A 45832-nucleotide genomic window follows, 5' to 3' on the forward strand; every position below is an offset into this window, starting at 1 on the left:
AAATTATCCAAGCCCCGGCCGAAACGCAGGCTGCAACCGTAAGCCGCTAGAAGTGCCCAAGAACACCATGGATTCCGTGTCCAAAAAGACACCGGACTCCGTGTCCAAAAACCCTATGGACATAGCAATCGGGAACTAGTGCGAGTACTAGTGCGCCTACGATGGGCGTATGACTTTCTTCGGAAGCGATACATTTGAACGTCGACGCGCAGCAGCCTGCAAATTTCTTGCGGCAAATCACCTGCGCGCCGTGATCATCGGCCCTGGCCCGGAATTTGAATACCTGACCGGTACACAAATCGATACGCACGAGAGGCTCTCCGCTATCGTGCTCACCGATGAAGGAAACGCTACCGTTGTCCTCCCCAGCACCGACGCTGGCTCCTTCCCCTCAGACGACCCGGCGCTCATCCCCATTGGGTGGCGCGATGGCGAAGACCCCTATGAAATTGTTTATAAACTCATCGCATCGCCTGCCGACAGCGCAACGCCTCCGATCATTGGCCTGGGCAGCACGCTCACCGCGGATCACGTGCTGGCTTTGCAGCGATACCCATTCAAGACCTGTCTTGCGCAGGACGCATTGTCTAGTCTGTTTATGGTCAAGGATGATGACGAGATTGCGCAATTGGCTCAGGCCGCCGAAGCAATCGACCGCGTTCATGCCCTCGTTCCCTCGCTACTTACCCCAGGTATTACCGAGCGCGCTGTGGCCGACGCACTGCACACGGCGATCCTGGAGGAGCACACCGCAGTAGACTTCATCATCGTCGGTTCTGGCCCCAACGGCGCAAACCCTCATCACGACTTCTCCGATCGAATCATTGAAGCAGGGGACATCGTCGTCGTCGATATCGGAGGGACGATCGCGAGCGGCTACCACTCCGACTGCACGCGAACGTATCTTGTCGAAGGAGCACCGGGTAGCCAAGAGCAGCTCGATGCCTACAAAGTGCTTTTGCAAGCGCAACAGGCAGCTTGCGACGCCGCTCGGCCTGGAATGCGAGCAGAAGAGCTCGACGCGGTTGCGAGGAACATTATCTCCGAGCACGGGTACGGCGAGTGGTTTACGCACCGAATCGGGCACGGCATTGGGTTGGCTGGCCACGAACCGCCGTTCCTGGTCACCGGCAATGATCTCGTCCTAGATGAAGGAATGGTCTTTTCCATCGAACCAGGAATTTACAAACCAGGCAGCTGGGGAATGCGTATCGAGGACATAGTGCATCTTCAGGCAGACGGTGCACACGCGCTGAACACCAGGCCAAAGACTTTGCAGCCCCACCCGCGAGACACTCCGAAGATCTAGGAAAGCACATACATGGAGTTCGGCTTAACTCTTCGCACACTGCTGCCGCTTAGCGTTGACCTCACGCATTCACATCCGATCACGGATGCGGAGTATGGCAAAGCAACCTGGGCAGTCGGCGCTCCTCCTGGCACATTGTTGCAAGCAACGCCGATTCGTCCTATAGGGCTGCAGTACAGGCTCAATCGTGCCAACGCATTCAGAATTGAATACACCACGACCGACGAGCGGGAACGCGTGATGTCTGCTACCGGCGCGGTGTTCCTCAGCAAGCGTCCCTGGCATGGCAATGGACAGCGTCCAACCGTCGCGTTCGCCCCCTCCACCCAAGGCGTTGCCCCGGCATGTGACCCTTCTTACTCCTGCACAGTGGGACTTCGACTTCGACGCAAACCACTGGACCTTATCGCTGCCTACGAGCAGCCTGCGATCAACATGTTGCTCGCCGCGGGAGCGAATGTCGTGTTGACGGACTATCCACGAGATCCCGAAGACAATGTGCAGCTCTATTGCTTCCACCGCGCAGCAGCCCACGCACTCGCCGATGCAGTTCGCGCCAGCGTAGGCCTAGGCTGCAGCGTCGAAAAGCTTGGTCTCTGGGGTTTTTCTCAGGGCGGGGGCGCCGCAGCTTCATGGTTAGAGCAACCCGAGTACGCGCCGGAACTACATCTGCGTGCCGCAGTCGTCGGAGCACCACCTGCAGATCTGCTTGCGATGCTCGACCGCATCGATGGGACGCTTCCGTCCATCATGATTCTTTACGCAGTCGCCGCCCTTCTAGCATCCGACCCAGAGATCACGGAAGAGCTGATGCCCCACCTCAGCCCCGTTGGTATGTCCGCTGTCATCCTTGATGCGAACATCTGTGCAGTGGGCGCGGTCCTCCGACATGCTTGGGCAAGCACCGTACACTGGACGGCAGCAGGTATCCCAATGTCTACGCTCCTCGAGGATCTTCCGAAAACAGCCGCAGCGCTCGACGATCAAGCATTAGGTACTCGTACACCACTCGATATCCCACTCAGACTGTGGGGCAGTAAGCACGACGACATCGTCCCGTGGCAAGTGGTCGCCGAACTAGGGGAGAGGTGGGATAGACCCGTTCAAATGCGAAAACTTCCCAAGCTTCCGGGAAGAACTGGCATCAACCACTTCGCCCCATACTTCCAGCACCTCCGAAAGGACGTCCTGTGGCTATTAAGCCAGCTAGAATCCTCAGGCAAGTAACCGTGTAGTCCGGCTAAGATGGTCGGCATGCCAATCTACATTTTGACGTATTTCCTCGTAGAAGCGCTGGCGTTTTTCCTTGTCGCGAAGTCAATCGGCGTTGGCTGGGCTTTGCTGGCAATCTTCGCGCTGATGGTGCTAGGCGGTGCACTGGCGACGCTCACGCTCCGCGGCGAACTCGCAAAGGCGGCACGTGGCAAAACATCTGTAGGGAAGCTAGCAGGCGACTCTGCGCTTCTCATGGTTGGCTGGGCTTTTTGCATTATCCCGGGCTTCGTTTCTTCAATCCTGGGGTTCTTCTTGGTCTTCAGCCCTACTCGCTCGATACTCCGAAACCACCTTTCACGCTCTCTGCGGCAACGCTTGGAAAATGTTGGAATCAGGATGTACGAATCGACGCCGATGTCCCGAAACTCTGCTTCCTACGGCTCGTTCACGCGGCCAACTCCTGAGCGTGGGGCCAGCGACGATGAGCACCCCGTCATTGACACGGATGAAATTGAAGACTGGCTCTACGAAGAGCACAAACGCCGATCAGAAGGTGGGGAAGAGGGACCACGGTCGTGAATGCGTCACTCCGACTTGTCCTCGCGGTACTTTCCGGCGTTGCGGTTGCGTTCTCCTATGAGCCGTTCGGGTACTGGTTCCTCGCAGTACTCGGCGTTGGTGCGTTCTACCTCGCTCTGATGCCGTGGCAACGTTTTGCTACAGCAGCGAAGCCATCGCCAAGTGCAGCATTTGGCTGCTTGCTCGGGTTTGCCCATGCCGCCACGTGCTACTTGATCCTCCTGCCCTGGATCGGAGCATTCGTCGGCGCGATGCCCTACGTGGCGCTCGCTATCACGCTGGCGCTCTCAGCGCTTATCACTGGCGCGGTTGGCGTCCGCATTGCCCGTTGCCAGTATGGGTTCCTTGCTTTTCCATTTGTGTATATCGCGGTGGAGTTCCTCCGCTCGTCGCTTCCATTCGGCGGATTTTCCTGGGTCCGGCTGGCATGGGGGCAGGTCAATGGGCCTCTGGTGTGGCTATCTTCAATTGGTGGTCCAGCGCTAGTTTCTCTCGCCGCCTGTCTCGCTGGTGTAAGCCTCGTGACGTTTCTCATCACGCGTGGGAGAACCCGCAGGGTAGCTGCGTTAGGTTTCGCGCTCCCGATCGGGCTCGGAGGACTTATCAGCCCGAGTTTCGATGGCGACGGGACAGAGGCTCAGACGGCACAGGGCAACTCCATACTGGTCGCAGCGATTCAAGGCAATGTGCCGCGCCTCGGGCTTGACTTCAACGCTCAGCGCAGAGCCGTGTTACAAAATCACGTCGATGAAACTGTTCGCGCAGCGAATGATGCCCAAAAACAAGGTGAAAAGCTTGACCTCGTTATTTGGCCGGAGAACTCGTCGGACGTGAACCCGTTTCAAGATCCTTTGGCGGCGTCGTCAATCGAACGCGCTGTTAGCGCAGTAGGGGCACCGGTGCTGGTGGGGACGCTGACGCGCGACGAGGTCGGTGCGCGCAACACGATGGTCGTGTTTGACCCGGAAACAGGGCCAGGCGAGACGCATCATAAACGCTTTTTGCAGCCGTTTGGCGAGTACATGCCAATGCGCGACTTCTTCCGGAAAATCACGGACCTCGTGGACCTCGCCAGCGATTTCAAGCCCGGCAATGGCCCAGGTGTCGTCCACATGGGAGGCATCCCTGTTGGGGTTGCCACATGCTATGAAGTGGCAGAAGACCCGGCGTACCGGATGGCAATTAATAATGGTGCGCAAATTCTCGCTACACCGACGAACAACGCGACTTTCGGGTTTAGCGATATGACCTATCAGCAGCTGGCGATGAGCAGGCTGCGTGCCATTGAAACGGATAGGGCAGTGGTTGTTGCAGCTACTTCAGGTGTGTCAGCAATCGTGCACCCTGATGGAACGGTGAGCCAAGAAACTTCTATATTTGAAGCTAACCACCTGATTGAACGCCTGCCACTACATACAACGCGGACATTTGCTGTGCGTTTTGGGGACTACCTCGAGGCTGCGTTCGTTTGGCTTGGGTTCATGCTCATACTCGGTGCAGCAGTCCGCCGACCCAGGGAGTATGCTAGACAACATTTGAACAACGGCGAGAAACGTTGCTGGAAAAGGAGCAGCCACCGTGGCGAATTCGACATTAGTGATCATCCCGACGTACAACGAGATTGAGAATCTTCCCCTCATTGTTGGCCGGGTTTTCGATGCAAACGATGATGTAGACATCCTTATTGTCGACGACAATTCTCCTGACGGAACGGGGCAGAAGGCCGACGAACTGGCAGAAGCGAATGATCGCCTGCACGTCTTGCACCGTGCTGGCAAGGAAGGGCTACTCGCCGCGTACCGCGACGGTTTCAACTGGGGACTCGAGCGTGACTATGAGGTTATCTGCCAGATGGACGCCGATGGCTCGCATGCACCTGAGGAGCTTCACCGCTTGTTGGAGGAGATCGAAAGCGGCGCAGACGTCGTAATCGGTTCGCGGTATGTGGACGGCGGGGAAGTTAAAAATTGGCCGAAGCAGCGCTACTTGCTTTCCAAGCTGGGAAACGCCTATGTTTCCCTTGCGCTGGGTGGCGATGTTCGCGACATGACCGCAGGTTACCGCGCTTTTCGACGCGAAGTCCTCGAGACCATCGATCTCCAGGAGTTGTCCAACAAGGGCTATATTTTCCAGGTCGATATGGCGCACAAGGCCGAGCTTGCCGGTTTCGACGTTCGCGAAGTACCGATTACATTCGAGGACCGCACGTTGGGCGAATCTAAGCTAGACGCAAGCTTCGCGACAACTTCTCTCTGGGAAGTCACCAAGTGGGGTGCCACCGAAAAGTTTGGCACCGCACGGGAGATGGCGAAAGAGGGATTCCGAATGCTCAGCTACGAGGCCAAGCGCTCTAAAGCAAACGAGCTGCTGAGCAAGGCGAACGACCTGCCTCAGCTCGCGGGCAACGTCGTAGAGGTTGCCAAGGAATTCATCGCTTCGAAGCGTAAGTAACTTCGCGTTGACAGTTAGACGAAAGGCGAGAAGCTACAGAATATGTGGCCTCTCGCCTTCGGGCTATAACTAGCTCTTACTTCTTGTTTTCTGCTGCTTGTTCTTTCGCCAAGCGCGCAGCAGCGCGACGACGTTTCCGCAGCTGTTCAAGGCGCTCTTCAAGCAGCACGTCGAGCTCTTCGATAGTACGGCGTTCGCGAAGCATATCCCAGTGAGTACGGGGTGGCTTCGTCGGCTTCGACTCGACGCCTTCGCCTTCCATAAGGGTGCCGAGCTGGCCGTTCTTGCACATCCATTCCTCTGGAATCTCTGCATCATCTGCGAACGGCACTTCGAAAATCTCGCCGTTCGGAGTGCGGTATCGCGCTTGCTGCCGAGGCGCGAGATCATGGTCTCGGTCCGTCTCGTAGCTCACAGCGCCCATTCGACTTCCGCGAAGAACACGATCAGCCATACTCAATTGTCCCTTCTAAACACATTTAAATGCAGTCGCCCTATTATAACGTTCACCTTTTAGATTTTGTTCCCGCAGTATTGAACCGGACATGCATTCCGTTCAAGGTGTGTATTAGGCTGACCCGTATGCCAGAAAGTGATGTGTACGCGAAGAGCGAATCGCCTACGTGTCAGTGGTGTGGCAAAGAAATGGCTCGTCAGCAGGGAAGAGGACGCCGCCGAAAATATTGCAGCCAGTCATGTAAGCAGCGCGCGTATGAACAGCGTAACTTTGTAGCCGGCACTGCGATTGATGAAGGGGCAGCCATCCTTAAACCGGAAACTGTGTCGATGCTCCGCGACAACCTTTTCGTTTTGCGTTGTACAGCGGAAGATATCCGGACAGCGGTGGATGAAGGTGCAAACCCGGATGAATTACGTAACATGTGTGACGAATTAATTGAATTAGCGCGAACAGTTGAGAAGTTGAGGTAAGTACCCATGAAGGAAGTGCAAGCTCCCAGCGACCGCAAGAAGAAGCTCTTGATGGTCATTGTTGCGGGAATTGCGGTGCTCGCGGTCCTAATCGCGATGATCCCATTGCTGCTCAACATGTTTGGTGGCGGTGGAGTCAAGACAGAAGGAATTGATACAGACCGACTTAAACCGGCGGACACTGACATCAACGGCGTTTGGAAGATCCAAAAGCGTCCTGGCGTCAACTCGACGTCCGTTGGGTTCACGTTCGATGAAGTTCTTCCTGGTGAAGCAAAGACGACCTCAGGATCGACGACAGGCGTTGAAGGCGAAGTACATATTGAGTCGGGTGTACTGCAATCTGGCGAAATCGTAGTCGACATGACGAATTTAACTACAGACAGCGATGTTCGAGACAACAACGTACGCCGGAAGATTCTTCACACGGATCAATACCCGACGTCAAGCTTCACGATCACCGAGCCGATTGATCTATCCAAGGTTCCATCAGACGGTTCCGCTGGAACCGTGAACGTGGTCGGAGACTTGACCATCCATGGCGAGACGAATCGCGTCACAGCACCTTTTGACGTAGCCCTGTCTGGCAGCCATCTCATCGTCGCGGGCGATGTACCGTTTGATAGAGCTGACTACGGCGTTGAGACGCCTGAATTTGTCGCAGCGAAGATTGCCGAGAGCGGGCTACTCAATATTCGCCTCAATATGACCAAGTAGACTGTCAGAATTACCCGCCCAATTACGTCACGTTACGTTATTGGGCGGGCTTCGCTATCTATATGCAAAGTTGTGTAAATGTCCGATAATGTACATTATGTCAACTAAGACACTTGACCCTTGCTTCTTATCGGCGCCCACCCCGGTGCTTCCGTACCAATACCGCCTGCGCCAGATCCAAGCCCCCTACGGATGCAACTGCTTCGCGAACCGCAAACTGCCAGAGCCATAGTCGGCGAAATACTTCGTCATAGCCATCGGCCGCGGCTTCACGGAGCCGCCCTTCAAACATTTGACGCTGCAAACGAATCGACAACCGAAGATGTTCCGGCGCACGGCTAATACTGATCGCTTGGAGATGCGTTTGCTGTTCAACTAGCTTCAGAAAATCGACTTCATATTGATACTCCATACCTGGCCATACATACGCACCAAGCACCTGAAGCGCACTCCGACACGCTCGGTTCACGGATTTTGATTGCACGCGACGTGCCATCACCGATTGCACACCGATACGCCCGCCTGGAAGTAGCATGCGGTCCATCGCGCGAAGGTACTGCACTTTATCGCGTTTCGGGCATGATTCAAGCTGACTAAATGAAACGATTGCATCATACGGCCCATGCTGCTGGGCCCATTGAGCGTCACCAAGTTTGCCCACGGCAACGCGCACATCGTTCGCAGCGCCATTAAGAATGAGGTATTCCCGAAGATGAGCGGCACTGTCATGGCTAATTGCGAGAGTATCAACCACCACTCCGCGCCCTATCGCGGCCAGAGCCACAGCACCTCCCGAGTTCGGATACTCGAGCAATCTCGTACCGCGCCCTGCACCGACTAGGTCCAGCAACTGCTGAGCGCTCCGCGCCTGTATATCGCCCAAGTCGGCTCGATCCGCATCGAGCGGTGCTTCGTAGGTGGTCACATCGATATAGCGGCGCTTTGCGCCACGCTGTTTGGCACGCTGCTCCGGGTAGGACTTGGTCAGTTTGCGCTCGGTAGTTGCGACACCTGTAGCGAAATGACCCTGGAAAGCACTCACACGATCGCCCGAAAAGTGCTGTACGAGAGAACTCGGCAGCATCGCTCCAACAGTTTCCGGCCGTGGCTTCCACGATGTACGACGGGGTACGTAACCCTGCCCCAGCAGCTTCGCAATGACTTCAACAAGTACATCCGATGAGGTCACTGACCACTCGCCTGCCATGTACCCCTCTGCCAGGCCTGTCCAGCCAGCAGCCGCGATTCGTTCAAAAAGCCGCTCATGGTTCACGAGAATGTCGGCGTCGTCACCAGAAAGCGTCACACCCGCGGCGTCACAGGCTCGAGCAAACTCGGCCTCTGCAAGCCTGGCGCGAGTTTTCAGAGCAAACCCATCCAACGGCTGCACTAGCCGTGGCCACTTTGTGGCGTCAACAGTGTGTAAATGCGTTGGTACTGGTTCAGGAATCGGCACGCTTCCCCACCTTACTTGGTCAAACTTTCAGCGGAGTTTTCGACGCTTCATCTCCAAAACCATACCGTTCTAACATTATGGGCGTACTATAAAGGGAAGAAAATTCAAACAGCTTTCCCAAGGAGCGACACTTTTATGACTCAGACACCATACCGCCCCGCTGGAAACCGCCATCACGTCGTGATCGTAGGTGCGGGGTTTGGTGGCATTAACGCTGCTCATGCACTCGCGGATGCAGACGTAGACATTACGATTATTAACCGCACAAACCACTTCATCTTCGCCCCTCTGCTCTATCAGGTAGCGACCGGTCTTCTGTCTGTCGGCGAAATTGCCTCTTCGGTTCGCCAGATTTTGGCAAGCCAGGACAACGTTCGCGTTGTGCGCGGCAATGTTGACGAGATCGATACCGCGAATCAGATCGTCACTGCTTCCGATGATGGTGCGTCGTCACAGTATGCCTACGACTCATTGATCCTCGCAGCGGGTGCAGGCCAGTCCTACTTCGGCAACGACCACTTTGCGGAGTTCGCACCTGGTTTGAAAACAGCCGATGACGCGCTCGAGGTGCGCGCGCGCATTCTTGATGCCTTCGAGAAAGCTGAGCTAGCTACTTCCGCTGAAGAACGCGAACGGCTGCTCACTTTTGTGCTCGTCGGCGCCGGTCCAACTGGTGTTGAGCTCGCTGGACAGATCGCCGAGTTGGCGCACCGCGCATTTGCTGGAGGCCAGTACTCGTTCTCACCAGATCAGACCAAGATCCTTCTTATCGACGGCATGCCACAGGTTCTGCCACCATTTGGAAAGCGTCTTGGCCGGAAGGCGCAGCGCGAGTTGGAGAAGGCAGGCGTTACTGTCATCTTAAATGCCATTGTGACTAACGTCGACGCTGAGAGCGTCACGTACAAGAACACCAAGACCGACGAAGAGACCACTGTCTACACTCCAACGAAGATTTGGTCTGCTGGTGTCCAGGCTTCCCCGCTGGGCAAGCAGGTCGCCGAGCAAGCTGGTGTAGAGGCTGAACGTAACGGCAAGGTGCCGGTGAACGCCGACCTGTCCGTTGGCGAACTGTCGAATGTATTCATCGTGGGCGACATGATGAGCCGCGACCGCTTGCCAGGCGTCGCCCAGGTTGCAATCCAGTCCGGTGAATATGTCGGAAAGATCTTGAAGGCACAGGTTGAAGACGAGATTACGCCGGAACAGCGCGAGCCATTCTCCTACTTTGACAAGGGATCGATGGCTATCGTCACTCGCTTTAACGCTGTCGTGAAGATGGGCAAGGTCGAAATCGCTGGATTCTTGGGTTGGTTGATGTGGCTCTACGTCCACGTCTCATTCCTCACTGGACTGCGCAACCGCACTGTCACAGCGTTGACGTGGGTTTACAACGCTTTAAGCTCGAAGCGATACAACCTTCCGACGACACCCGGCCAACGCCACGCGAAATCCGAAAACTCAGAGAACTAAATGACTCTGCTGACGCGCCTCTCCCCTTTGTATACGGTTGGAGAGGCGCGTTCGTGTTCCGTTCTCGAAGGGCGTAGTATCTCGAGCGTTGTTATATCCCTCGCCCTTGATTGGCGTGACGCAGGTAGTAAAGGGGGCCACTATGCCACCAAGGATCCCGTTGTCGAGGAAGTCGTCGAAAAGCACGCTTCAACCATCGCGCATACCGGTGAAGGTCCCTCTGGAACGCTCGATCGACTTTTGCAAAGTATTTGTCGACGGCAAGCGCGTCCCTGGCAACTATCGGATTCCACAGGCACTGCAGGTCGCACGGGAGCACGATAACGCGTTTGTGTGGGTCTCGTTGAAAGGTCCGACAGATGAGCAGATGACGAAGATCTCGTCGTTTTTCGACATTGACGATCTGATCGTTGACGACGTAGTCGATGCCCACCAGAGGCCAAAGGTTGAGCGCTACGATGAGCAGCTGTTCATGGTCGTGCGCTCGGTGTATTACCGCGACGATGAGGAAGTTGCGGATGCCCGTGAAATCATTTCCACTGGTGAAGTCCAAATTGTGACCGGTCCGAACTTTGCGATCACAATCCGGCACGGCGCACCACTGCCTGATTTGACTGGCAAACTAGAGAGCGAGGAGGAGCTTGCGGTGCTTGGCCCAAGTGCCGTCGCATGGGTGGTGTCCGACTACATCGTCGATAACTATTTGAAGGTCGCAGACAACCTGAGCCGCGACGTCGATGAGCTGGAAAACGAAGTGTTTACGCCTCGGCGAGACATTAACATTGACAAGATTTACAACTACAAACGTGAGATCTTGGAGATGCGCCACGCGATCGATCCACTTGCACCGGCGTTAAAGAATGGGTTGACCAACAACCGTGATCTGATGCGGAAAGCGCTCAGATCTTACTTCCGTGACGTGCAGGACAACGCGACGATCGTGAGTGACCACCTCTCAGGCTTCGATGAACGCCTTTCCTCCCTGCTTGACGCCTCGGTTGCGAAGGTTTCGATGCAACAGAACTCCGATATGCGTACGATATCTGCAGTAGTTGGTATGGCTGCGGCCCCGACCATGATTGCCGGTGTTTATGGCATGAATTTCGAGAATATGCCGGAATTGGCTTGGAAGTACTCCTACCCGGTGGTGCTCGGCGTAATGATCCTGACCATGGCACTGATGTATTGGTGGTTCAGGAAGAACCGCTGGCTTTAGGGTACGAGGAGCTTCAGATTCGTCAGGGCCACTAACTTGCCTTCGTGATGCATTTCGATGCGCCAGAGGTGGGTTCGCCGCCCGACATGAACTGGGCGCGCGGATGCTTCGATTCGCCCGTCACGGACGCTTCGTAGGAGGTCGGTGTTGTTGTTCATGCCGACAGCAGGTCTGCCAGCTGTCGCCATCGCTGCAACGGAACCTACCGTCTCTGCGAGACCGGCATAGACTCCCCCGTTGACGATCCCGGCAGGCTGAAGATGCTGGGGTCCGACGTCTATATGTGCAGTTACGCACTCTGGGCTACACGCCGTGATCACCATTCCGATCGTGTTGGCGTAACCGTTGTTGTATTCGTTGAGGGTCCGCAATTCTTCCTCGTTGAGCTCGCGATCAACTTTTTCGAATAGAAAACTCATTCCGTTCTTTCCTCTCAGCAGCGTAGTATTGTCTGCATGACTACCACCGAGCATGATACGAATCAGTCCCAGACTCATCTCGCCCAGATCGGCGTTGTCGGTATGGCGGTGATGGGTTCGAACCTAGCACGTAATTTCGCCCGCAACGGACATACGGTTGCTATCTACAACCGGTCCCCTGAGAAGACTCGCGCCGTAATGGCCGAGCACGGGGATGAGGACTCGTTTATCCCATCTGAAACGATTGAGGACTTTGTTGCCTCGCTGGAGCGTCCACGCCGTGCTGTCATCATGGTCCAGGCTGGCAAGGCTACGGATGCAGTGATCAATCAGCTCGTCGAAGCGATGGATGAGGGCGATATCATCATCGATGGCGGTAACTCGTTGTTCACCGATACGATCCGCCGTGAGAAAGAAGTCGCTGAAAAGGGGCGCCACTTCGTCGGCGCAGGTATCTCTGGCGGCGAGGAAGGTGCACTGCTTGGTCCTTCGATCATGCCTGGTGGTCCTGTCGAGTCATGGGAGGCGCTTGGCCCACTCCTTGAGGATATTGCCGCGAAAGTCGATGGCGTTCCGTGCGTGACCCACATTGGCCCAAATGGTGCCGGACACTTCGTCAAGATGGTGCATAACGGCATCGAGTACGCCGATATGCAGGTCATCGGCGAGGCATACCATTTGCTTCGCTACGCAGCTGGGTTGGAGCCGGCGGAGATCGCTGAAATCTTCTCCGAGTGGAATGAGGGTGACCTGGATTCCTACCTGATCGAGATCACCGCTGAGGTACTGAAGCAAGTCGATGAGCAAACAGGCAAACCGTTTGTCGACGTCGTTGTGGACGCGGCTGGCCAGAAGGGCACGGGTCGCTGGACTGTGAAGGAGGCCCTAGACTTGGGCGTCCCAGTCACTGGCATCGGCGAAGCAGTGTTTGCTCGTGCGCTTTCTTCTTCTACTGCGCAACGCACCGCGGCCTTGGAGGCCAACCTCCCTAGTGGCGTAGAAGCTTCGTTCGCTGACCTTGGTCTGGACAAGGCGCAGTTCGTCGAGGATGTCCGGCGTGCTCTGTACGCCTCAAAGCTCGTTGCGTACGCGCAAGGCTTTGATGAAATTGCTGCGGGTTCCGAGGAGTACGACTGGGGTCTGAAGCCTGGTGAGCTGGCGAAGATTTGGCGTGGTGGCTGCATTATCCGCGCGAAGTTCCTCGACCGCATCACCGAGGCGTATGAGAAAAACCCTGAGCTGCCATCACTGTTGCTCGACCCTTACTTCCGCAATGAGCTGGAGGGCGGCGTCATTGATGCGTGGCGTCGCGTCGTCATAACGGCTACGCAGCTCGGGCTTCCGGTTCCGGTATTCGCGTCCTCGCTCTCCTACTACGATTCCTTGCGTGCAGACCGCTTGCCTGCGGCGCTGATTCAGGGACAACGTGATTTCTTCGGTGCGCACACCTACAAGCGCGTCGATATGGACGGCACGTTCCATATCGCGTGGTCTGGCGACCGCAAGGAGCTTCGTTACTAAGCGTGGCGATAGCACCTGACCGCAAAAAGGCACTAGGGTGTTTGCAATGAAAAGTTTTGCCGATCTCGGCCTTCCCCACCCCCTGGTGCGCGCGCTCAACGCAGAAGGAATTACTCGGCCGTTTCCAATTCAGGAAGCGGCTATTCCTGATGCCCTAGCAGGCAGAGACGTGCTTGGGCGTGGTCCGACCGGCTCCGGCAAGACTTTTACGTTTGGTTTGCCGATGTTGGCGCGTCTGAGTGGTGCGCCAAGTCAGCCTGGACGGCCCCGTGGACTTGTGCTCGCACCGACGCGTGAATTGGCAAGCCAGATTCAACAGCGATTGAACAGCCCCGCGAGCGCACAAGGCCTTCGCGTGCTGGATGTAGTTGGTGGCGTCAATATCAATACGCAGATCCGCGCTTTGGCGGCACCAGTCGACCTCTTGGTGGCGACACCGGGCCGTGCAGAGGATCTATTGCAGCGTGGCGTCCTCGATTTTCGGGCTCTGGAGATCGTCACGCTTGATGAAGCCGACCAGATGGCCGACATGGGCTTCATGCCTCAGGTCATCAAGCTTGTCGACCGAGCGCCAAAGGATTCCCAGAAGTTACTGTTTTCTGCAACGCTCGATGGCGATGTACAGAGAATCGTTGACAGGTACATGCATAATCCGGTTACGCACTCCACAGCTCCAGCGAAGTCAGCTGTAAAGACCATGAAACACTTCGTCCTGTTGTGTGGCAGCCGCGAGTCGCGCAATGCTCGAGTGCTGGAAATCGCCGCACGCGAAGGCAAGACGATCATGTTTATGCGCACGAAGCATGGTGTGGACAGGCAGGTGAAGAAGCTTCGTCGCGCCGGAGTTCACGCGCAGGGAATTCACGGTGACAAAGGTCAAGGTGCTCGAACTCGCGCACTAGAGGGGTTCGCTGATGGTTCAACTCCAGTCTTAGTTGCGACGGACATCGCAGCACGCGGAATCGACGTTTCGGGAGTCTCACTCGTTGTCCACATCGACCCGCCTGCAGAACACAAGGCATACTTGCACCGCGCGGGGCGTACAGCGCGTGCGGGCACTGAGGGCAACGTTGTTACGTTGGTCATGGATGAACAGCGTAAGGAGGTTCGCTCGCTTCTAAACAAAGCTGGAGTGCGAGCGACCGAAGTCCGGGCGCAGGAGCTCACACCTGAGGTCGTTGAGATCACCGGAGCTCGGCAGCCGTCTGGGAAGCCCCTGCCACCGCCTGGTGGCCAGCCACCACATCAGCGAAAGAACCACAACGCAACCAGGCGTTCGAAACGCCCCAGTGCGAATGCTCAACGACGACGGTCGACGGGAAGGAGCGGTAGGCGTCGGACGCCTCGGTCATAGTCGATGGATATAGTCATTTCAATCTTTGCTCTTTTGGGCTTCATCTTGTTGACGGCCTCAACGGGCCTGTTCGTTGCAATCGAGTTTGCAATGACAGGACTCGAGCGCTCAACTATCGATGAGCACGTCCGGGAGGTCGGCGACCGCACGGCGAAAGCCGTCGCTCGAGACCACGCGAACCTTTCGTTCGTGTTGTCAGGCGCGCAACTCGGTATTACCGTGACGACGCTCGCAGCTGGCTTCCTCGCCGAGCCGGTGTTGGGCAAGTTCTTCACTCCCCTGCTTGAGCTCGTTGGTCTGAGTGAAGCGGCCTCAACGACAGTAGCGCTGATCCTTGCATTGGCGATTGCGACATTGCTCTCGATGGTTTTTGGCGAACTTGTTCCAAAGAACATGGCGATTACGGATCCGCTGAAGACTGCGCGGGTCGTGGTACCTCCTGTGAATGCGTTTAATACCGCAGCTGGTTGGTTTATTAAGTGGCTCAATTCTTCGGCGAACTGGGTTGTGCGAAAACTCGGGATTGAGCCAGCAGATGAGCTAGCCTCCGCTCGTTCTGGCCAAGAGCTGGGTGCGGTGGTCCGAAACTCGATGGAGTCTGGAGACCTTGACGCAGATACCGCAGCGGTGATCGACAGATCGCTGCAGTTCGGAGAGACCACCGCCGAAGCCGTGATGACGCCACGTTCAACCATTAATGCGCTTGACGCCGAGGACACCGTAGCGGATTTGATAGCGTTTGCCCGTGAGACAGGCCATTCGCGCTTCCCCGTCCGTCGCGGTGACTTGGACGACACAATAGGCGTGGTCCACATCAAAGACGCCTTTTCTGTAGATAAGAAGCAGCGTGCAACCACCAAGCTGTCAACACTGGCCAAGCCAGTTCCGTTTATCCCCGGGACGCTTGACGGCGATGCGGTGCTCAACCGGGTTCGCTCCGCGGGCTCACAGGTAGTGCTGGTTGCGGATGAGTTCGGCGGAACGCAAGGTCTGGTCACGATTGAGGACGTGGTCGAGGAGATCCTCGGTGAGGTGTACGACGAGTACGACGACCGCGAATCCGAGCGGGACTTTTTGCACGTCGGAACGTCGTGGGAGATTTCTGGTTTGGTGCGGCTCGATGAACTGCAGGAGGAGCTCGGTTATGTTGCACCCGAGGGGCCTTACGAAACTCTTGGAGGACTGATTATGTCAGCACTTGGACATATCCCAACAGTTGGCGACAAAGTAGTGCTCCCCTCCGGTACAGCTGATTTCCAGGAACAGTTTGAAACAGGCAGCGCTGGCCACTGGCTCGCAAGGGTTTCCACAATGGATGATCGCAGGATCGACAGGGCAATTTTGAATCCGATTTCTCCAGAGGAAGCAATCGAGTTTCAGAGGAGGTCAGCACAGTGAATATTTGGGTAGCATTCCTTCTCATTTTGGTCCTGCTGACGCTCAACGCGTTCTTCGTTGCGTCCGAGTTCGCACTCGTGTCCTCCAGGCGCGATCGATTGGAGTCAATGCAGGCACAAGGCAAGACAAATGTTACTGGCGTGCTGTACGCGACGGAACACCTCTCGATTTACCTCGCAGGTGCCCAACTGGGCATCACCATCGCGTCGCTCGTGCTCGGTAAGGTCGCTGAGCCTGCGGTTGCACACTATGTTGAAGTTCCGTTTCTCGCGATGGGGTTGCCGGGTGAGTGGCTGCATCCTGTTTCCTTCGTGATTGCGCTGGCGTTCATCTCCTTCTTGCATATTTTGTTCGGCGAGATGGTGCCGAAGAACATTGCGATTGCCGGACCAGAGTCAACTGCTGTTTGGCTTACCCCCGCTATGACGCTTTGGATGAAGGCCACGGGGCCGTTTATTCGCTTCTTGAACTGGGTAGCGCGTAAGACGCTGGCTCTGTTTGGTATTGAACAGCGCGATGAGCTTTCATCCACTGTGGACCAGAAACAGCTGGCGAACATGATTCGTGAATCACGCGAAGAGGGTCTTCTTGACGCTGAGGAAACAGCTCGCCTTTCAAAGGCGCTGCGCTCTGAGTCGAGGAACCTCAAAGAGGTAATGATCCCGCTCGATCGTCTGACAACCATCCCCTTTTACCCTGAGGGCGTCGCGCTTTCGATAATCGAGCAAGCTGTACGTGAAACCGGATATTCGCGCTTCCCCGTTGCTAGGCCTTCCGGCATTCTCGTTGGATATATTCACGTGAAGGACATTTTGGACCTGATGGAGTCCGATGAGGATGATCCACTGGTACCGGTGAGCCGCATCCGCCCATTGATGGTGATTGATGGCTCTGAGTCGCTGGATAGTGCGCTGACGTCGCTGCACCGTCGCTCTGCACACATGGCTCAGGTCCGCGATCAAGGTCGCCTCGTTGGCGTACTTGCTCTTGAGGACGTCATTGAGGAGTACGTGGGCACGGTCGCAGACTGGACCCACGAGAATTCATGATTCGCACGTTCCTGGAGTCAGCCGAATACGAGGCTCGAATCGCGTCGCATGAGGAACGTGCGGCCGGATTCGTCGAGCCACACCTAGCTCGCCGTCGTCGCGCACAGAAGCACCCGGTGTGGGACTTCCTGTTCGACTACTACAGTTTCCGCCCCACACACCTTAAGAAGTGGCATCCTGGCGCAAATACAGTGCTTCTCGACGCCTCTACGCTTCCTCAAGCCTCATGGCGCAACTACCAAGTTGTAGACAGCAGACACGTGTGTGCAGACATCGCGTCGTTTCTTGCGCACCGTGAACAAGACGTTCGGGAAATTGACGAACTACTTCGCGCGACAGCCTCTCGTTCGGCGCACTTTGACTGCTTCGGTTTGCATGAATGGGCAATGTTGTATCGCGAGGAACACCCTCGCCATGATCTTCCGCTTCGTCTCGGAGCAGACGGCACGAACTCAGTGGTTGAATCTCATCAGCTTCGATGCAGCCACTTCGACGCGTTTCGTTTCTTTACTCCCCCAGCTCGCCCCCTCAACGTTGTGGCGTTGCGGAGGGAAGACCAGGTATCGAGGGAACAACCAGGCTGTGTGCACGCCACCATGGATCTGTTTAAGTGGGCTTTGAAACTTGGCCCATTGGTCCCTGGCGAGCTTCTCCTTGACTGTTTCGAATTGGCCAAGGACGCGCGTCGCCTCGATATGGAGGCATCCCCGTACGACTGCCGGGAACTCGGCTTCGACATCGTTCCTGTGGAGACTAACGAGGGAAAAGCCATGTATGTGCAGCGCCAACGAGCGCTCAGCGCACGTGGAGAAGAATTACGCTCCCGGCTCGTCGCTCTCCTCGACGTAGTTCTAGGGCGATAGACTGTGTGACAACGCTAGACGGGTTGTACACGAAGTAAGGACGGTATTGGCATGGGCCGACATTCTGATGGCAAGAGTAACTATCGCTTGTCCGGTGGAGCGATCCTGGTCATTCTGGTCGCGTTCGCTGTGATCTTGAGTGCCATTTTGATGATGAAGCTGAAGCCAGAACAGTCCGATGATGCTTCTGAAGCACAGTGCGTGTCTGGAGAACTCTCACTGCCAGTAGCGTCTACGGAACGATCGGTCGGTGAAGCGATCGTAGCTGCGTACAACGAGTCGCACCGTGTTGTGCGGGACTACTGTGTGCAGGCAGAGCTCGTCGATAAGGTCGAGGACGCAGCTATCCTTCTCGCTCCGGAAACCGCGAACCCAGACGCCGTACTTAGGAACGCAAAACGCTCGGCGGCGGTACCTGACCCACAGATTGTTTACGCAGCACCTCTCGGCGTGGAGGGGCAAACTTCTACTGATCCAGCGGCACTTAAGCTGGAGTCAGTGCGATTTGTGTTGCCTGAACGCTCGGATGCCTCTGTTGCTGTTGCGTCATTGCTTGCCAAAGGTGAGGCAGGCGCCGTAGATGTCCTACAACAGCAGGCAGTGGAAGATATAGAGCCAATACAAGATGAACAGAGTCTATACGCAGCAGCTATTGAGCAAGCATCCGGTAACCGGGTTTTCACATCACTAGATGCAGTTTTGAACTACGTCGGTATCCCGCTGAACAGTACTGATAACGTCGATGAGAATAAGTCTCGCGCCGGGCAGGACCTCATGAAGTACGCGGCGTCAACGTTGAAAACTGATAGCAAATCACAGGTGGTTGATGTCCCTGATCAGGTTTGGTCCCAGGTGGCAGAAATTCCGGTCGATGAAACAGAAAAGGAACAGAAAGAAGTTGGTTCCGAGAACCAACAGCAAGCTCTGGACACGTTATTCCTGTACGATACGTCAGATGCGATGCAGCCTTTCAAGCCAGCAGTCGACACCGCGATACGCGATGCTGCATACCGTGTCACCGAATCTGGCCATCAAGTAGCGCTTTGGAACTACTCTTCCCCACTGAACCCTGGTGTAACGAAGGGTTGGCGCAGCAACATTGCTATGACCAGTGATGCCGAGGACGTCGCATACACCGCCAGCTTGCTTGGCACCGGCGGTGCTCCGCAGACTCGGGAAGCGCTCTTCGCTGCCGCCGATGCCATGCGTGAGCTCGATCGCGATATTCGCATCGTGTTGATTACCACCGGCACCGCCGATGATGATGGTTCACCACAGGCGGCAGCAGCACTGCAGGACCGGCTCGGTGAGCGAATCAAGCTTGACGTCGTTCGTGTAGGCGATAGCCCTGCAGATACGGCTGTGACAGATGTCGCATCCGTGGTGAAAGAGGCTCCATCCGCTGAGCAGGTCAGTGCCGCTCTGACCGCCGTTGTGGACTAACCACTTGCGCTAGACCCACAGCAGTACGAAAGGCTGCAGCCCCGCCGGGGAGTAAACGGCGGGGCTGCAGCCTTTCAGAACTCTCTAGGAAGACTTACGACGGCGACGATCTGCGAGTTCATCGAACCCGGCAGGCTGAGGGTCATTGAGTTCGGGATTGATGGTTTCTGCTGGGAAGTCAGCAATTGTGCCAGTCAGATCCTTCATAATCTGCGGGACCGCGATACCAAAGACACCCTGGCCGCCGCCGAGAAGGTCAATGACCTCCTCGTTGCTGCGGCACTCGTACACCGTTGCGCCATCAGAGACCAACGTGATCTCGGCGATGTCATTCACACCCCGGTTACGGAGCTTATCCACGGCTAGGCGAATGTTTTGCAGTGAGATCCCGGTATCCAAGAGACCTTTCACGATTTTCAGAACCAGAATGTCCTTGAAGGAGTAGAGGCGCTGGGAGCCGGAGCCCTTTGCGCCACGGATTGAAGGCTTCACCAAGTCAGTGCGCGCCCAGTAATCGAGCTGGCGGTACGTGATGCCTGCTACCTGGCATGCAATCGGAACTCGGTACCCCACTTCGTCAGAAGGCCCGATATCAAACAGCGTTTCCTGAACAGGCCCTTCCACTGCGGAAAGTTCAAGCTCTTGTTGCAGATCGCTCATTTTCCATACTCCCGTTTTCTATTGTCTCGGCTAACAGTATTTGTACTGATAGCTTAGGCATTTGACTCTATCAGCTCGGGCCGACACGCCGAAGTCTCAACCTTTACTTTACATTGAGGGAGGTTTAGTTGGCAGCCCCGTCTCCATCTTCATCATCGGAAGTAAAAAGATCATCCGCGCCAAGGCTCTTCATCAGCTGCTCAAAATCGCGGTCTGCTTCTGGGTCACCGCTTGCGGAAACACTTCCGTCTTCAGCGTCCCCTTCGACAACGGGAAGATCAAGGTCAAAGATACCTTTCGCATCTGCCGCGGAAATCCGTATGCCGGCTTGCCGCAAAACCTGAGGGTCAACCTCGAGAGCAATATCCCCTGTCCAAGCCAAAAGCAGCGCGTCGGACATGCTCGTGTCTACTTTGCTGTCAGTACTCAGCAACACCTCGGCATGAAACACGCCTTCGTAATAGCTCGCAATGCGCACGGCCTGCACTTGAGCGCCGAGATCCTTTAACGTTTCCAAATACGTTTCGTAAATACTCGGGTTCAGGGGGCCTACATCATCAATGAGCGCGGCCAGTTTGCCTCCAGAAAATGGCGAAAGCCAAATTGGCAGGAATAGATTCTGCTCTGGTGTGTGCAGCAACGCGCACAGAAAGTGTTCCGGGCCGACCGGGTAGACCCCGAGCAAATTCAGCGACCGCATCTCAGCGCCCGGAATTTCGCAGCTCATTCTTGAGCAGCGAAGCATGCAGTGATACGACCAGGGCAGAAAGCTGCTGTCCAAGTTCTTCCGCCTGCTGTGCTGAATTTTCCTTACCGGACTTCGCAACGGGTTCCGTTACTTGAGAGATGAGATCAGCCTGGCGACGAGCCATAGTCCGCAGCGTCTTGAGGTGGCGAGAATCCAAACCGAATTCCGCTAGAGCCATGGCTGCAGTAACCACGCGGACGTCGTCGGCGGTGAAATGACCAGCCACATCAGGACCGATCAATCCATCACGCACGAACTCATCGACAAGTTCTTGGTCTGCTTGAGCCTGCTCGGCAACGTCTCGGTCGCTCAAGTGCGTCGAAGTTGGTGCGCGGAAGCTATCTGGAGAAACTAGTGGATCAGCTTCGCTCGCGCTCATGATCGCGGTGACCTGACCGGAATCCATGGCCTCGAGCTGCTCGCGGATCACCTTTAATGGAAGGTAATTGTCTCGCTGGGTAACCAAGATGTAGCGAAGTCGCTCGACATCATCACTTGTAAAGCGCCGGTATCCGGACGCAGTGCGTTGTGGAGTGATCAGGCCTTCGGACTCAAGAAAGCGAATCTTCGACACAGTCACATCAGGGAACTCTTCCCGCAACTGTTTCAGGACAACACCAATAGACATGGTCTTTGTCCCTGACGGGGCGACGGTGGCTCCCATTTGCTCTGTAGCAGCTCGACGTATTGCACTCACGGTGATGATTAATCTCTTCTAATGGGCAGGGGCAGACAAACGGACAATACTATTTTTCGTCGGCGATAAAGACCAGGCGGAATTTACCAATCTGAATCTCATCCCCGGAGGAGAGCACCTGCGAGTCCTTTGGCTCTCGGTTCACATAAGTGCCGTTCAGTGATCCCACGTCAACGACTTCGAAAGAGTCACCATCGCGGCGGAACTCAGCGTGACGGCGGGACACCGTGACGTCATCAAGGAAAATGTCGGCCTCAGGATGGCGACCTGCGGTGGTTGCATCCTGGTCCAACAGGAACCTTGCACCAGCGTTCGGTCCGCGCTTCACCACGAGCAACGCAACACCATCCGGCAAATTCTCCGTGCTGGTGACGTTATCGTTGGCTGCAGCAGCGCCGTTCTCCATCTCCCTCAAAAGGTCAGCGCGAAAGACGGAGGTCGTTTCGACCTGGACGATGTCTGCATCTTTGTTTTCGGCCATTCCAAACTCCTGACGGTGTTTTTGAAAGTCAATAGATTCTAAATCGCAATATTACCCAATTGTGGGTCAACGTGCTGTTGCGGTTCTAGTGTAACGCTCTGAACCTCAACATGAGGATTAACGGAAAATATTTCCAATCCCGGAGATCACCGAGTTCCCCGAACCCGCCAACGGATTATCCGACACCATGTAGGTCCACGTCGCACTCGGACGCTTCCAACCAGCATCTTCGAGGTGTGCTCCATCGTTATCAATCACGACTTTCCTGAAAGTATCGACGGCCTGATCTACGGCACGATTCGCTAGTTCTTTAAATTCACGAATGGCGATTCGATGGTATTCGTCGATTGGCGTTTCACGGGCGATGGCGCGCAGGTGGATCGATTCGCGAACATCGTCCATGAGCGCGAGGTACTCAGACCACTCATGGTCCAGGTGGTAGAGCATTATCTCCCGAGCTGCCTGCCGTAGTTTGTCGGCATCGATGGCCTCCAGTTCGGTGGCGCGCTCCGGTGCTCGTTCGCTAAGCTCACGCCACGCCGCGTCGGTATCGAGCAATGACGCTCGCCGCTCATCAAGGATTGTACGGTGATCCGAGATGAGCTTGTTGTATTTCCACGTTTGCGAGTGAATTTCTAGCAGCTGGCCCTCTGTAACGCGCTGGCAGTGGTCAACAAACTGCTGTGCACGCGAGGATTCGATCCGTCCCGACGCGTCGGGATGTACGGTGATGCGCTCATCCTCTCCCCCGGTAACAACAATGTCATCTTCCAGGGAAACAAAGAACAGGCTCAGGCCAGGGTCTCCCTGACGCCCTGCACGTCCGCGCAATTGATTGTCGAGCCGCGCTGTGCGATGGCGTGCTGTACCGATAACGGCGAGACCACCCAGCTTCGCAACCTTGTCGTGATCTCCTTCGTCAGCGCCACCTAGACGAATATCGGTACCGCGGCCTGCCATTTGTGTAGACACGGTCACCCGCCCTAAATCTCCAGCCTCAGCCACAATGCGTGCTTCCTCAGCGTCATTCTTCGCATTGAGCACGTTCACGCTGATCCCACGCTCGTTCAATGCCTCAGCGAGAGCCTCAGACTCCGCTACGTCATGAGTCCCTACAAGAACAGGTTGACCATTCGTGTGAAGCAGCGCGATCTCTTCGACGATCGCTTGGTTCTTCTCCTCCATCGTTGCGTAGATCCGGTCGGCTTCATCAAATCGCTGCAACGGATTTGCGCGGTCAATAACAGATACGTGCAGGTCGTAAAATGAACGCAGTTGATCGGTGGCTTCTACGGCGGTTCCAGTCATGCCACAGACCGTCGGATAGCGACGCATAAGTGCTTGCAGCGTGATCGAGTCGAGAATTCGGCCCCCCTCGGAGACCTTCAGCCCCTCTTTTGCCTCGACTGCTGCCTGCAATCCGTCAGGCCAACGCTGCAGTTCAGCGACGCGGCCGCGAGAGGCGTCAACAAGCGCCACCTTGCCGTCCTCGACGATGTAATGTACGTCGCGGATCAGCAGTGCTCGAGCGTGTAACGCAAGGTTGACCCGGACAAGTGTGGTGCCAATGTGCTCATCAGAATAGAGCGAGTCGATACCGAGCAAACGTTCAACTTTCTTCGCCCCCTCCTCGGTAAGGAAGACATTGCGACCATCGGCATCAGTTTCGTAGTCCTTCTCCTCGTCAAGGTGCGAGACCGCTTCGGTGATCTTGCCTGTGGGCTGCTGCGTACCTTCAGAACCAGCCAGGACGAGCGGGACGAGGGCTTCGTCGACAAGGACGCTATCGGCCTCATCGACAAGAGCAACCTCGGCTGGTAACTGAACGGTTTGAGAGCGGTGCGTGATCTGATTATCACGAAGGTGATCAAAGCCGATCTCGGTCACCGGAGCATAGACGACGTCACATCGGTATGCCTCTACGCGCTGTTCACGTGGCGTCGATTCCGTTACAGCGGCAACGCTGAGCCCAAAGAACTCGACAAGCGGCCGCATCCACGTGGCATCGCGCTCAGCGAGATAGTTATTCACGGTGATGAGGTGCACCCGCTTACCAGTGAGCGCAAAACCGGTCGCAGCGATAGCCCCAACGAGCGTTTTGCCCTCGCCGGTGGCCATCTGAATTACATCGCCTTCGAGTAGGCGCAAAACCGCCTGGTTTTGAACGTCGAACGGGGTCATCCCAAGGGTTCGCGTGGCGGCAACCGACAGAATTGCGAGGAAGCGAGACTTGTCGACGACCTCTCCGTCACGCACGGTGTCACGCACAGCGGCGCTCAGCGCGGCGTCGTCAAGAGCTTCGAACTCTCCGATGAGCTCGTGAGCTTTCGCCACGATCCCCTTCGACTTCTTGTTGTTGCGTTCGGACGTTGCACCCATTGCTTTCCAAAACCAGCCAAATGCAGCCATTCCTCATACGACCTTTCGTCACGGCAAAAGTGGCCTTTTGCCTCTCGCACTACCTGGCCTACATGGTAAGTGCTTTTCACTCGTTCACGTCAATGTACTCTATCCTTGTTCAAGCAAAGACCACCGAATGCGTCCCCGTTCTCAGGAGGAAAGCCCACATGTTATCGCTGAACGTGAAGGTGCCGTCGTCGACGGGCAAGATGATGGCCGGAACGATTGACCGGCCTGACGGGCCGGCGAAAGCCTACGCGATTTTCGCACACTGTTTTGCGGGGTCCAGACATACTCCTGGTGCTTCGCGAATCTCCAAGCGGTTAACAGAGTTCGGCATTGCAACGCTCAGATTTGATTTTCCTGGTCTCGGACAATCTGAGGGTGAATTCGCCGATACTTCGTTCTCACAAAACGTTGACGATATCGTGGCTGCAGCAAAGTGGTTAGCCAAAGAGTTCAAAGCGCCACAGCTCATCATGGGCCACTCGCTCGGAGGCGCTGCAGCACTGAAAGCGGCGACCCATCCCGATCTCAAAAAGACGCTCAAAGCCGTAGCGACAGTCGGTGCGCCGTTCGACCCTGCACACTCGGTGTTGCACTATGCGGATAAGATTGGTGACGCGGACCGCGACGGCTATGTCCCCGTCATCCTCGGCGGCAGGGAGCTCATCATTTCACGCGACTTCCTTGAGGATCTCGCCGACACGAACCCCGAAGAATACCTGCCGAAACTGCGCAAGCCACTATTGCTGGTCCACTCGCCTATCGATGTGACGGTAGGCATTGATAACGCCCAGTCAATTTTTAGCCTCACCCGCTACCCGAAGTCACTCATGGCGCTGGACAAGGCCGATCATTTATTGACGCGCCAAGGCACCGCACAGCGTGCGGCCGACATTATCGGCTCGTGGGTCATGCAATACATCACCCCCGAATTTGTCCCGGATGCCACCGGCGACTCCAACGCAGTCTCCTACTCCGCCCGCGGGACGAAGTATGGCGACGTAGTTCGCACCTCCAATCGTGCGATCGCAACTGACCGGGCTAAGAATGCTGGCGGCAAGGGCCAGGGCGTGACGTCGACAGGCTTGTACATGTCCGCGTTGGCAGTATCTTGTTCCCAGGCAATTCGTTCCGCCGCGAAAGGACTTGCGCTCAACGACGTGCGCGTGGAGGTCACACATCTCGGCGAGGGGCACTTCACACGTGACATCACGTTATTCGGCGACCTCAGCGACGCCGAGGCCCAGACGCTCATGGAGGCCGGCAAACGCTCAACCGTCGACGGCTACGTTCACAGCGCCTCGGTGCAGACAACCATCGACGTGGTGCGCTGACGTGAAACGCTGCCCATGTGGCCTCGATCGCCCATACCCCCTGTGCTGCGGCGCCCTGCACGCAGGCAAACCTGCTCCCACAGCAGAATCGCTCATGCGGGCACGCTACAGTGCGTTCGTCGTCGGCGATGCGGATTACTTGCTGCGCACCTGGGCTTCGAGCACACGACCGGCATCGTTGGAGCTTCCACCAGGTGGCGAACCATATATTGCGCTGCGAGTTCTCCACTCCGAACAAGGTGGCCCAACGGATACCTACGGAGAGGTCCGCTTCGAGGCTCTTCACCCGAGTGGCACCCAGCGAGAACATTCCCGTTTCATTCGCGAGGGCGGCGCATGGGTGTACCTCAACGGCACTGCCTTCTAACAGCTGGTTTCATAGTTGTAGTAACTGTGCGCTAAACTATCGGAGCTGTTCCGGTATTCGCCGGATGAAGGCAACGGGCTGTGGCGCAGTTTGGTAGCGCACCACACTGGGGGTGTGGGGGTCGCAGGTTCAAATCCTGTCAGTCCGACAACTATCAACAAAAACCCCGCTTGACCAGGCGAAACTCCTGATTGAGCGGGGTTTTAGTTTTCGTAAGCTACTCAGTTGCAGCACGTTCTACCGGTACCAACCCACTCGCCGCGCGCTTCCCCAGCTCAACATAAAACGCTGCGTGGCGTTCACGTGCCGAGTAGGTTGACTCCTCAAGCTCACGCTTGACCTGCGCCGGTACGCCTGCAGCGAGTGAGAATTCAGGTATCAGTTGGCCTTCGAGCACCACTGCGCCACCGGCGATGATGCTCCCCTTGCCAATGCGAGCCCCGGACAGCACGGTCGCGTTCATGCCGATTAGGCACCCAGATTCAATATGGCACCCGTGCACCATAGCAAGGTGGCCAATGGTCACGTCGGCTTCGAGAATGGTCTTCCCGTTCTCATCAACGTGCAGCACTGATCCATCTTGCACGTTGACCCTTTCACCGATTCGAATCGCGCCAACATCACCACGAATCACCACTCCGGGCCAAATATTGGCATCCTCGGCAATTTCGACATCACCGATAATCGTGGCTTCATCGGACACGAATGCGGACGGATGAATCTTCGGGGTTTTACCTTCAAATGAGTAGATCATGTCGCCATTATGCCGAAACCCTATTGGCCCTGCAGCGGAATCTATCGCATCAGCACCAACGCTTGTGGGATCACCCGGATAGTGGCTGCTTCGATCGATCCGATAGTGTCGCCATCAACTTCGAATACTTCGGGGGCAGCGAAAGAAACGCTTATCGTGTGTCCTTTGAAATAGTCCATCTGCGGAGCTGGGATACCCTGCCACCCGCCACCGAGGAGTGCACGCAGAGTGTTAAACACGATGCGTAGGCCAATCAGCAACCATCCGATAAGTCCACGCGGAGACATCGCCACGACATCAATTTCGCCATCGTCGGGGAGCGCATCGGGGAACAGCGGGATTTTATTCACCAAGTCACCGCAGTTGCCGAAAATCATGGTGTGCAAGCGATGCCTGTTCGAGGGATGGTCGTCGACGGTTACGGTAGCCTCCACACTGTTACCACCGCCCAGCGATCGTGCGATCCCGCCGATGTATGCCAGCGGACCTATGCGTCGCTTTAATTCCTCCCTGGTACGTTCAACCATCTGCGCATCAAGGCCCACTCCAGCCATGACTGTGAACCCATAAGTCTCCTGCGAGCCGTCGCGCCGAGTGACTGTGGCTTCGCAAAGGTCCACAGCGTGCTCTTCTCCAGTAAACGCACGGCGTATCGCGCTCTCAGGATCCAATGGCAAGCCAAGGTTTCGCGCAAGTAGATTACCGGTACCAACTGGGATAATCCCCATCTTGATGCCGGTGTCTGCTAGGACGTGAGCGATGCGGCGGACAGTACCGTCACCTCCCGCGACGAGTACCACGTCCACGTCCTCGGTGAGTGCAGTCGCGAAGCCAGCAAGTGCCGTGTCCTCTTTTGTCGTGGGTACCCAGCAAATTTCGCGGCGAGGGTCAGCGTAGAGTTCGACAAAGCGCTCCAAAACCGCAGCGCGAATCTTCGTCGGGTTATACACCACCACAGCGGTGCGATGAAACAACTTTTCCGAAGTCACTTTTGCATCCCTATTCCGAAGAATTCCAGTACTGCTTCACTGGCAAAACCGATCGGCAAATTCGATGCCGGCGAAGTACCAGGCCCAAGCCATTCGTGCTTGCCGCCATCCACTTTGTAATGCACAAGCCCCGCATCACAGCCGACCCATTCAGCTTTTGCTACACCGGGCAGTGCTTCTGACCACTCTGGTTTCGGCGCCTCCTCGCCAGTGGCTTTGCAGTGGTTGCGTCGGGCTTCTCGCTCAACGTCTTGATACGCACCAGCGTAGTGCGTCTTGTGCCGGGTTCCTCCGCTGTAGTCAATGACGCTGTCAGCGGTCCCGTGAATGTCGATGCGTTTGACGGGGATCGCCGAGCACCCCTCAAGCACCGCGTCATAGACGGCGGCTGACACAGTCGCCACTGCGGTGTAATCCTGTGGTCGCTGGCAGCTCAGGAACTCCGCGAACCCTCCTCCATTTGAAAAGCCTGCGGCGAATGTACGAGCAGGTTGGGTGTGAAACTCTTGTTGTAGCTGCGCCCGCACGGCGTCAGCGAATGCCAGGTCCTGACGTGCATTCGTATTTGCATACGGTGCCGGCGCCCACGCCTTGTTCACACCTTGCAAGTACGCCACAACCGCGTCCGCGTTGTTAAAGCCCGTCGTGCGCTGCATCGACGCAGCTGTGCTCGTGTAACCGTGGAATACGAGTATGAGTGGCAAACCTTCTCGCTGCTGTGCACCCTTTGGTAGCGAGAGTATGTACTCGCGCTGCAGTCCCCCAGCCGGGATCGTCCGTGACTCGACTGATGCAGAGCTCCACGGTTCGACTTCCGCAACCGTGTCAGGCCGACTACCGTTTTCCACTGTACGCAGGGGATTCGGCAGCGCATCGGCTGCCTCCGGCTCCTCGTTGTCTCCACTACAGCCAGCCATGACTGCGCAGCCAAGCAGCACAGCGAGCAGCACCGTACGCACCGACCAGCGCCGGTTCATCGTGTTGGAAATGTTCACTCGCGGATTCTCCTGACAGTCACAGGTTGTTAGGTTAGTTGATTATGAAGCCAAGCGGAAAGCACCAACCACTGTTTCACAGCAGTGAGCACCGGCTGAATTCGTCACGCGCGTTCACAGTCGGCGCAGACACTTATGATGCGGTCAGACCGTCATATCCGGACTCAGTAGTTGAGCTACTTGCCGGTCGCGGAGTCGTCCGCACTGTCTTAGATGTTGGTTCCGGTACCGGAATTTTTGCTGCACAACTGCACGCCGCCGGGCACCGAGTTGCTTGCTGTGAACCTTCACCAGACATGGCGAATACACTGCGCGCCCGACACCCAGAGCTTCCAGTATGGCGCGCAACCGCCGAGTGCACCGCATCAGCACCCAAGCTTTTCGACGCCATCACCTTCGCCCAAGCGTGGCACTGGGTCGACCCACACCTCGCTAGCGCAGAAGCTGCCCGAATCAGCAAAGATGACGGCGAACTTCTCTTATGCTGGAACACCCTCGAGGTGGAGCATCCGTGGGTACTACGTCTGGCAAAGATTATGCACTCTGGCGATGTGCTTACCAAAGGCTTCTACCCCACTGTCTTCGAGCCTTGGCACCTCAAGCGGGAACTACGAACAACGTGGATTCAACCGATCCGGACGGATCAGCTATTCACGCTCATGGCGACCCGTTCCTATTGGCTTCGCGCAAACCAGCGCACTCGGGACAAAATGACGAACAACCTCACCTGGTACCTGCATGAGCGCCTCGGATTCGATCCTGGCCAACTTATACCACTGCCGTACAGGACCGACGCGTTCCTGTACGGCCGTAGATAATGCTACTTGCGACGCCGCGGGTTACGTTCACGCACACGAACTGCGATCCGAATCGGCGTGCCGTGGTAGCCGAACTGCTCACGGAACTTTCGCTCCAAGTAGCGGCGGTAGCTGCCGTCTAAGAACCCCGTGGTAAACAGGACGATTGTCGGTGGGCGCGTGCCAACCATGGTGGCAAACAAGACCTTCGGCAACCGGTTGTTCTTCATCGGCGGTGGGTTTGCGGCAATCGCATCGCGCAGCCAGTTGTTCAGCTGTCCCGTGGTGATTCGACGATCCCAGTTCTCAAGTGCTTCCTCCATCGCCGGCTCAAGGCGGTGCAGCCCGCGCCCAGTGTCTGCCGAGATATTGAGTTTCGTCACCCACGGGAGGTGCCCGACCATCTCATCAAACTCGCGGTCGAAGTAGTAACGACGGTCCTCGTCCATCAAGTCCCACTTGTTGAAGCAAATGACCATCGCCTTGCCTGCTTCAAGCACCATGGAGATCACTCGCTGGTCCTGCTCAGAAATCTCCTGGGAGGCGTCGATAAGCACGACGCACACCTCCGCTGCCTCGATGGTGCCTCGGGTACGAAGGCTGGCGTAGTACTCGTGCCCCTGCGCATTCTTGACTTTCTTCCGCAGCCCGGCAGTATCGATGAACTTCCACAGTTTGCCGTCGAGCTGGATCAGTTCATCAACAGGGTCAACAGTGGTACCTGCAACGTTGTCGACTACGGCGCGCTTCGATTTGGAAAGCTTGTTCAGCAAACTCGACTTGCCCACATTTGGGCGTCCAACCAGCGCAACTGCGCGTGGGCCATCTGTGATGGAGTCCTTCGCGCGCGGCTCATCCGGAAACAGTCGCAGAATCTCGTCGAGTACATCCGCGCCGCCGCGACCGTGCAATGCTGAGACTGGCCACGGGTCCCCGAGGCCGAGCGCGTACAGCTCAGCAACGTCGCCCCATTGCGACTCGGACTCAAACTTGTTCGCGACCAAAATGACTGGAACTTCGGAACGCTGCAGATTGCGAGCCATCGCCTCATCTGACATCGTGATGCCGGTGTGGGAATCGACCACAAAAACGATGACGTCTGCAGTTTCCATAGCAGCTTCCGACTGGTGCGCGATAGCCGCGTTGATGCCTTTCGCGTCCGGGTCCCAGCCACCAGTGTCTTGCACCCAGAAACGTCGCCCTCCCCAGTCAGTAATGTAACTGATCCGGTCGCGAGTCACACCAGGGTGGTCTTCGACCACGGCTTCACGACGCCCAATAAATCGATTTACCAGTGTGGACTTGCCCACGTTTGGGCGTCCAACGATGGCCACCGTCGGTAGGGCCTCTTCGATGTAGTCAGGATTGAAGATGCCGAACGCTTCCTCAACGGCTGCCCACTCTTCCTCGGTGTACTCCTCAGCGGAGTTGAGATCTCCGAAGTCCGCCTCACCGAAATCCGCATCGTTGAAGTCAGCTTCATTGAAATCCTGTGGAAAGGAATCTCCTGTGGTCATTTGCTGCTCCTTTCAATCACGTCGACGAGGGCCGCCAGCACCTGTTCAGGAGCCATCTCAGAGGTGTCTACGATCAATGCGTCATCAGCCGGCTTCAGTGGGCTGGTCTCACGGGAGGAGTCAAGGGCATCACGACGTTCCACGTCTGCTAATACCTTCTCAAACTCTACTTTGCGGCCTGCTGCTGTGTCCTGGTCGAACCGGCGCTGTGCACGCACCTGGGCTGACGCCGTCATGTACACCTTGGCCGGTGCATCTGGCAAAACTACGGTGCCAATGTCCCTGCCCTCAACGATGGCGCGATGCGCCTCAGAGGCGAGGCGACGCTGCAGGGCCACCAAATTTTCACGGACCTCTGGGATCGCGGCAACAGCAGAAACTGCACTGGTTACTTCCGCTCCTCGGATCACGTTGGAGACGTCCCGGCCGCCCAAAATAACAGCCTTGTCATCGGGGTCGTCGGAAACCTCCATCGGCAGATCAGCAGTAGCAGCGATGACTGCACTAGTGTCTTCCGGATCCACGCCGGCGTCCAACACCGCCAACGTCGCAACTCGATACATCGCGCCCGTGTCGATGTACTTTGCGTCAAGCTTCTTGGCTAACGCTCGGCACATTGTCGACTTGCCAGTACCCGACGGCCCATCCACTGCGAGCAGCAGACCATTATCTGGCTGGTTACTCAACATCGTTTCCTCCATTTACATCCCCACCGCCTTGAACAGTGATGCCAACTCGGATGAGTTGAGTGCGCGCATCGATCCTGGCTTCATATCGCCGAGCTGCACCGTGTGCACTTTCGTTCGCACCAGACGCTGTACCGGGTAACCAGCTGCTTTCAGCATCCGACGGACAATGTGCTTGCGGCCTTCGTGTAGTTCGACGCGAACAATCGACTGGCCATTGTGCACATCGACGATCTGCACATAGTCTGCCTTCGCCACACCATCATCGAGCTCAATACCGTCGCGCAACTGCTTAGCATCAGCGGATTTAAACTCGCCGAGTACCGTGGCCAAGTACGTTTTTCGAACTTCGTAGCGCGGGTGCATGAGGCGGTTTGCAAGCTCGCCGTCGTTGGTAAGCAGCAAGAGCCCTTCAGTGTCGGCGTCGAGACGCCCGACATGGAACAGACGCTGACCTGCAGCGACTCTCTCAGCAACGAAGTCACCAACAGAGGCGCGATCATGCTCATCTTGCATGGTTGTGTGTACTCCGCGCGGCTTATTAAACGCGAAATACTCCAAGTCCTCATTTACATTGATGCGTGCACCGTCAACTCGAATCACGTCGACGTTCGGATTCACACGGGTGCCCTGGACGGTAACGATCTTCCCGTTGACCTCAACGCGCCCCTGATCAATCATAATCTCAGAGTGCCGTCGCGACGCGACGCCTGCTTGTGCGAGCACTTTTTGCAGACGGATCCCGTCGGTGTTCTTCTTGCGCTGCTTTGTTTCTTCGTCGTCCCACCAGTTGTCATCGAGTGGGTTCGGAGCCTCATTGGCAGCCTTGGCGCGCTTGTCACGCTTGACATGTTGTTTACGTGCCGGTTTCGCATACGAAGGATAGAACGGCTCGTTCTTTCCTTGTTCCGGTATGCCATCTCGGCGAGCGGGAGGATTCATCTTGAGTCCTTTTCTCTTTGCGAGTTATACAGTTCTTCGAACGACCGCAAGTGTAGCAGCCTTTACCATGCTTCCTCGATATCGTCGATCTCAGGCAACAATGGCGCCAGGTTCGGCAGTCGCTCAAGTGAATCTATGCCCAGCAACTCAAGAAAGAGCTCGGTAGTGACGTAGCGGTGCGCGCCGGTCGACTCGTCTGGATCAACCTCGGCAATGAGCCCTCGCAGCGTCAGCGTTTTCATCACACCATCAACGTTGACGCCGCGTACTCCGGAAACCTGCGTGCGTGTCACCGGCTGGCGATATGCAACCACCGCAAGTGTCTCCATTGCCGCGCGGCTCAGCTTCGTCTGTGCACCATCAAGCAGAAATGCCTCCACGGCGTCTGCGTATTCTGGTCGCGTGTACAGTCGCCACCCCTCAGCTGTCCGCCGAACGTCGATCCCGCTGCCGCGCAGTTCGCATTCCTCGGACCAGTCCTCGAGCTGCTTCTCGACGTCTCCCAGCTCCGCCCCCAGTGCCGACGCTAATGCATCTACCGTGACTGGATTGTCCGCGACCAGCAAAATCGATTCGATACGTGCGCGAAGCTGCGAAACCATTTGGGGAGCATTCATGGTCTGGCATTCTATCGCTATTCCCAGTTGCTTGACGCAACCACAGCAGGATCAACGTTGATTCCTGTCCAGGAAACCTCCAGGCTACCGAGGGCTTCTGGCTGCTCGGTCTCCACCGCGCGAGCCTTGTACAACTCCAACAACGCCAAGAAGCGCCCCACGAGTTCCATGGAGGAACTACAGTCCTTCGTGAGCACCTCAAATGCGACCCACTGCTCCGCACCAAGGAGATGCAGCGCGCTCAGTAGCTTCCCGGCCTGCTCGGGCACCGAAACGCTGACCGCGTGCAAGTGGTCCGTCCGCACTTCCTCCGGTGGGCGGGGCCGAAACACAGCAGCGGCCAACTCCGCAAAGGAATCAAGCGTGTGCCCCAGCTGCACAGGTGGAAGCAACGCAGCAAATCGGTCTTCGATTGAGACCGCACGCGGGTATCTCCGCTTCGCGTTGCGTTGCCAGGCCACGAACTCGTCAGCGACCTGCTGATACGCACGGTACTGGAGGAGACGCGCAAAGAGCAGGTCCCGAGCCTCCAGGAGCTCAAGATCTTCAATCTCTGTGTCTCCGTCGCGCGGAAGTAACCGCGCAGTCTTCAAATCCAGCAGTGTGGAAGCCACAAGAAGAAATTCAGTGACTTCGTCAAGTTGCGCTGCTGCACCCAGCGCACGCGTGTATGCAATAAACTCGTCGGTCACCTCAGCTAGTGCAACTTCGGTCACGTCCAGCTTCTTGGAGTGGATGAGGTGCAGGAGCAGATCAAACGGCCCCTCAAAGTTCTGGAGGGCCAACGTAAAACCGGTGATCTCGGGCTGGACTCCCTCGGTGGCGTCCTCAGACACGGTGCAACAAACTACTTATCAATGCGCTCGAGCAGCTCAAGCGCCAACTGCCGGTACTGCTCTGCGCCTTGGGAGTGCGGCGCCCAAGTAATGATCGGTTCACCGGCAACCGAGGTCTCCGGGAATCGAACCGTTCGGGTAATCACCGTGTCAAAAACTCGCTCGCCGAATACCTCAACGACTCGATCCATCACTTCTCGCGCGTGTGTAGTGCGTCGGTCAAACATCGTGACCAGGATGCCTACGATGTCAAGGTCGAAATTGATGCGGTCTCGCACCTTTTCCACTGTGTCAGTCAACAACGCAAGACCACGGAGCGAAAAGTACTCGCACTCCATCGGAATCATCACGCCCGCCGAACACGCCAGCGCATTGACGGTCAACAGGCCGAGCGAAGGGCCACAGTCGATGATGATGATGTCGTACTCGTTGCGCACAGGGCGGAGCGCACGGGCCAATGTGTGTTCACGGCCGACTTCATTGACCAGTTGAATCTCCGCAGCAGAAAGGTCAATGTTCGCGGGGACAAGGTCCAGCCCCGGCATATTCGAGTGCCGAATGGCCGCGTGGATCGACGCAGTGTTGTCAAAAAGCAAGTCATACACGGTGACTTGCTCTTCATCATGGGACACTCCAAGACCGGCTGAGAGCGCACCCTGCGGGTCGAGGTCAACAAGCAGCACCTTGCGCCCTTGCTCTGCGAGACATGCACCCAGGTTGATTGTCGACGTCGTTTTGCCGACGCCACCCTTCTGATTCACCATCGATAGGATGGTCGCCGGGCCGTGGTGCTCGAGCGGTTCAGGCTGAGGGAACTCGCGGAATGGACGTCCCGTGAGAAACTTCTTTTCTTCAGCAGCGTCAAACAATGCGTTGCCTGCCATTGTCATCCCTTCCGTCCAATGCGCGTCACGTGTAAGCCCTTGACGCAATCATCTTACAATGCCATACCTAGTTATGTGCCTGTCGCCTCTTTCGAATCAGGAACACGATGAGCAGCAAGGCCACCAGTGCCGCAATTCCTGCGATGCCCAGGGCAAGAAGCCCGTCATTCGTCCTCGATTCGTCAAGTGTTTCCACTTGACTGTCGCCCCCCTGGGCATTTCCATCCTTTGGTGCAGCAGTCGGAGCGTTCTTTGACGTTATCACCGCGATGAACTCCGCCGCCGATCCATCCCGGACAACCTCCATGATGAAGGGGTTATCCGGCGTCTGTCCCTCCGGGTACGTTAATGTCAGCGTGCGCGACGCTACGTCCACGTCACGCTTCACGCCTTCAATGATATTGCCGTCCACGTCTACATAACGAAGTGTGGCGCCTTCCCTATCGGTCTTAGCGTACTTCATCAGCTGTCCGGCCTTACTCAGTGGCACCTTCACCACGATGCTGTTGTCCTCGATGACGCCCTCGAACTCCAGGCGCTTCGCGTTCGTGGTATCCACCTCCTTGGCTGGGACACGGTGGGCCTGTGGCGCAGCAGGCGCGTCGTGCACACGTTGATCTGAGCCTGAACCAGTCTCGGATCCGTGTCCTTCCCTGTTTGAGTCATCAACGCTATCGCCATGTGGCTTGCCAGCACCATCATTGTTTTCAGGCTCCGCAGCGCTCTCAGGTGGAGCATCAACGGTCTCACCACCGCCCACTGCGACGAGATTCACGGTCGCCGAGTATCCCCCAGCGGAGACCGGAACGCTCACCGTTGCACCTGGAGTATCAGGAGCAGTCACGGACACAGAAGTGCCAGATGATACAACGGTCCAGCCACCCGAACTGTAATTGAGGCTCAGCGGAACACCGGTGTCGACAGTCGTAGTCTGCCCGGCCTGCACGTGGATCTCGGAAGGGATGGCCTGCTGGATCGCGGCAGGATCAAGCCCCTCCGGCAACTGCGCATACGCGTTCATATCAACTCCCGAGGTGCTCAGCCCGAAAGCGCATGTAGCAGCAGCGACAGTTGCGAGAACGTGGGGTCGTCGAAAAGCCATGTGGCAAGAATCCTTCCGGTCGTGCATCAGAACATGTCAACCCTACATACCTATGCACGAGGGTGCGTAGCGTGCCAGACTTCCCGAAGGCTTTCCGCAGTAACGTGTGTGTAAATTTGGGTAGTCGTCACAGATGCGTGCCCAAGCAGTTCTTGCACTACTCGTACATCGGCGCCGCCGTCGAGCATGTGTGTTGCAAAAGAATGCCGCAACGTGTGAGGAGAAACATGCTTGGTGATCCCGGCTCGCTCAGCGGCCTGTTTGATGACCGTCCAAGCACTTTGCCGAGACAAGCTGCCGCCACGTGCGTTCAGGAACAGCGAATGAGAGCGCCCTTTGGCCAGCGCTGGGCGTCCGCGCACCAGATATTTTTCGACGGCCTCCTTCGCCATCGACCCCACCGGCACGATGCGCTGCTTATTGCCCTTGCCTGTCAATGTCAGTACCGCGTGCTGTTCGCCTTCGAGCGCCATGAAGTCATCGACGTAGAGCGCCAGTACTTCCGACACACGCGCCCCCGTGGCGTAGAGCAACTCCAGTAACGCTTTGTCTCGTAACCCAATCGGCTCCTCCGTGGGGCACGAGTCCAGCATCTTGCCGACCTCTTCGATACTTAGCGTATCGGGCAGCTTCTTACCAGGCGAAGGTGGAGCTACTTGGGCTGATTCATCACCTGCAAGTACGCCCTCAAGCACCCCAAACTTGTGTAGTCCGCGGGCAACCACAAGTGCGCGCGCAGCCGAAGATGCCGCCAACGGCGCAGCCCCATCAACTCCACGCCGTAGGTCCGCCAGGTACGCCTCGATGTCTGCAGCGGTCACCTCAGACAAGTTGGCTTTGCCGTTGGCATGCAGCCACGAGGCATACCGTCTAAGATCCCGACGATAGTTGCTCAATGTGTTTGCTGAAAGACCTCGTTCAACTGCAAGGTGCTCGAGCCAACGCCTAACAAGCTCATTGACGTCCAACTAGATCCTCTTCATATCGCGCGTGACGCCTTGCGCTGTGCGTCGCTCTGCTAGCGATCTTGGCCGCAGGTCAAAGGGCTCGGTTACATCACGCGGCTCTACCTCGCCTTCTAGCACTCGCGCCGCTGCCATCACTCCGGCAATCGCAATCGAGTTCACGATGTCACCGCGAAACACCATCGATTGTGCCTCTTCAATTGGCACCCATTCCAGCACCATATCGGCTTCTTCGAACTCGGCTTCACCACGAGGGGCCTCACGGAGATCCGAAGCCAGGTACACACGCACCGCTTCTTCTGCGAAACCCGGGGACGTCACCAGATCCAGCAACAATGCCCACTTCTCAGCAGCCAAACCAGCTTCCTCGGCCAACTCACGCTGGGCGCACACAAGCGCGTCTTCCTCGCTGACGTCGAGAAGTCCAGCAGGAAGTTCCCACAACCGGCGCCGAACGCTGTGCCGGTACTGGCGGACCATCGCAATCCTTCGTTTGGAATCGACGGCCACCACTGCAACCGCACCGAAGTGCTCTACGATCTCGCGTGCCGCGGAAGCGCCCCCCGGCATCGAAACAATATCTTTGCGCACCGCGATAATCGGTGCATCCAGCAGCAGCTCCGACTGTTGAACTTCAAACTCGTGCATCATTCGACCGCCAATTCTTCCGCAAGCGAAAGCACCGCCGACACCCTGCCTGCTTCCGTATCAACAAACCCACCGTCTTCATCTGGCGCCGCATACACTGCCGCAGCTAAGTCATTGAGCTCCGCGGTCATGTCTGTCAACAGTTGTGTCCCGAAAGAACGCTCCCCGCCGGTATCACCGGCGCCGATCACAACAATCGCATCAGCAGGCGCTGAAACATCTGTGTCGTCTATAAAACCGCCTCCATGCAGCGCCTCTATAACGAAATTACGATCAGATTCCGGAGCCACCGGTTCACCAGTCGCTGGATCCTTGAGCAGAACGCTCCCCAGCGACTGGCCAGCATGTGTGCCAGGCGCGCGTCGATCAACGGAAAGCTGCGCTCCTGCCGGCAGGGTGTTCGCGATGATCGTACTCAATGCATCAGCCGACTCCTGCTGGGTAAACTTCTCGCCCAACGTAATCTGGCCCGCTTCTGATGCCCCTGCGGTGCGAAGCAGCCACGTTACAGCATCGACATCTTCTGCTGACGCATCGTGCGCGCGAAGCACCATCACTGACTTACCATCCAGCGTGTTCGCAACAAGCTCGGCCGAATGCTGAGCTATCACTGCATCGGAAAACTCAAATTTTGTCCCCTGCGAGGCGTCAGCCGACTGTTGCGACTCGCCTAACTGCGACGACGTTGAAAAATCAAGCGTGCCCATTGCTGGCGCAATCACCAGCATTCCTGCTGCGACACCAAGTGCAATGCCCCAGCCCAGACCTGCTGCAACATAACCTGCCGAACTACTTCCTGAAGACATCAAAACCACCTACTCCCTATTAGCTCCACAGACTCTGCAGCTGTGTAACAATCGTGTTCCACGTATCCGCCAGGTTCGTGCTAAACGGCCCACTCCCGCCAAGCCCGACGATGAGTACAATCGTCGCCGCAGCAACAAGCAATCCCAAAATTGCCCATGCCCAGGCGACTCCCCGACCAGTCGTCAGATTGTACAAATCAGCTATCACTGTGGAATCCACCAGTTTTTGACCCGCTTTCAAACGAGTGAGCAGTGCTGCCGGCGAGCTTTCATCTGATTCGGTAAAGATACGGTCCAGGTTCACGGGCTGCTCAACCATCACGATCATTTCTGCATCGTGGAACACGCTCAGTAACACCGCCAGGTCTGTTGCAGATTCGGTCGCGGCGGGAAACGTCATCGCACCTACTCCAAGATCCTGGATGCGCTCCAGACCAGGCGCGTAGCCGTCGGGGTCCGCTGGCAAAATCACCCGCGCGTCGCTTCGCAAGTTTTCTTCAGCCACGTCGCCCGGGTCGCCCACGATAAAGTCGGGCGCGTACCCCATCTCCGCCAAGGTATTCGTCGCCTTGCCTACACCAATCAACACAGGTGTGAACTCACGGATGAAATTGCGCAACGATTCGATACGCTCTCGGAGATCTGGGCACGGGCTCGCGATAATAACTTTTCGGTCCGCAATCACGTCACCTAACTCAGGCGCGCCAACACCATCGATAAGCAGCGGCGATTCGGAGTGTATAAATTCGACCGTGTTTCCGAAGTACGCCTCCATGTGATCTACGAGGTGACGCTGTGCTTCAATAAACGTCGCGTCAACATCAGCGCGCACCACTGGTGAAGCAGAACCGACTTCCTTGCGCCCAACCTTGATCTCACCCGAAGCCGTTACGGATGTCTTCTTGCCATCGCGTATCGACGCCCGCATCTCCGCACCGGCAGCTTCAAACAGTGGAATGCCAGCGTCGAGAAGCAAGTGCGGGCCGTAATTAGGCACAGCCCCAGTGCTAAATCGTGCAATATTGACAACCGCCGCCGGTGCCGCGTTGATCAACATCTCAGCTTCCCTACGGCTGATATCTGGAGCATCAACGAAGGCAATATCCCCAGAACGAAGACGGCCGCACCCCTTGCCTTGCGGCGTGCAATCACGCAGCGGTCCCTGCAACGGCGCGCTAGTCGATTCAGAAGTTGCAGAAGTTTCAGTCATATGTTGAATTCTGCCTGCATCGCCCGCCAAGTACTGCTAGGCGCGCGGGCTATCGACGAAACTCTTTTGTTTCGCGCTGTGCCTGCTCCAGTAGCTCCGCCGCGTGCGCCTTTCCTGTTTCCGAGTTCGCCATCCCAGCCATCATGCGAGCCAGTTCCTCCACACGCTCGGCATCGTCGAGCACAAGCACTCCTGATGTCACGGTTTCATCGCCAACGTTCTTCGCAACGTGTAAGTGTCTGTCCGCGTAAGCCGCAACCTGTGGCAGGTGCGTCACCACAATTACCTGATTGTTTACTGCGAGCCGTGCAAGGCGACGCCCTATCTCCACCGCGGCCTGACCACCGACACCAGCATCAACCTCATCAAAGACGAATGTCGCGCCGTGCGTTGACCCGGCAAGGATCACTTCAATCGCGAGCATGACGCGTGAAAGCTCACCTCCTGACGCGCTGGTTGCCAATGGCTTTGGCTCTGACGCAGCGTTAGGCGACAGACAAATCTCGACAGCATCAGCGCCATCACGGCCGTAGTCTGCTCCCTCAACGCGGACGCTCAGCACAGCCTTAGGCATCGCCAGCCCATGCAACTCCTGTGTCACTGCCTCAGAGAACCGTCGTGCAGCATCGCGACGAATGCCCGTCAACTCCTCAGCGTGCTGCTTCATCTCGGTCGCAGCGTCATCAACCCGCAGTTGAAGCTCCGCGAGGGCCTCATCCGACGTATCAATTGACGCCAACCGTTGCTGCGCCTCGTCCCTCCAACGGAGCACACCATCAATGTCCGACGCGTACTTTCGGGTCAGCACCTTTAACGACTGTTGCCTCTGAAGCATGTTCTCGAGCGCATGCGGATCCGCATCCAACGAAAACAAATACGTTCCAAGTTCCGAAGAAACATCCGAAAGCACAGTGGCGGCTTCTTCCAGTCGACGCCCCAGCTCCTGCAGCTGCGTATCAGTGGATGCACCAAGTGCACTCGCAGCCTGCCCTACCAAATCTGAAGCGGCGGACGCCTCGTCATACTCACCAACCGCCTCAGCGCCATCGATTGCAACCATCGCCTCTTGAACCGCGGAGCGCAATCCATCAACATCTTGCAGGCGCTGAATCGCAGAGACGAGCTCAGCGTCTTCACCTGGCTCGGGTGCGACCTCGTCGATCTCGTTGACAGCAAACAGGAGACGGTCCTGTTCCATCGCTAATTCTCGACGCCGCTTTGTCCGCTCCTCTAAATCTCTCTTCGCAACGCGCCAGCGCTTCCACGCTTCCTGATACGCACGGAGAACCTTTGAAGCAGCAGGATCGAAGCGGTCCAACGCATGCAGTTGCTGTTCTGGCGACATCAAACGTAACTGATCGTTCTGGCCATGAATCGTAAGCAGGTGCGAGGAGACTTCGCTGAGTGTCGCAGCCGGTACCGCCCGGCCACCAAAGTGTGCCTTCGACCTGCCTGTCGATTTTACGGAACGGACTACGACGTACTCACCGTTTTCATCGAGGACCGCGCCAGCGTTCTCCGCGATCTTCGCAATAGCCTCGCGACTGTCCTCGTGGATTCCTGTTACCGCGAACGCACCCTCCACCACCGCTTCCGGCGCTCCCGTACGGACACGAGAAGCATCAGCACGACCGCCAGTCAACAGCCGCAAACCCGTGACCACCATCGTCTTACCGGCGCCAGTCTCACCCGTAAGGACTGTCAAACCTTCCGAGAGCTCCGCGCTAGCGTGAGGGATCACACCGAGGTTCCTGATAGCAATTTCCGACAGCACGCCGATCTACCTCTCTTTATCTGGGCCACGCCACCCAGATACCGGAAGCTGAAACTTCTCCACCAGGCGGTCGGTAAACGGACGCTCATCAAGCCGAACCCAGCGCACCGGGCGGCGACCACGCGTCACTTCGACCCGTGCACCTGGCGGCATCATAATCCTACGAACCCCATCCATCACGACAACAGCGGAGCTGGTCGTCGAAAAGGACTCAACCGCTACCGTCGACAACGGTGAAACAACCATTGGCTTCGCGAAGAGGGCATGCGCATTATTCGGAACCACCAAGATGGCATCGAGCTCAGGCCACATCACCGGACCACCGGCCGAAAAAGCATACGCGGTTGATCCAGTAGGCGTAGATACCAGCACACCATCACAACCGAACGAAGATACCGGCCTGTAATCAATCTCCAGAAACGCATCAAGCACTCTTGTACGATCCGAGTTCTCAATGCTGCATTCATTCAGCGCCCAACTTTCGCCAAGCACTTCACCCGTCGCATCCAAAACCCGCACGTCAAGTGTCATGCGGTCTTCAACCCGATATGAGCGCGCTATCACCGAGGACAGCACATCTTCCAGGCTTTCCGCTTCGGACTCTGCCAAGAATCCCACATGGCCGAGATTCACCCCGAGCACTGGAATGTCCTGAAGGTGCGCAAAGTTTGCTGCGCGTAAAAACGTTCCATCGCCTCCAAGCACAAATACAAGCTCGCAGCCTCGGCCAGCCTCGGCCCCTGGGCTTACGTGCTCCAGCTTCTGCAATACTGGATCCTCTTCAGCGGGACTTGATTCCCCCGCAGAAAGCAACTGCACCTCAATGCCAGCCTGCTGCAGCATCCGGGCAGAATTCGCCGCAGCCTCAATATTGTCGGGCCTGTAAAAATGGGGCACCAACAAAATGCGTCGCCGATTATCTACAGACATATCTACGCTGGCCCTTCCTGCACCGCCTGTGCTGCCATCTCTTCGACGGCCTCGACAGATTGTTCCTGCGCATTTGCTGTCTTACGCAGCCACAGAAAGTATTCTACGTTACCACTCGGACCTGGCAACGGAGATGCAACCATTGATTTCACCTCAAGCCCCAGCGACTGTGCGAACAATGCGACATCTACCACTGCTTCTCGACGCAGCTCTGCCGAACGAACGACACCCCCGTGACCAACGCGGTCTTTACCAACCTCAAACTGTGGTTTCACCATCGGCAGGAGGTCCGCCTCGTCCTCAAGCGCTGCTACCAGCGCAGGAAGCACAAGCTTCAAAGAGATAAACGATAAATCACCCACCATGCAATTGGCCGACTCGCTCAGCATGTCGGCAGTCAACGACCGTATATTCACACGGTCCATCACCGTCACACGCGGATCGTTTTGCAGCCGCCAAAGTAATTGCCCGTAACCGACATCTACCGCAAAGACCCGGCGGACACCTCTTCGTAGCAAAACGTCAGTGAATCCCCCCGTTGACGCTCCCGCGTCAATCACCGTCCTATCCTTGACCGTAAACCCAAGCTTTTCGAAGTGCTCTAGTGCCCCCAGAAGTTTGTGCGCGCCACGGGAAGCCCAGTCATCGGTGTTATCAACATCGACCTTGATGGAAACATCGGGTTCGACAACTGTAGCTGGCTTTTTTGCAGGAAACCCTCCGACCTCAACGCGTCCTTCAATAATCCATGTCCGGGCCTGCTCCCGTGAACGAGCGATCTTTCGTCGAACAAGTTCTGCGTCAAGGCGTCGCCGACCAGGTGCCACCCGTACTCCTCTCCTACGGCGATGCTCAGTCTTTTAGCGCTTCTGCTAAAACGTCATGAGCCTCAGCCAACTGTTCAAGTTCATCCCTTATCGTAGACGGCACCCGCGCCAGCACACTATCTACCTTCGAACGCAATTCTTCCGGTGAAATGCCGACTCGCCTTGGATCGTGGGGTTTCGGGGCGTGCCCTACCACCACGACTCCACAGCCTTCTGCGCCCACTGCGATACCGGCTCAACCACTCGTACTTCGGCCTCTGCAGACCACGCAACAGCCAGAGCCGTTCGCAAGGCCTCCGTAGGCGAAGAAGATGCAGCACCACCGTTAAGCAGGAGCGTATCTCCTTGCAGCTTCGCCACGAAACCGCCCTGTGCTCCCGGCCGCAAGCTCTCCGCATCTGCCAAGAGGCTACGCAAGTCATCACCAATATATGTCGGGCGCTCCACCGGCTTAGCCGCCAACAAAGCATAAGGACCAGACACACCTGTAAGTACCTGCAACGTATCCATCCCCGCACGATTTCCACCGGCAATATCGGTATCTAAACGGTCACCGACCGCCAACGCTCGCGTAGCACCCGACAGCTTCACAGCCTGATGGAACATAGCCGGTTCTGGCTTTCCGGCTGCCTCTGGGACAACGCCGGTTGCTGACGTCACCGCCGCCACCATCGAGCCGTTACCGACCATAAGCCCCCGCTCCATCGGCAAGGAAGTATCAAGGTTTGAAGCCAAGTAGACCGCCCCGTTGTGAATCGCCAACGCTGCTTCAGACAGCTCACGCCACCCAGTTTCCGGGCAGTGCCCTTGTAGCACCGCAACTGGTGCGTCGTCAGCACTAGAGACTACGCGATAACCGGCCCCAGAAACCAAGTCTTTGAACGACTGCGCACCAAGAACAAGGATGGGATCATCCTCTTTCAACAGGGGTCGCGCTAGCTCCAAAGCTGCCTCTGCTGAGGTAATAATCTCCTCACTCGAGCACTCTAGCCCAATATCACCAAGCATTTCGGCGACGAGGGCCGAAGGCCGGGATGCATTATTCGTGATGTAGAAAGGTGTCACACCACATTCGATGATGCTGGAAACCGCTTTGTCTAACGCGCGGCCGCCCTCCCAAACCGTGCCGTCTAAGTCAAAGAGCAACACGTCATATTGATGAGCAAGAGAACCCAAAGCCACTACTCCGTCTCTTCCAAACGCTGCTTCGCATCCGTCAACATCTCCGGATCCAACTCAATAACATGCTTGAACCAGTCAGCCGCTTCAGCCTTTCGGCCAGCAGCCAGCAATGCGTCGGCGTAGGCGTAAGACAAACGCATTGCAGAGACGTCCCGCTCATCCTTGTTCGGACGTACACGTTCCAACGTCGCAATCGCAGAATCAACCTGGCCCAGATCGCGACGCGCACCAGAAAGAACGATGGCAAGCTCAATACGTCCCTCACGATCGAGGTCTCGCGCCTCAGGACTCCGACCAAGCTCCAACGCCTTCTCGGGACGACCAAGTCCGCGTTCAGCATCAGCCATCACAGCCAAAAGCCCAGGGCCGCCACTCATGCGCCGGGCAGCTCGCAGCTCAGAAAGTGCCTCTTTCCACTCACCTGCGTGGTAAGCGATTACACCATTCGTTTCACGAACAACCCCAACACGTCCAGCACGATTCTTTGCTGCCCTAGCATGACGCAAGGCAAGCGCCGGGTCGTCGTCGAGCAGATCTGCAGCCATAATCATGTGCTTCGCGACGCGAGTTGCGTTGTCATGTGACAACACCTTCAAATCTTGCAGCACGGACGGGTCGAGAACACTGATGTCAAGATCGGAAGGCAGGTCGGGTTCAGAAAGCTTTTGAGCCATCCTATCCTCGCGGTAGCCCTGCCGACGAGGCTGCGAGCGATTGTGACGATTGTTGAATTTGCGTTCTTCATCGCCGCCAGGACGAGCGTTTCTGCTCCTACCACGGCCGTCACCGCTGCGATCATTGCGACGATCCCTACTGTCGTCGCACCGACCTTTCCGGCCCCCATTGCCTGGCCGCCCGTTCCGCCCCTTGGAGGAAGAAGAACCGTGGTTGCGACGTGGTCTCTCGTTAGAGCGATCGGACATGAAACACCTTTCTATTGGAACAAGTCATTATAAACAGGAATGTCCGAAAATAAGAACTTATTGTGCACCTGTTGAAACAAATTCCCAATCATCCGGTCAGTCAGAGTTGCACCTCTGAGTCTACAAACAAGGAGCGCTGGCGTCATCAGACTTCGTAAAGACGGCCCTCGTTGTTTGTTGTGGGGGTACACAACAAAAAAGAGTGTGGTGGGTACCACCACCCCCACAACGGGAATAATGGAACCCACCACACACAAGAAAATGAAGTTATAGGCCGGCGGTAACCTACTCTCCCACACCCTCCCAGGTGCAGTACCATCAGCGCGGGCGGGCTTAGCTAACCGGGTTCGGAAAGGGACCGG

The 45832-nt window shown here is 56.6% G+C and carries 45 protein-coding genes, 1 tRNA gene and 1 rRNA gene; 19 read left to right on the plus strand and 28 right to left on the minus strand.

Features of this window, described 5'->3' with window-relative positions; all coding sequences use genetic code 11:
* Positions 1-169 precede the first annotated feature (169 nt).
* From JMN37_RS09345 to JMN37_RS09365, 5 genes are read left to right on the plus strand one after another with little or no spacing between them, the layout of a single operon-like run.
* Positions 170-1309: a M24 family metallopeptidase gene (locus JMN37_RS09345; RefSeq protein WP_071572630.1), complete on the plus strand. Its 1140-nt coding sequence runs from the start codon at positions 170-172 to the stop codon at positions 1307-1309.
* A gap of 12 nt (positions 1310-1321) precedes the next feature.
* Positions 1322-2536, plus strand: coding sequence for a lipase family protein (locus JMN37_RS09350; RefSeq protein ID WP_071572631.1), 1215 nt, complete (start codon positions 1322-1324; stop codon positions 2534-2536).
* A 27-nt stretch (positions 2537-2563) separates the two neighbouring features.
* The gene (locus JMN37_RS09355; protein WP_252931935.1) at positions 2564-3103 is read left to right on the plus strand and encodes an FxsA family protein; all 540 of its coding nucleotides are present in this window, start codon (positions 2564-2566) and stop codon (positions 3101-3103) included.
* Positions 3100-4728 (plus strand): apolipoprotein N-acyltransferase, encoded by a 1629-nt coding sequence (gene lnt, locus JMN37_RS09360; RefSeq protein WP_252931937.1) that lies wholly within the window; start codon positions 3100-3102, stop codon positions 4726-4728. The genes JMN37_RS09355 and lnt overlap by 4 nt, the downstream gene beginning before the upstream one ends.
* Complete coding sequence (locus JMN37_RS09365) at positions 4682-5554, plus strand: polyprenol monophosphomannose synthase (RefSeq protein WP_083290780.1); 873 nt, start codon at positions 4682-4684, stop codon at positions 5552-5554. Before lnt ends, JMN37_RS09365 begins: the two co-directional genes overlap by 47 nt.
* A gap of 76 nt (positions 5555-5630) precedes the next feature.
* Here JMN37_RS09365 and JMN37_RS09370 read toward each other — a convergent pair whose 3' ends face one another.
* A complete protein-coding gene (locus tag JMN37_RS09370; RefSeq protein WP_070477143.1) occupies positions 5631-6008 on the minus strand; it encodes an RNA polymerase-binding protein RbpA in 378 nt (125 codons plus the stop codon).
* Positions 6009-6136: 128 nt separating this feature from the next.
* Here JMN37_RS09370 and JMN37_RS09375 point away from each other — a divergent pair, with 128 nt between their 5' ends.
* Together JMN37_RS09375 and JMN37_RS09380 are read left to right on the plus strand one after the other, a co-directional pair.
* Positions 6137-6484 (plus strand): hypothetical protein, encoded by a 348-nt coding sequence (locus JMN37_RS09375; protein ID WP_071572633.1) that lies wholly within the window; start codon positions 6137-6139, stop codon positions 6482-6484.
* 6 nt (positions 6485-6490) lie between these two features.
* Positions 6491-7201: a YceI family protein gene (locus JMN37_RS09380; protein ID WP_070477145.1), complete on the plus strand. Its 711-nt coding sequence runs from the start codon at positions 6491-6493 to the stop codon at positions 7199-7201.
* Positions 7202-7328: 127 nt separating this feature from the next.
* On the opposite strand, the gene JMN37_RS09385 is transcribed toward JMN37_RS09380, so the two are convergent.
* Positions 7329-8657: an SAM-dependent methyltransferase gene (locus JMN37_RS09385; RefSeq protein ID WP_145945246.1), complete on the minus strand. Its 1329-nt coding sequence runs from the start codon at positions 8655-8657 to the stop codon at positions 7329-7331.
* Positions 8658-8792: 135 nt separating this feature from the next.
* Between JMN37_RS09385 and JMN37_RS09390 the strand changes: the two genes are divergently transcribed.
* Complete coding sequence (locus JMN37_RS09390; protein ID WP_070362480.1) at positions 8793-10130, plus strand: NAD(P)/FAD-dependent oxidoreductase; 1338 nt, start codon at positions 8793-8795, stop codon at positions 10128-10130.
* 142 nt (positions 10131-10272) lie between these two features.
* Complete coding sequence (locus tag JMN37_RS09395; protein WP_070362481.1) at positions 10273-11346, plus strand: magnesium and cobalt transport protein CorA; 1074 nt, start codon at positions 10273-10275, stop codon at positions 11344-11346.
* On the opposite strand, the gene JMN37_RS09400 is transcribed toward JMN37_RS09395, so the two are convergent.
* Positions 11343-11765 carry a PaaI family thioesterase gene (locus JMN37_RS09400; RefSeq protein ID WP_070362482.1) on the minus strand — a complete coding sequence of 141 codons (423 nt, stop codon included), beginning with the start codon at positions 11763-11765 and terminating at the stop codon, positions 11343-11345. The two genes, JMN37_RS09395 and JMN37_RS09400, sit on opposite strands and share 4 nt — an antisense overlap.
* A 36-nt stretch (positions 11766-11801) precedes the next feature.
* On the opposite strand from JMN37_RS09400, the gene gnd reads away from it, so the two are divergent.
* Genes gnd through JMN37_RS09430 form a run of 6 tightly spaced genes read left to right on the plus strand, consistent with a single transcriptional unit; the run spans position 11802 to position 19393 of the window.
* Positions 11802-13286: an NADP-dependent phosphogluconate dehydrogenase gene (gene gnd / locus JMN37_RS09405; RefSeq protein ID WP_071572634.1), complete on the plus strand. Its 1485-nt coding sequence runs from the start codon at positions 11802-11804 to the stop codon at positions 13284-13286.
* 46 nt (positions 13287-13332) lie between these two features.
* On the plus strand, positions 13333-14640 hold the full coding sequence (locus JMN37_RS09410; protein WP_070477214.1) for a DEAD/DEAH box helicase: 1308 nt from the start codon (positions 13333-13335) through the stop codon (positions 14638-14640).
* A gap of 3 nt (positions 14641-14643) precedes the next feature.
* A complete protein-coding gene (locus JMN37_RS09415) occupies positions 14644-16038 on the plus strand; it encodes a hemolysin family protein (protein WP_071572635.1) in 1395 nt (464 codons plus the stop codon).
* Positions 16035-17087: a hemolysin family protein gene (locus tag JMN37_RS09420; protein ID WP_071572636.1), complete on the plus strand. Its 1053-nt coding sequence runs from the start codon at positions 16035-16037 to the stop codon at positions 17085-17087. Before JMN37_RS09415 ends, JMN37_RS09420 begins: the two co-directional genes overlap by 4 nt.
* Positions 17084-17950 carry a 3-methyladenine DNA glycosylase gene (locus JMN37_RS09425; protein WP_071572637.1) on the plus strand — a complete coding sequence of 289 codons (867 nt, stop codon included), beginning with the start codon at positions 17084-17086 and terminating at the stop codon, positions 17948-17950. Before JMN37_RS09420 ends, JMN37_RS09425 begins: the two co-directional genes overlap by 4 nt.
* 51 nt (positions 17951-18001) lie before the next feature.
* Complete coding sequence (locus tag JMN37_RS09430) at positions 18002-19393, plus strand: hypothetical protein (RefSeq protein WP_071572638.1); 1392 nt, start codon at positions 18002-18004, stop codon at positions 19391-19393.
* An 84-nt stretch (positions 19394-19477) separates the two neighbouring features.
* Here JMN37_RS09430 and JMN37_RS09435 read toward each other — a convergent pair whose 3' ends face one another.
* The 5 genes from JMN37_RS09435 to secA2 form a co-directional block, all read right to left on the minus strand.
* Positions 19478-20053 (minus strand): MerR family transcriptional regulator, encoded by a 576-nt coding sequence (locus JMN37_RS09435; RefSeq protein WP_070362489.1) that lies wholly within the window; start codon positions 20051-20053, stop codon positions 19478-19480.
* A gap of 124 nt (positions 20054-20177) precedes the next feature.
* Positions 20178-20780 (minus strand): bifunctional nuclease domain-containing protein, encoded by a 603-nt coding sequence (locus JMN37_RS09440; RefSeq protein WP_252931939.1) that lies wholly within the window; start codon positions 20778-20780, stop codon positions 20178-20180.
* Positions 20755-21498 carry a transcriptional regulator FtsR gene (ftsR, locus tag JMN37_RS09445; RefSeq protein WP_370296056.1) on the minus strand — a complete coding sequence of 248 codons (744 nt, stop codon included), beginning with the start codon at positions 21496-21498 and terminating at the stop codon, positions 20755-20757. Before ftsR ends, JMN37_RS09440 begins: the two co-directional genes overlap by 26 nt.
* Before the next feature lie 49 nt (positions 21499-21547).
* Positions 21548-21979: an oxoglutarate dehydrogenase inhibitor Odhl gene (gene odhI / locus JMN37_RS09450; protein WP_252931941.1), complete on the minus strand. Its 432-nt coding sequence runs from the start codon at positions 21977-21979 to the stop codon at positions 21548-21550.
* A 117-nt stretch (positions 21980-22096) separates the two neighbouring features.
* The gene (secA2, locus tag JMN37_RS09455) at positions 22097-24388 is read right to left on the minus strand and encodes an accessory Sec system translocase SecA2 (protein WP_252931943.1); all 2292 of its coding nucleotides are present in this window, start codon (positions 24386-24388) and stop codon (positions 22097-22099) included.
* 158 nt (positions 24389-24546) lie between these two features.
* Here secA2 and JMN37_RS09460 point away from each other — a divergent pair, with 158 nt between their 5' ends.
* The 3 genes from JMN37_RS09460 to JMN37_RS09470 all read left to right on the plus strand — a co-directional run bounded on the left by JMN37_RS09460 (position 24547) and on the right by JMN37_RS09470 (position 26234).
* Entirely contained in the window at positions 24547-25719 is a 1173-nt protein-coding gene (locus JMN37_RS09460) for a bifunctional alpha/beta hydrolase/OsmC family protein (protein WP_070362494.1), read from the plus strand.
* A 1-nt stretch (position 25720) separates the two neighbouring features.
* Positions 25721-26086, plus strand: coding sequence for a YchJ family protein (locus JMN37_RS09465; protein ID WP_070477164.1), 366 nt, complete (start codon positions 25721-25723; stop codon positions 26084-26086).
* Positions 26087-26160: 74 nt separating this feature from the next.
* Positions 26161-26234 (plus strand) — tRNA-Pro (locus JMN37_RS09470).
* 69 nt (positions 26235-26303) lie between these two features.
* Here the strand turns inward: JMN37_RS09470 and JMN37_RS09475 are convergent.
* The 3 genes from JMN37_RS09475 to JMN37_RS09485 are packed head-to-tail and all read right to left on the minus strand — an operon-like array spanning position 26304 to position 28824.
* Positions 26304-26840 carry a gamma carbonic anhydrase family protein gene (locus JMN37_RS09475; protein WP_070362496.1) on the minus strand — a complete coding sequence of 179 codons (537 nt, stop codon included), beginning with the start codon at positions 26838-26840 and terminating at the stop codon, positions 26304-26306.
* Positions 26841-26881: 41 nt separating this feature from the next.
* Complete coding sequence (locus tag JMN37_RS09480; RefSeq protein ID WP_084028581.1) at positions 26882-27829, minus strand: diacylglycerol/lipid kinase family protein; 948 nt, start codon at positions 27827-27829, stop codon at positions 26882-26884.
* Positions 27826-28824 (minus strand): CE1 family esterase, encoded by a 999-nt coding sequence (locus JMN37_RS09485; protein WP_252931945.1) that lies wholly within the window; start codon positions 28822-28824, stop codon positions 27826-27828. Before JMN37_RS09485 ends, JMN37_RS09480 begins: the two co-directional genes overlap by 4 nt.
* 44 nt (positions 28825-28868) lie before the next feature.
* Here JMN37_RS09485 and JMN37_RS09490 point away from each other — a divergent pair, with 44 nt between their 5' ends.
* A complete protein-coding gene (locus tag JMN37_RS09490) occupies positions 28869-29642 on the plus strand; it encodes a class I SAM-dependent methyltransferase (RefSeq protein WP_070362497.1) in 774 nt (257 codons plus the stop codon).
* A 2-nt stretch (positions 29643-29644) separates the two neighbouring features.
* Here the strand turns inward: JMN37_RS09490 and der are convergent, their stop codons facing one another.
* The 17 genes from der to rrf form a co-directional block, all read right to left on the minus strand.
* Entirely contained in the window at positions 29645-31138 is a 1494-nt protein-coding gene (gene der / locus JMN37_RS09495) for a ribosome biogenesis GTPase Der (RefSeq protein ID WP_070362498.1), read from the minus strand.
* Positions 31135-31827 (minus strand): (d)CMP kinase, encoded by a 693-nt coding sequence (gene cmk / locus JMN37_RS09500; protein ID WP_070363526.1) that lies wholly within the window; start codon positions 31825-31827, stop codon positions 31135-31137. The genes der and cmk overlap by 4 nt, the downstream gene beginning before the upstream one ends.
* 12 nt (positions 31828-31839) lie before the next feature.
* The gene (locus JMN37_RS09505) at positions 31840-32766 is read right to left on the minus strand and encodes a pseudouridine synthase (RefSeq protein WP_070362499.1); all 927 of its coding nucleotides are present in this window, start codon (positions 32764-32766) and stop codon (positions 31840-31842) included.
* A 62-nt stretch (positions 32767-32828) separates the two neighbouring features.
* Positions 32829-33383: an SMC-Scp complex subunit ScpB gene (gene scpB / locus JMN37_RS09510; protein ID WP_070362500.1), complete on the minus strand. Its 555-nt coding sequence runs from the start codon at positions 33381-33383 to the stop codon at positions 32829-32831.
* A gap of 17 nt (positions 33384-33400) precedes the next feature.
* Positions 33401-34219 (minus strand): segregation and condensation protein A, encoded by an 819-nt coding sequence (locus tag JMN37_RS09515; protein ID WP_070362501.1) that lies wholly within the window; start codon positions 34217-34219, stop codon positions 33401-33403.
* Between the two features lie 11 nt (positions 34220-34230).
* Positions 34231-35103, minus strand: a complete 873-nt coding sequence (locus JMN37_RS09520; protein WP_070362502.1) for a ParA family protein — start codon at positions 35101-35103, stop codon at positions 34231-34233.
* Positions 35104-35170: 67 nt separating this feature from the next.
* The gene (locus JMN37_RS09525) at positions 35171-36205 is read right to left on the minus strand and encodes a hypothetical protein (protein ID WP_252931947.1); all 1035 of its coding nucleotides are present in this window, start codon (positions 36203-36205) and stop codon (positions 35171-35173) included.
* A gap of 50 nt (positions 36206-36255) precedes the next feature.
* Positions 36256-37173, minus strand: coding sequence for a site-specific tyrosine recombinase XerD (xerD, locus tag JMN37_RS09530; protein ID WP_252931949.1), 918 nt, complete (start codon positions 37171-37173; stop codon positions 36256-36258).
* A complete protein-coding gene (locus tag JMN37_RS09535) occupies positions 37174-37821 on the minus strand; it encodes an NUDIX domain-containing protein (protein ID WP_252931952.1) in 648 nt (215 codons plus the stop codon).
* Positions 37818-38624, minus strand: coding sequence for a copper transporter (locus JMN37_RS09540; RefSeq protein WP_252931954.1), 807 nt, complete (start codon positions 38622-38624; stop codon positions 37818-37820). The genes JMN37_RS09535 and JMN37_RS09540 overlap by 4 nt, the downstream gene beginning before the upstream one ends.
* 19 nt (positions 38625-38643) lie before the next feature.
* Positions 38644-39834 (minus strand): putative cytokinetic ring protein SteA, encoded by a 1191-nt coding sequence (steA, locus tag JMN37_RS09545; protein WP_252931956.1) that lies wholly within the window; start codon positions 39832-39834, stop codon positions 38644-38646.
* A 49-nt stretch (positions 39835-39883) separates the two neighbouring features.
* Positions 39884-41608, minus strand: a complete 1725-nt coding sequence (recN, locus tag JMN37_RS09550) for a DNA repair protein RecN (protein WP_252931958.1) — start codon at positions 41606-41608, stop codon at positions 39884-39886.
* A 6-nt stretch (positions 41609-41614) separates the two neighbouring features.
* The gene (locus JMN37_RS09555) at positions 41615-42538 is read right to left on the minus strand and encodes an NAD kinase (RefSeq protein ID WP_070477180.1); all 924 of its coding nucleotides are present in this window, start codon (positions 42536-42538) and stop codon (positions 41615-41617) included.
* A 2-nt stretch (positions 42539-42540) separates the two neighbouring features.
* Positions 42541-43365 (minus strand): TlyA family RNA methyltransferase, encoded by an 825-nt coding sequence (locus tag JMN37_RS09560; protein WP_070477182.1) that lies wholly within the window; start codon positions 43363-43365, stop codon positions 42541-42543.
* A gap of 189 nt (positions 43366-43554) precedes the next feature.
* Positions 43555-44547, minus strand: coding sequence for an HAD-IIA family hydrolase (locus JMN37_RS09565; protein WP_083290786.1), 993 nt, complete (start codon positions 44545-44547; stop codon positions 43555-43557).
* Positions 44547-45221 carry a hypothetical protein gene (locus JMN37_RS09570; protein ID WP_070477184.1) on the minus strand — a complete coding sequence of 225 codons (675 nt, stop codon included), beginning with the start codon at positions 45219-45221 and terminating at the stop codon, positions 44547-44549. The genes JMN37_RS09565 and JMN37_RS09570 overlap by 1 nt, the downstream gene beginning before the upstream one ends.
* Before the next feature lie 521 nt (positions 45222-45742).
* A 5S ribosomal RNA gene (gene rrf, locus JMN37_RS09575) occupies positions 45743-45832 on the minus strand; the annotation flags it as partial.

Origin of the sequence: Corynebacterium lipophilum (genome assembly GCF_024102595.1) — a bacterium.
Classification (GTDB): domain Bacteria; phylum Actinomycetota; class Actinomycetes; order Mycobacteriales; family Mycobacteriaceae; genus Corynebacterium; species Corynebacterium pseudogenitalium.

Coding starts and splice junctions, on each gene's coding strand:
- secA2 (WP_252931943.1), bottom strand. CDS start 24,388: ATGGCTGCATTTGGCTGGTTTTGGAAAGCAATGGGTGCAACGTCCGAA.
- JMN37_RS09355 (WP_252931935.1), top strand. CDS start 2,564: ATGCCAATCTACATTTTGACGTATTTCCTCGTAGAAGCGCTGGCGTTT.
- JMN37_RS09535 (WP_252931952.1), bottom strand. CDS start 37,821: ATGATGCACGAGTTTGAAGTTCAACAGTCGGAGCTGCTGCTGGATGCA.
- JMN37_RS09425 (WP_071572637.1), top strand. CDS start 17,084: ATGATTCGCACGTTCCTGGAGTCAGCCGAATACGAGGCTCGAATCGCG.
- JMN37_RS09430 (WP_071572638.1), top strand. CDS start 18,002: ATGGGCCGACATTCTGATGGCAAGAGTAACTATCGCTTGTCCGGTGGA.
- JMN37_RS09555 (WP_070477180.1), bottom strand. CDS start 42,538: ATGTCTGTAGATAATCGGCGACGCATTTTGTTGGTGCCCCATTTTTAC.
- JMN37_RS09475 (WP_070362496.1), bottom strand. CDS start 26,840: ATGATCTACTCATTTGAAGGTAAAACCCCGAAGATTCATCCGTCCGCA.
- JMN37_RS09350 (WP_071572631.1), top strand. CDS start 1,322: ATGGAGTTCGGCTTAACTCTTCGCACACTGCTGCCGCTTAGCGTTGAC.
- JMN37_RS09540 (WP_252931954.1), bottom strand. CDS start 38,624: ATGTCTTCAGGAAGTAGTTCGGCAGGTTATGTTGCAGCAGGTCTGGGC.
- der (WP_070362498.1), bottom strand. CDS start 31,138: ATGACCACAGGAGATTCCTTTCCACAGGATTTCAATGAAGCTGACTTC.
- JMN37_RS09395 (WP_070362481.1), top strand. CDS start 10,273: ATGCCACCAAGGATCCCGTTGTCGAGGAAGTCGTCGAAAAGCACGCTT.
- JMN37_RS09440 (WP_252931939.1), bottom strand. CDS start 20,780: ATGAGCTGCGAAATTCCGGGCGCTGAGATGCGGTCGCTGAATTTGCTC.
- JMN37_RS09505 (WP_070362499.1), bottom strand. CDS start 32,766: ATGAATCCTCCCGCTCGCCGAGATGGCATACCGGAACAAGGAAAGAAC.
- JMN37_RS09390 (WP_070362480.1), top strand. CDS start 8,793: ATGACTCAGACACCATACCGCCCCGCTGGAAACCGCCATCACGTCGTG.
- JMN37_RS09410 (WP_070477214.1), top strand. CDS start 13,333: ATGAAAAGTTTTGCCGATCTCGGCCTTCCCCACCCCCTGGTGCGCGCG.
- JMN37_RS09345 (WP_071572630.1), top strand. CDS start 170: ATGACTTTCTTCGGAAGCGATACATTTGAACGTCGACGCGCAGCAGCC.
- cmk (WP_070363526.1), bottom strand. CDS start 31,827: ATGTTGAGTAACCAGCCAGATAATGGTCTGCTGCTCGCAGTGGATGGG.
- JMN37_RS09570 (WP_070477184.1), bottom strand. CDS start 45,221: ATGGCTCAAAAGCTTTCTGAACCCGACCTGCCTTCCGATCTTGACATC.
- gnd (WP_071572634.1), top strand. CDS start 11,802: ATGACTACCACCGAGCATGATACGAATCAGTCCCAGACTCATCTCGCC.
- JMN37_RS09400 (WP_070362482.1), bottom strand. CDS start 11,765: ATGAGTTTTCTATTCGAAAAAGTTGATCGCGAGCTCAACGAGGAAGAA.
- JMN37_RS09520 (WP_070362502.1), bottom strand. CDS start 35,103: ATGGCAGGCAACGCATTGTTTGACGCTGCTGAAGAAAAGAAGTTTCTC.
- JMN37_RS09380 (WP_070477145.1), top strand. CDS start 6,491: ATGAAGGAAGTGCAAGCTCCCAGCGACCGCAAGAAGAAGCTCTTGATG.
- JMN37_RS09435 (WP_070362489.1), bottom strand. CDS start 20,053: ATGAGCGATCTGCAACAAGAGCTTGAACTTTCCGCAGTGGAAGGGCCT.
- JMN37_RS09460 (WP_070362494.1), top strand. CDS start 24,547: ATGTTATCGCTGAACGTGAAGGTGCCGTCGTCGACGGGCAAGATGATG.
- scpB (WP_070362500.1), bottom strand. CDS start 33,383: ATGAATGCTCCCCAAATGGTTTCGCAGCTTCGCGCACGTATCGAATCG.
- JMN37_RS09375 (WP_071572633.1), top strand. CDS start 6,137: ATGCCAGAAAGTGATGTGTACGCGAAGAGCGAATCGCCTACGTGTCAG.
- JMN37_RS09525 (WP_252931947.1), bottom strand. CDS start 36,205: ATGGCTTTTCGACGACCCCACGTTCTCGCAACTGTCGCTGCTGCTACA.
- JMN37_RS09415 (WP_071572635.1), top strand. CDS start 14,644: ATGGATATAGTCATTTCAATCTTTGCTCTTTTGGGCTTCATCTTGTTG.
- JMN37_RS09370 (WP_070477143.1), bottom strand. CDS start 6,008: ATGGCTGATCGTGTTCTTCGCGGAAGTCGAATGGGCGCTGTGAGCTAC.
- steA (WP_252931956.1), bottom strand. CDS start 39,834: ATGACTGAAACTTCTGCAACTTCTGAATCGACTAGCGCGCCGTTGCAG.
- odhI (WP_252931941.1), bottom strand. CDS start 21,979: ATGGCCGAAAACAAAGATGCAGACATCGTCCAGGTCGAAACGACCTCC.
- JMN37_RS09490 (WP_070362497.1), top strand. CDS start 28,869: ATGAAGCCAAGCGGAAAGCACCAACCACTGTTTCACAGCAGTGAGCAC.